The 57,671-nt window shown below is 53.6% G+C and carries 49 protein-coding genes and 1 pseudogene (2 of these 50 cut by a window edge); 29 read left to right on the top strand and 21 right to left on the bottom strand.

Annotation, left to right across the window (positions count from 1 at the left end):
• From guaD to dcp, 5 genes are all read left to right on the top strand, one after another.
• Window positions 1–1,066 carry the 3' portion of a guanine deaminase gene (guaD, locus tag QMZ30_RS16425; RefSeq protein WP_283228197.1) on the top strand. The gene continues 263 nt to the left of window position 1, outside the view, so the window shows 1,066 of its 1,329 coding nt (coding positions 264–1,329); its start codon lies beyond the left edge, outside the window; it ends in the stop codon at window positions 1,064–1,066.
• Window positions 1,063–2,505, top strand: a complete 1,443-nt coding sequence (xdhA, locus tag QMZ30_RS16420; protein WP_283228196.1) for a xanthine dehydrogenase small subunit — start codon at window positions 1,063–1,065, stop codon at window positions 2,503–2,505. Before guaD ends, xdhA begins: the two co-directional genes overlap by 4 nt.
• Window positions 2,495–4,861: a xanthine dehydrogenase molybdopterin binding subunit gene (gene xdhB / locus QMZ30_RS16415; protein WP_283228195.1), complete on the top strand. Its 2,367-nt coding sequence runs from the start codon at window positions 2,495–2,497 to the stop codon at window positions 4,859–4,861. Before xdhA ends, xdhB begins: the two co-directional genes overlap by 11 nt.
• Window positions 4,848–5,630, top strand: coding sequence for a xanthine dehydrogenase accessory protein XdhC (gene xdhC / locus QMZ30_RS16410; RefSeq protein ID WP_283228194.1), 783 nt, complete (start codon window positions 4,848–4,850; stop codon window positions 5,628–5,630). Before xdhB ends, xdhC begins: the two co-directional genes overlap by 14 nt.
• 73 nt (window positions 5,631–5,703) lie before the next feature.
• The gene (dcp, locus tag QMZ30_RS16405; protein ID WP_283228193.1) at window positions 5,704–7,752 is read left to right on the top strand and encodes a peptidyl-dipeptidase Dcp; all 2,049 of its coding nucleotides are present in this window, start codon (window positions 5,704–5,706) and stop codon (window positions 7,750–7,752) included.
• A gap of 28 nt (window positions 7,753–7,780) precedes the next feature.
• Here the strand turns inward: dcp and hpxO are convergent, their stop codons facing one another.
• On the bottom strand, window positions 7,781–8,938 hold the full coding sequence (hpxO, locus tag QMZ30_RS16400) for an FAD-dependent urate hydroxylase HpxO (RefSeq protein ID WP_283228192.1): 1,158 nt from the start codon (window positions 8,936–8,938) through the stop codon (window positions 7,781–7,783).
• 251 nt (window positions 8,939–9,189) lie between these two features.
• Between hpxO and QMZ30_RS16395 the strand changes: the two genes are divergently transcribed.
• The gene (locus QMZ30_RS16395) at window positions 9,190–9,429 is read left to right on the top strand and encodes a hypothetical protein (RefSeq protein ID WP_283228191.1); all 240 of its coding nucleotides are present in this window, start codon (window positions 9,190–9,192) and stop codon (window positions 9,427–9,429) included.
• A gap of 75 nt (window positions 9,430–9,504) precedes the next feature.
• Window positions 9,505–10,755 carry an acid phosphatase gene (locus tag QMZ30_RS16390; RefSeq protein WP_283228190.1) on the top strand — a complete coding sequence of 417 codons (1,251 nt, stop codon included), beginning with the start codon at window positions 9,505–9,507 and terminating at the stop codon, window positions 10,753–10,755.
• A gap of 32 nt (window positions 10,756–10,787) precedes the next feature.
• On the opposite strand, the gene QMZ30_RS16385 is transcribed toward QMZ30_RS16390, so the two are convergent.
• The 10 genes from QMZ30_RS16385 to QMZ30_RS16340 form a co-directional block, all read right to left on the bottom strand.
• The gene (locus QMZ30_RS16385; protein WP_283228189.1) at window positions 10,788–11,288 is read right to left on the bottom strand and encodes an RES family NAD+ phosphorylase; all 501 of its coding nucleotides are present in this window, start codon (window positions 11,286–11,288) and stop codon (window positions 10,788–10,790) included.
• Entirely contained in the window at window positions 11,288–11,770 is a 483-nt protein-coding gene (locus tag QMZ30_RS16380; RefSeq protein ID WP_283228188.1) for an Xre family toxin-antitoxin system antitoxin, read from the bottom strand. The genes QMZ30_RS16385 and QMZ30_RS16380 overlap by 1 nt, the downstream gene beginning before the upstream one ends.
• Before the next feature lie 89 nt (window positions 11,771–11,859).
• Entirely contained in the window at window positions 11,860–12,189 is a 330-nt protein-coding gene (locus tag QMZ30_RS16375; protein ID WP_283228187.1) for a DHCW motif cupin fold protein, read from the bottom strand.
• A gap of 66 nt (window positions 12,190–12,255) precedes the next feature.
• Window positions 12,256–13,743, bottom strand: a complete 1,488-nt coding sequence (locus QMZ30_RS16370) for an FGGY-family carbohydrate kinase (RefSeq protein WP_283228186.1) — start codon at window positions 13,741–13,743, stop codon at window positions 12,256–12,258.
• Between the two features lie 60 nt (window positions 13,744–13,803).
• The gene (locus QMZ30_RS16365) at window positions 13,804–14,643 is read right to left on the bottom strand and encodes a class I fructose-bisphosphate aldolase (RefSeq protein ID WP_283228185.1); all 840 of its coding nucleotides are present in this window, start codon (window positions 14,641–14,643) and stop codon (window positions 13,804–13,806) included.
• Window positions 14,627–16,381: a glycerol-3-phosphate dehydrogenase/oxidase gene (locus tag QMZ30_RS16360; RefSeq protein ID WP_283228184.1), complete on the bottom strand. Its 1,755-nt coding sequence runs from the start codon at window positions 16,379–16,381 to the stop codon at window positions 14,627–14,629. The genes QMZ30_RS16365 and QMZ30_RS16360 overlap by 17 nt, the downstream gene beginning before the upstream one ends.
• Entirely contained in the window at window positions 16,371–17,363 is a 993-nt protein-coding gene (locus QMZ30_RS16355) for a sugar-binding transcriptional regulator (RefSeq protein WP_283228183.1), read from the bottom strand. Before QMZ30_RS16355 ends, QMZ30_RS16360 begins: the two co-directional genes overlap by 11 nt.
• Window positions 17,364–17,376: 13 nt before the next feature.
• Window positions 17,377–18,372 carry an ABC transporter permease gene (locus QMZ30_RS16350; protein ID WP_283228182.1) on the bottom strand — a complete coding sequence of 332 codons (996 nt, stop codon included), beginning with the start codon at window positions 18,370–18,372 and terminating at the stop codon, window positions 17,377–17,379.
• On the bottom strand, window positions 18,369–19,871 hold the full coding sequence (locus tag QMZ30_RS16345) for a sugar ABC transporter ATP-binding protein (protein WP_283228181.1): 1,503 nt from the start codon (window positions 19,869–19,871) through the stop codon (window positions 18,369–18,371). Before QMZ30_RS16345 ends, QMZ30_RS16350 begins: the two co-directional genes overlap by 4 nt.
• Window positions 19,872–19,881: 10 nt before the next feature.
• Window positions 19,882–20,910, bottom strand: a complete 1,029-nt coding sequence (locus QMZ30_RS16340) for a substrate-binding domain-containing protein (RefSeq protein ID WP_283228180.1) — start codon at window positions 20,908–20,910, stop codon at window positions 19,882–19,884.
• A 286-nt stretch (window positions 20,911–21,196) separates the two neighbouring features.
• On the opposite strand from QMZ30_RS16340, the gene ampC reads away from it, so the two are divergent.
• On the top strand, window positions 21,197–22,315 hold the full coding sequence (ampC, locus tag QMZ30_RS16335) for a class C beta-lactamase (RefSeq protein ID WP_349306835.1): 1,119 nt from the start codon (window positions 21,197–21,199) through the stop codon (window positions 22,313–22,315).
• A 42-nt stretch (window positions 22,316–22,357) separates the two neighbouring features.
• Here ampC and QMZ30_RS16330 read toward each other — a convergent pair whose 3' ends face one another.
• Complete coding sequence (locus QMZ30_RS16330; RefSeq protein WP_283228179.1) at window positions 22,358–22,990, bottom strand: LysE family translocator; 633 nt, start codon at window positions 22,988–22,990, stop codon at window positions 22,358–22,360.
• Window positions 22,991–23,124: 134 nt separating this feature from the next.
• Between QMZ30_RS16330 and QMZ30_RS16325 the strand changes: the two genes are divergently transcribed.
• From QMZ30_RS16325 to QMZ30_RS16315, 3 genes are all read left to right on the top strand, one after another.
• Window positions 23,125–23,424, top strand: a complete 300-nt coding sequence (locus tag QMZ30_RS16325) for a putative quinol monooxygenase (protein WP_283228178.1) — start codon at window positions 23,125–23,127, stop codon at window positions 23,422–23,424.
• A gap of 160 nt (window positions 23,425–23,584) precedes the next feature.
• Window positions 23,585–24,067 (top strand): hypothetical protein, encoded by a 483-nt coding sequence (locus QMZ30_RS16320; protein WP_283228177.1) that lies wholly within the window; start codon window positions 23,585–23,587, stop codon window positions 24,065–24,067.
• Window positions 24,064–24,459 (top strand): VOC family protein, encoded by a 396-nt coding sequence (locus QMZ30_RS16315; protein WP_283228176.1) that lies wholly within the window; start codon window positions 24,064–24,066, stop codon window positions 24,457–24,459. The genes QMZ30_RS16320 and QMZ30_RS16315 overlap by 4 nt, the downstream gene beginning before the upstream one ends.
• A gap of 33 nt (window positions 24,460–24,492) precedes the next feature.
• Here the strand turns inward: QMZ30_RS16315 and QMZ30_RS16310 are convergent, their stop codons facing one another.
• The 3 genes from QMZ30_RS16310 to QMZ30_RS16300 form a co-directional block, all read right to left on the bottom strand.
• Window positions 24,493–25,482, bottom strand: coding sequence for a zinc-dependent alcohol dehydrogenase family protein (locus QMZ30_RS16310; protein ID WP_283228175.1), 990 nt, complete (start codon window positions 25,480–25,482; stop codon window positions 24,493–24,495).
• Window positions 25,483–25,588: 106 nt separating this feature from the next.
• On the bottom strand, window positions 25,589–26,485 hold the full coding sequence (locus QMZ30_RS16305; RefSeq protein ID WP_283228174.1) for a LysR family transcriptional regulator: 897 nt from the start codon (window positions 26,483–26,485) through the stop codon (window positions 25,589–25,591).
• Between the two features lie 8 nt (window positions 26,486–26,493).
• A complete protein-coding gene (locus tag QMZ30_RS16300; protein WP_283228227.1) occupies window positions 26,494–26,829 on the bottom strand; it encodes a cupin domain-containing protein in 336 nt (111 codons plus the stop codon).
• A 241-nt stretch (window positions 26,830–27,070) separates the two neighbouring features.
• On the opposite strand from QMZ30_RS16300, the gene QMZ30_RS16295 reads away from it, so the two are divergent.
• Genes QMZ30_RS16295 through QMZ30_RS16285 form a run of 3 tightly spaced genes read left to right on the top strand, consistent with a single transcriptional unit; the run spans window position 27,071 to window position 29,718 of the window.
• Window positions 27,071–28,333 carry a DUF1479 domain-containing protein gene (locus QMZ30_RS16295; protein ID WP_283228173.1) on the top strand — a complete coding sequence of 421 codons (1,263 nt, stop codon included), beginning with the start codon at window positions 27,071–27,073 and terminating at the stop codon, window positions 28,331–28,333.
• Window positions 28,334–28,375: 42 nt separating this feature from the next.
• A complete protein-coding gene (locus QMZ30_RS16290; protein ID WP_283228172.1) occupies window positions 28,376–29,116 on the top strand; it encodes a DeoR/GlpR family DNA-binding transcription regulator in 741 nt (246 codons plus the stop codon).
• Window positions 29,117–29,166: 50 nt separating this feature from the next.
• Entirely contained in the window at window positions 29,167–29,718 is a 552-nt protein-coding gene (locus tag QMZ30_RS16285) for a GNAT family N-acetyltransferase (protein WP_283228171.1), read from the top strand.
• Here the strand turns inward: QMZ30_RS16285 and QMZ30_RS16280 are convergent.
• The 4 genes from QMZ30_RS16280 to QMZ30_RS16265 are packed head-to-tail and all read right to left on the bottom strand — an operon-like array spanning window position 29,704 to window position 34,715.
• Window positions 29,704–30,660, bottom strand: coding sequence for a sugar-binding transcriptional regulator (locus QMZ30_RS16280; RefSeq protein WP_283228170.1), 957 nt, complete (start codon window positions 30,658–30,660; stop codon window positions 29,704–29,706). The two genes, QMZ30_RS16285 and QMZ30_RS16280, sit on opposite strands and share 15 nt — an antisense overlap.
• Before the next feature lie 25 nt (window positions 30,661–30,685).
• A complete protein-coding gene (locus QMZ30_RS16275; protein ID WP_283228169.1) occupies window positions 30,686–31,624 on the bottom strand; it encodes a sugar phosphate isomerase/epimerase family protein in 939 nt (312 codons plus the stop codon).
• A 3-nt stretch (window positions 31,625–31,627) separates the two neighbouring features.
• Window positions 31,628–33,154 carry a glycerol-3-phosphate dehydrogenase gene (locus QMZ30_RS16270; RefSeq protein WP_283228168.1) on the bottom strand — a complete coding sequence of 509 codons (1,527 nt, stop codon included), beginning with the start codon at window positions 33,152–33,154 and terminating at the stop codon, window positions 31,628–31,630.
• Window positions 33,155–33,164: 10 nt separating this feature from the next.
• On the bottom strand, window positions 33,165–34,715 hold the full coding sequence (locus QMZ30_RS16265; protein ID WP_283228167.1) for an FGGY-family carbohydrate kinase: 1,551 nt from the start codon (window positions 34,713–34,715) through the stop codon (window positions 33,165–33,167).
• A 409-nt stretch (window positions 34,716–35,124) separates the two neighbouring features.
• On the opposite strand from QMZ30_RS16265, the gene QMZ30_RS16260 reads away from it, so the two are divergent.
• The 8 genes from QMZ30_RS16260 to QMZ30_RS16225 all read left to right on the top strand — a co-directional run bounded on the left by QMZ30_RS16260 (window position 35,125) and on the right by QMZ30_RS16225 (window position 42,942).
• Window positions 35,125–35,778, top strand: a complete 654-nt coding sequence (locus QMZ30_RS16260; RefSeq protein ID WP_283228166.1) for a DUF2291 domain-containing protein — start codon at window positions 35,125–35,127, stop codon at window positions 35,776–35,778.
• On the top strand, window positions 35,775–37,313 hold the full coding sequence (locus QMZ30_RS16255) for a sugar ABC transporter ATP-binding protein (RefSeq protein WP_052205928.1): 1,539 nt from the start codon (window positions 35,775–35,777) through the stop codon (window positions 37,311–37,313). The genes QMZ30_RS16260 and QMZ30_RS16255 overlap by 4 nt, the downstream gene beginning before the upstream one ends.
• 22 nt (window positions 37,314–37,335) lie before the next feature.
• On the top strand, window positions 37,336–38,391 hold the full coding sequence (locus tag QMZ30_RS16250) for an ABC transporter permease (protein ID WP_039328688.1): 1,056 nt from the start codon (window positions 37,336–37,338) through the stop codon (window positions 38,389–38,391).
• Window positions 38,392–38,460: 69 nt separating this feature from the next.
• Complete coding sequence (locus QMZ30_RS16245; protein WP_034823484.1) at window positions 38,461–39,408, top strand: D-ribose ABC transporter substrate-binding protein; 948 nt, start codon at window positions 38,461–38,463, stop codon at window positions 39,406–39,408.
• A gap of 197 nt (window positions 39,409–39,605) precedes the next feature.
• Window positions 39,606–40,472: a DeoR/GlpR family DNA-binding transcription regulator gene (locus tag QMZ30_RS16240; RefSeq protein ID WP_283228165.1), complete on the top strand. Its 867-nt coding sequence runs from the start codon at window positions 39,606–39,608 to the stop codon at window positions 40,470–40,472.
• A 207-nt stretch (window positions 40,473–40,679) separates the two neighbouring features.
• Window positions 40,680–41,723, top strand: coding sequence for a catalase family peroxidase (locus QMZ30_RS16235; RefSeq protein WP_283228164.1), 1,044 nt, complete (start codon window positions 40,680–40,682; stop codon window positions 41,721–41,723).
• Complete coding sequence (locus tag QMZ30_RS16230; protein ID WP_283228226.1) at window positions 41,723–42,274, top strand: cytochrome b; 552 nt, start codon at window positions 41,723–41,725, stop codon at window positions 42,272–42,274. The genes QMZ30_RS16235 and QMZ30_RS16230 overlap by 1 nt, the downstream gene beginning before the upstream one ends.
• 77 nt (window positions 42,275–42,351) lie before the next feature.
• The gene (locus QMZ30_RS16225) at window positions 42,352–42,942 is read left to right on the top strand and encodes a TetR/AcrR family transcriptional regulator (RefSeq protein WP_283228163.1); all 591 of its coding nucleotides are present in this window, start codon (window positions 42,352–42,354) and stop codon (window positions 42,940–42,942) included.
• Window positions 42,943–42,973: 31 nt separating this feature from the next.
• On the opposite strand, the gene QMZ30_RS16220 is transcribed toward QMZ30_RS16225, so the two are convergent.
• Complete coding sequence (locus tag QMZ30_RS16220) at window positions 42,974–43,180, bottom strand: hypothetical protein (RefSeq protein WP_283228162.1); 207 nt, start codon at window positions 43,178–43,180, stop codon at window positions 42,974–42,976.
• A gap of 331 nt (window positions 43,181–43,511) precedes the next feature.
• Here QMZ30_RS16220 and QMZ30_RS16215 point away from each other — a divergent pair, with 331 nt between their 5' ends.
• Window positions 43,512–43,721 carry a YMGG-like glycine zipper-containing protein gene (locus QMZ30_RS16215; protein ID WP_034823502.1) on the top strand — a complete coding sequence of 70 codons (210 nt, stop codon included), beginning with the start codon at window positions 43,512–43,514 and terminating at the stop codon, window positions 43,719–43,721.
• Between the two features lie 71 nt (window positions 43,722–43,792).
• Here QMZ30_RS16215 and QMZ30_RS16210 read toward each other — a convergent pair whose 3' ends face one another.
• The gene (locus tag QMZ30_RS16210; protein ID WP_283228161.1) at window positions 43,793–45,163 is read right to left on the bottom strand and encodes an amidohydrolase; all 1,371 of its coding nucleotides are present in this window, start codon (window positions 45,161–45,163) and stop codon (window positions 43,793–43,795) included.
• 343 nt (window positions 45,164–45,506) lie between these two features.
• On the opposite strand from QMZ30_RS16210, the pseudogene QMZ30_RS16205 reads away from it, so the two are divergent.
• The 6 genes and pseudogenes from QMZ30_RS16205 to cydD form a co-directional block, all read left to right on the top strand.
• Window positions 45,507–48,500 (top strand): annotated as a pseudogene (locus QMZ30_RS16205) (autotransporter outer membrane beta-barrel domain-containing protein); the annotation flags it as partial.
• A 21-nt stretch (window positions 48,501–48,521) separates the two neighbouring features.
• Window positions 48,522–49,085 (top strand): response regulator, encoded by a 564-nt coding sequence (locus tag QMZ30_RS25915; RefSeq protein WP_502921487.1) that lies wholly within the window; start codon window positions 48,522–48,524, stop codon window positions 49,083–49,085.
• 158 nt (window positions 49,086–49,243) lie between these two features.
• Window positions 49,244–52,657: a response regulator gene (locus QMZ30_RS16200; RefSeq protein ID WP_283228160.1), complete on the top strand. Its 3,414-nt coding sequence runs from the start codon at window positions 49,244–49,246 to the stop codon at window positions 52,655–52,657.
• Window positions 52,658–53,490: 833 nt separating this feature from the next.
• Complete coding sequence (locus QMZ30_RS16195; protein ID WP_039328663.1) at window positions 53,491–54,933, top strand: cytochrome ubiquinol oxidase subunit I; 1,443 nt, start codon at window positions 53,491–53,493, stop codon at window positions 54,931–54,933.
• Window positions 54,934–54,950: 17 nt separating this feature from the next.
• Window positions 54,951–55,997 (top strand): cytochrome d ubiquinol oxidase subunit II, encoded by a 1,047-nt coding sequence (locus QMZ30_RS16190; protein WP_283228159.1) that lies wholly within the window; start codon window positions 54,951–54,953, stop codon window positions 55,995–55,997.
• A gap of 7 nt (window positions 55,998–56,004) precedes the next feature.
• Window positions 56,005–57,671 carry the 5' portion of a thiol reductant ABC exporter subunit CydD gene (gene cydD / locus QMZ30_RS16185; RefSeq protein WP_283228158.1) on the top strand. The gene runs 94 nt beyond the window's last position, so 1,667 of the gene's 1,761 nt are visible here — the first part of the coding sequence; its start codon is at window positions 56,005–56,007; the stop codon falls past the right edge of the window.

The following is a 57,671-nucleotide window of genomic DNA, read 5'->3' as shown; positions in this document are numbered from 1 at the left end:
TGGAGCTTTTGGCGAGCAACTACTGGAGTGGCTGAACCAATACACCTTCCCGGTCGAGAGCCAATATCACTGCCCGGACCACGCCGCGCAGATGTCCGCCTTCTTCTTGCAGCAGCTCTTGGCGAATGGCACCACCAGTGCGCTAGTGTTTGGCACCGTCCATAAACAGTCCGTTGACGCCTTGTTCAGTGCGGCGGAAAAGCTCGATATGCGATTGATTGCTGGCAAGGTGATGATGGATCGCAACGCGCCGGAATATCTTACCGAAACCCCCGAAGAGAGTTATCAGCATACCCGAGAACTGATTGAGCGCTGGCACCAGCGAGGTCGGCTTAGCTATGCATTGACGCCGCGCTTTGCGCCAACCTCATCACCGGCGCTGCTGGAAAAGGTGCGTCAACTGCGTGAAGAGTTCCCTGATACCTGGCTGCACACACACCTCAGTGAGAACCAGCAGGAAATTGCCTGGGTGAACGAATTGTTCCCTGAGCACGACGGCTACCTTGATGTGTATCACCAGCACCAACTGACTGGGAAGCGCAGTGTGTTTGCGCATTGCCTGCATCTGGAAGATCGCGAATGGCAATGCCTGCACGATACCGATTCCTCCATCGCATTCTGTCCCACCTCCAACCTGTTTCTCGGCAGCGGATTGTTCAACATCAAACGCTGCTGGCAGCAGGGCGTGCGCATGGGTATCGGAACCGATGTCGGCGCAGGTACGACTTTTAATATGCTGCAAACCCTGGGGGAAGCTTACAAAGTTGGGCAGCTGCAACAATACCGACTCAGTGCCTGTGAAGCCTTCTACCACGCCACATTGGGCGGGGCGCATGCGCTCGATTTAGATGCCAAAATTGGCAACTTCAACCCTGGTAAAGAGGCCGATTTCGTGGTGCTCGATCCGGCGGTGTCACCGCTGCAAAAATTACGCAGCGCCAACAGTAAAGACATCTGGGAACGCCTGTTTGTCATGATGACGCTGGGGGATGACCGCAATATTGCCCAAACCTGGCTGAGTGGCAAACCCGTCTGGCAGAGGAATGGCGAGGAGATAACCGCATGATCCAGTACCTGCTCAACAACCGTCTGATCACCGAGACGGCTTTAGACCCCAATCTCACGGTGCTCAATTACCTGCGCAACCAGCAGCAGCGGCGCGGCACCAAGGAAGGCTGCGCGTCAGGAGACTGCGGTGCTTGTACCGTAACGCTGGGTAAAGTGGTGGCGGGGCGCATGCAGTATCAAACGGTCAACAGTTGCCTGACACTGGTGAGCAGTTTGCAAGGCAAACAGTTGATTACCGTAGAAGATCTCAAGCAGGGGCGTGAACTGCACAGCGTGCAGCAGGCCATGGTGGATTGCCACGGCTCGCAATGCGGTTATTGTACGCCGGGATTTGTCATGTCCCTGTTTACCTTGCAAAAAAACAGTCAAGGCTGGAATCCGCACCATGCTGAACAGGCGCTGGCGGGCAACCTGTGCCGCTGTACCGGCTATCGCCCGATTATGGCAGCGGCGCAGCAGGCGTGTGAGCAGCCAGCAACGGATGCATTTACGGCTGATGAAACCGCGCTGGTGCAGCGGCTTCAGGCATTGAACAACACAGAAGTGCAAACCCTTGAAGCCAACGGCAGCCGCTGTTTTGTGCCGAAAACGCTGGCGCAGTTAGCCGCGCTTTATGAGCAGTATCCTGACGCGCGTTTGCTGGCGGGCGGCACTGATCTGACTTTGCAAATTACCCAGCAGTATCAACGTCTGCCATTGTTGATCGCCTTAGAGCAGGTGCAGGAATTAGCCGAGTGCAGCGAAGATGAGGACACGTTCCGGCTGGGAGCGGCCGCGCCGCTGCATCACTGTTACCACTTCCTGGCCGACAAAATCCCGGCTTTTAGCGCCACACTGGAGCGTTTTGCGTCACTGCAAATTCGCAATCAGGGCACGCTGGGTGGCAACATCGGGAATGCTTCACCGATTGGCGACTGTGCGCCGATGCTTCTGGCGTTGAATGCGCGTTTGGCATTGCAGAAAGGTGAAGTGATGCGTGAGGTGCCACTCGACCAGTTCTTCACCGGCTATCGGCAAACTTTGCTGCAGGCGGGGGAGTTTATACACTCTATCATCATTCCAAAAGTGACGGTGTCACCTGATTTTAGCGCCTGGAAAGTGGCTAAACGTCTGGACGATGATATTTCGGCAGTGTTCGTCGCCATCAATATTCAGGTGGAGAATGGCGTGGTGCAGCATGCACGACTGGGCTTTGGTGGCATGGCCGCTACCCCAAAACGTGCTATTGCTGCTGAAGCCGCGTTGAATGGGATGCCATTAAATCAAGCGAGTATCGAAAAAGCCTGCGCTGCACTCAGTCAGGATTTTCAGCCCTTGAGCGATTTTCGAGCCAGCGCAGACTATCGCTTGCAGGTGGCGCGCAATTTATTGCGCCGCTATTACGCCCAGACTACGGGCGAACTGACTATCACGGAGGTAGCGCGTTATGTCTCATAACCGACCCGAGCTGACCGAAACGCTGCTGAAAAGCCAGTTTGCCACTGAGATGAAAACCGGTGTTGGACGCAGTCAAAAGCATGAAAGTGCTGACAAGCATGTCACTGGTGAAGCCTACTACATTGATGACAAACCCGACTTACCGGGCTTACTGCATCTTTGCCCGCGCTTGAGTGAACACGCGCATGCCCGCATCACGCATATCGATGTACAGCCCTGCTATGCGATCCCCGGCGTGGTCAGCGTGCTGACGTGGCGCGATGTGCCCGGACTCAATGATGTTGGCCCTCTTGAACCAGGCGATCCGCTGCTGGCGCAAGACAGCGTGGAATATCTGGGACAAATCGTGATTGCGGTGGCAGCAGACTCCCCGGAAGCGGCGCGTGCGGGCGCTGCGGCGGCAATTATTGAATATCAGCCTCTGCCCGCCATTCTTGATGTGCGCGAGGCTCTGGATAAACAGCACTTCGTACAACAGCCGCACATCCACCAGCGCGGTGATGTGGAAGCCGCGCTGGCGCGTGCGCCGCATCGTATTCAGGGTGAATTCCACATTGGTGGCCAAGAGCATTTCTATCTGGAAACTCAGGTTGCGTTAGTGATCCCCGGCGAAGATGACACGCTGCAGGTTTACTCTTCGACGCAAAACCCTACGGAAGTGCAGAAACTGGTGGCTGAAGTGATGGATATCACCATGAACAAAGTCACCATTGATATGCGCCGCATGGGCGGGGGCTTCGGGGGGAAAGAGACGCAAGCGGCTGGCGTGGCGTGCTTGTGTGCCATCGCGGCCCGGCAGTTGCGTCGGCCAGTGAAAATGCGCCTCGCACGCCGGGATGATATGCGCATCACCGGTAAGCGCCATCCTTTCTATGTGCGTTACGATGTCGGCTTTGACGATCAGGGCATTTTTTGCGGAGTCAAAATTGATCTGGCAGGCAACTGCGGTTATTCGCTCGATCTTAGCGGATCGATTGTCGATCGTGCGATGTTCCACGCAGATAACGCCTATTACCTTGGCGATGCGCTGATCACTGGGTATCGCTGTCGCACCCATACTGCCTCCAATACCGCCTATCGCGGTTTCGGTGGACCACAGGGGATGGTGGCTATCGAGCAGATCATGGATCACATCGCCCGCGAACGTGGGCTTGACCCGCTTGAACTGCGCAAACGCAACTACTACGGCAAGCACGACCGCAATATTACCCATTACCATCAGCAGGTTGAAGACAACCTGTTGCAAGAGATGACTGCGCAGCTGGAAACCAGCAGTGAGTACGCGCAACGACGCGCTGAGATCACCGCCTTTAACGCCAGCCAGCGCGTTATGAAACGAGGACTGGCACTAACGCCGGTCAAATTTGGTATTTCCTTTACTTCCAGCTTCCTCAACCAGGCGGGAGCGCTCATCCTGATCTATACCGATGGCACGGTGCAACTGAACCATGGCGGGACGGAGATGGGTCAGGGTTTGAATACCAAGGTGGCGCAAATTGTGGCAGAGGTGCTGCAAATTGATATCAGCCAGATTCAGGTCACGGCAACCGATACCGGTAAAGTCCCGAATACTTCACCGACCGCCGCCTCCAGCGGGGCCGATCTCAACGGTAAAGCGGCGCAGAATGCCGCACAGATATTACGCGATCGCTTAACCGAGATGCTGTGTCGCTTGCACCAGTGTTCAGCTGATGAGGTTCAATTTAGCAATGGCATTGTGCGTGTGCCGGGACAGCACTTCACCTTTGCGCAGGTGGCACAGCAGGGTTGGCTGAATCAGGTGCCGTTATCGGCCACCGGTTTCTACAAAGTGCCTGGCATTCACTACGATCGTCAGGCTGGGCGCGGCAAACCTTTCTATTACTTTGCATACGGCGCGGCATGCTGCGAAGTGCTGGTGGACACACTTACCGGCGAGTATCGGCTTCTACGTGCGGATATTCTGCATGATGTGGGCGCTTCTCTGAACCCCGCGCTGGATATCGGGCAAGTGGAGGGCGGCTTTGTGCAGGGCATGGGCTGGTTAACCTGCGAAGAGTTGGTGTGGAATGAGCAGGGCAAATTGCTCACCGATGGGCCGGCGAGTTACAAGATTCCGGCGATCAGCGATGTGCCACAGGATCTGCGCGTCACTCTGGTAGAGAACCGCAAAAATCCACAGGACACCGTTTTCCACTCGAAAGCCGTTGGGGAACCACCGTTTATGTTGGGCATCGCGGTATGGTGCGCATTGCAAGATGCGGTTGCCAGCGTGGATAACTATCGGCGTCATCCACAGCTGGATGCGCCAGCCACACCGGAGCGGGTTTTCTGGGGTGTACAGCGCCTCTCGGGAGCGGGTGATGATTTACCATGACTGGATCGCCGTATTGCACGCGCTGCGAGAGCAGCGTGAGAGTTGCGTGTTAATCACCGTGCTGAGCCAGCGGGGCTCTGTGCCACGTGACAGCGGCAGCAAGATGGTGGTCAGCGCCAGCGACACCTTCCTCACCGTTGGCGGCGGCCATCTGGAATACCAGTGTATTGCGCTGGCGCGAGAAATGCTGCAGCAACGTAGCCTGCAACCGCGCACCGAAGAGTTCGCACTGGCCGCCCGTCTCGGTCAGTGCTGTGGCGGTCATGCCACGCTGCTGTTTGAGCCGCTAATGCAACAGCAGCCTGAGATTCAGGTTTATGGTGCGGGGCATGTGGGGCAAGCGCTGGTCAATCTGTTAGCCACCTTACCCTGCAAAATCACCTGGATTGATAGCCGTGCCGCACAGTTTCGGGCGGTTCCGCCAGGTGTCACGGTGTGTCAGGTTGAAGACCCGATCGACTGCGTTAGAGAGGCTGCGCCTGACAGCTATTTCATTGTGATGACACACGACCATCCGCTGGATTTTGCGCTGAGTGAAGCGATATTACGTCGCGGGGATTTTCGCTATCTCGGGGTGATTGGCTCCGCCACTAAGGCACAACGTTTTCGCTATCGCCTGGCGGGCAAGGGCATTGCCGCTGAAGCGCTGGAAAGATTGCGCTGTCCGTTAGGTCTACCGGACGTGAAAGGAAAATTGCCGGCTGAGATCGCCGTGGCGGTAGCTGGCGAGATCATTAGTGTGTATCAGCGCCAGCATGGCGGTTGTTGAGCGGCGTTGAAGCTGCCAGGATAGAAACATCCCGCCGCACCGGTTGCGGCGTTGCTGATTATCAGGAGCGATAATGACTTCACGAGCAAATCCGTTTTTCACCGTCAGTACGTTACCATATCAAACCCCGCCGTTTGACCTCATCCAGGAAGAGGATTTTTTACCTGCGCTGGAAGCGGGCATTGAAGAAAAGCGTCAGGAAGTCGCGGCGATTGCCAACCACCCTGAGCCTGCCACCTTCGCCAATACCTACGAAGCGCTGGAGCGCTGCGGACAGCTGTTGAATCGCGTTGAAAAGGTGTTCGGTGCCATGACCTCCGCCAATACCAGCGATCGCCTGCAGGAGATTGATGAGTTAATCACGCCAAAGCTCACTGCGCTTAGCGATGAAATTCATCTCAACAGCCAACTGTTTGCGCGCCTCGACAGCGTCTATCAACATCGGGGATCAGCGTGCCCAGATGCCGAGTCGATGCGTTTAGTGGAGGTCACCTGGCAGCAGTTCCAGCTCGCCGGTGCCAGCCTGAGTGATGCCGATAAACAGCAACTACGTGCCTGTAATCAAGAGTTGGCTACGCTCAGTACGCGCTTTGGCAACAAACTGCTGGCGGCCACCAAAGCGGGTGCCTATACCGTCAGCAGCCCCGCGGCATTGGCAGGATTGACTGAAGAAGAACTGGCTCACGCCAAAGCCGCTGCCGAAGCGCGCGGCTTAACCGGCGAGTGGCTCATTCCGTTGCAAAACACCACGCAACAACCGGCATTGCAGTCACTTGAAGTCCGTGCCACGCGTGAGGCGCTGTTTAATCAAGCACTGACGCGTAGCGAACAGGGCGATGATAACGATACGCGCGCCATCGTCTTGCGTATGGCACAGCTGCGCGCAGAGCAGGCTAAACTGCTGGGCTTCAACACTTATGCTGAGTGGAGCATGCAGGATCAGATGGCAAAAACGCCGGATGCGGCGTTTGATTTTATGCGTAACATCGTTCCAGCAGCCCGGGCGCGTGCCGAGCGTGAAGCGGCAGACATCCAGCAACTGATTGAGCAGCAGCACCACAGTTTCCCGCTGCGTGCGTGGGACTGGAATTTTTACGCTGAGCAGGTGCGTAAAGCGAAGTATGCGCTGGATGAGGGCCAAATCCGCCCTTACTTTGAACTCAACAGCGTGCTGGAGAAAGGCGTGTTCTGGTCGGCAAGCCAACTGTTTGGTATCCGATTTGAGCAGCGCCATGACCTTCCGGTTTATCATCCTGACGTCAACGTATACGAAATCTTTGATGCGGATGAGGCTCCGCTAGCGCTGTTCTACACCGATCTGTTTAAGCGTGACAATAAAAGCGGTGGTGCCTGGATGAGCAACTTCGTCGATCAGACCACGCTGCTCGGTACTCAACCGGTGATTTATAACGTCTGTAATTACACCAAACCGCAGGCAGGGCAACCCGCACTCATTAACTGGGATGAGGTGATCACCCTGTTCCATGAATTTGGTCACGCCTTGCATGGTTTATTCGCGACGCAGCGCTACCCGAGCCTCTCTGGTACCAATACGCCGCGTGACTTTGTCGAGTTCCCTTCGCAGATTAACGAGCACTGGGCCAGCCATGAAGCGGTCTTCGCCAACTATGCGCGTCATTATCAGAGCGGTGAAGCGATGCCGGCCGAACTGCGCGAAAAGATGGTCAAGGCCTCTAAATTCAATAAAGGCTATGACATGACGGAGTTGCTGGCAGCCGCGCTGCTTGATCTGCAGTGGCATTCACTGACGACCCATGATAATCCGCAGGATGTCAGCCACTTCGAGCTTCAGGCGTTGGCCGCAGAAAACATCGCGTTGGCAGCGGTGCCACCGCGCTATCGCTCCAGCTATTTCCGTCATATCTGGGGAGGTGGCTACGCCGCCGGTTATTACGCTTATATCTGGACGCAGATGCTGGCCGATGATGGCTATCAGGCGTTTGAGGAGCGAGGCGGGTTAACCCGCGAAAATGGCCAACAATTCCGGGAACACATTCTGTCACGTGGAAACAGCAGCGATCTGCAGCATTTATGGCTGGCGTGGCGCGGTAAAGCACCGGAAATTGGCCCGATGCTGAAAAATCGCGGCTTAGAATCGTAGGGGCGACCTTCAGGCCGCCCGAAGGCGCTTAACCCAGCGGTCCACCTTCAATGGTGTCACACATACCGGCCAGCACCCGCTCGCCGGTTTCATTTTTCAGGTCTGCATACCATGCAGCGGTAACTGCTGCATCTTTCGCATGGGTGACATCGCAACGCTTGCGCGCTTTTAACACCAGATCTTTGGTGCGTTCCACGCGACGCGCTTCGTAACGCAGGAGCGCATCTTCAATGCCCAATGAGTGCGAGGCCAAAGTCTGTGCCAGCACCACCGCATCTTCCATCGCGGCACAACCGCCCTGACCGATATCAGGTGTGGTGCTGTGCGCCGCATCGCCCAGCAGCGCCACGCGACCTTTCACAAAACGGCTAAAGGGTTCGATATCGTGAATTTCCACGCGGTTAGTGGTGTCTGGATTGATGTTGTCTATCAGGCGTTGCACCGGATCGGCCCAGCCCTCGAAGTAACCGCGCAGATCGTTTTTGAGTGTAGAACGATCCTCTGGCAGGCCTTTAGGCAATGGCACGTCAAAGAAGAAGTAGAAGCGGTTATCGCTGACTGGCATCAGCGAAACACGTTTACCTTCGCCCACAAAGGTGGTCCATTGATCGGCCGGGGCGATGCTCTCATCGATGGTCACCAAACCGTTCCAGTTAACGTAGCCTGCATAGCGGCGCTCAACGCTTTCACCCAACACATAGTGGCGAATCACCGAATGCGTGCCATCGGCAGCGATCAGGAAATCACCACTTTCCTGAGTGCCATCATCAAACCAGGCGGTAACACCGGTATCGGTTTGCTCGACTTGTGTGACGCGTTTGCCAAATTGAATGCGCGAACGGCCATAGGTATCAATCAGCATCGCCTGCAGCTCTGCGCGTGCGACCGGGTAAGGGTATTCGCCCACCTGTTGCACCAGTGGCGTCATGCTGAAGCGGGTCAGGGTGTTACCGCTGTGCCCATCGTTGTAGGCCATGAAAGCCATGTTGCCGCCCAGTGCGCGCAACGGCTCTTTCATACCCAGCGCATTCAGGCACTTCACGCCGTTTGGCCAGATAGAGATGGCGGCACCAACAGGTTTCATCTCTTTTACTGCCTCAAATACCGCCGTCTCAAATCCCGCTTTCTCCAGCGCGATCGCCGCGCTCATGCCACCGATACCCGCTCCAATTACAATCGCTTTCATCACCGTCTCCTTTATCTACCGGTAAATGCTTGCAACTTTTGTACCAATGATTGCATGCGAAAAGAAATTGTTTAAATAATTGATATATATAAAATAATACAAATTTCCTTTATTTGGATATGCACTATTTTGGCGCAACACCATGCACTTAAAAAGCGCTTTTCACGGCTTTATCTGAATCGAAAGTTTCATCATGGTATTTGTTTGAGGAGGCGTCATACTCTTTAAAGCGTTTTAAAGAGGAGTTTCCCATGAAGTGGATAATGGTTTTCACCCTATTTTTGAGCGTCAGCGCCTTGGCACAAACCCAATGGCAGCCCGAACGTAAAGCACCGGTGGTACAACTGACGCCAGTAGCAGCGAAATGTGATCTCTCAGCGTGCCAACAGAACTGTTACGTGCAGCAATCTCAGTGCAAAAACGATAACGGTGGCGGCTGCGGCTCGCTGGCACAAATTTGCGTACAAAACTGTTCAAGTCAGTGCAAGTAATTGAAATAAATCTGTCATAACAGGGTGCTAGCGTATTTCCCCGGCAAGGTAATGTTCTGATAACAGGGGAAAATAATGAAAACCCGCTACACACTGATTGCAACGGTTTTACTGCTGGCTCAGCAGGCACACGCGACGACACTGCCACAAGCCGCCGCGCTGGCAGCACAGACATCTACTGGTTCTACACCGGGTTATACCCAGCTTGAGCAGCAGTCGCTGCAGGCGGAGCGCAAATATTTGCAGGGCGATAGTGCTACGCTAAATCGCGCTCTGCTGGAAAAAGCCAGGCAAACCTCTACCCAAGCCGATAAAGCCTGGCTGAAAAGCAGTGGCTATGATTTCAAGGCTAAGCAGAATCAGCAGGCTGGCATCGCACTGCTGTCGGGATTCAGCACCTTGCCATCCAGCGTACTGGACGCCAGTCGCGCCACCGTGACCAACATCAACCTCAACGCCACACAGAATGTGCGTCACCAGGCGTTGCAGGATGCTGAAGCCATCAGCAGCCTCTATTTCCTGTCTGATGCCATGGGGCCACGCCTCGGCAAAGCTTTCCTGGCGGCCTATGATAAGGGTGAAATCGGCAAAGCCGCCGCGCTGATCAAAGCCAGTGAAGTCAGCACCAGTGCCGCCAAAAAGCACTTCAATTATCCGCGTCCTTTCCTGCATGAAGGCAACACCATTCATTTGGTGCCAGATGACGTCGTGGTGAAAGACAATGTGCGCTATACCGCTGACGGCGGGTCGTTCCCGAGCGGCCATACTAATACCGGTTATACCGATGCCTTATTAATGGCCGAAATGGTGCCGGAACGATTTGAAGCGCTGGTGACACGCGGTGCACGCTATGGTTATTCGCGTCTGGTATTGGGCGTGCATTACCCACTGGATGTGATGGGTTCACGCATGGTGGCAGAGCGCAACGTGGCCACTTACCTCAACGATGCCCGTTACCAGGTACTGTTCAAAGAAGCGCGTGACCAATTGCGGGCCGCACTGGAGAAAGAGTGTGGTACCTCGCTGGCTGAATGTGCACGCACAGCGGGTAAAGATGACCCGTATCGTTCGCCAGACATGAAGACGTTCTATCGCTTCACCATGAGCTATAACCTGCCAAAAGCGGATGTGAAAAATACGCCGGTTCAAGTTCCGCAGGGTGCGGAGATTTTGCTGAAAACCGCCATGCCGCATCTGTCTGATGCACAGATCCGCAATCTGATGGTGAAAACGGCGCTGCCAAACGGTTATCCGTTGTCGGGCAATGCTGAGCAATCATTCTGGCAGCGAGTGGATCTCACCGCAGCCTACGCGATGGCGAAATAATGTTTACAGGGCGTGCCTGGGGCGCCCTGAGTCTATTCTTTGATGCGGCGATCGATGGTGAAAGGTGTTGATGTGGCATGTGCGATGATGTCCGCCGCAGCAGGATGGTCGGGGTTGAACAGGGCGTTATCTTCACCGGTTAAAATACTCGGCACGGTCATCAGCAGCGGATAGCCACTTTCCAGATTGAGAAAGGCCGCGCCGATGGCTTGTGTCGCTTCCTGTTGCTGATACTTCTCCCAGCCTCGCGGCAGTTTGCTGCTATCCAGCGCAATGATTTCACTCTCTGGGATCGCCAGGGTGAAGATCACGAATCGATTCTGTTCCAGCAGCGTCTTGCCTGCATGCACCACCGTTTCCAGTAATGCTAACGCTCTGGAACTGCTGAGGTAGACCGCTTTGGTGCCAGGTGGATTCCAGCGGCCGCCCCATTTTTCCGCGCCATAACCGTTAAATGCCTGGCTTACATATTCTTCTTTCACTAAACGATAAAACATACGTATTGATTCAGCCGGTTCCTTCCGTTGTGGCATTACACAATCACTCCATGTTCCAGGCGACCCGTCAGGGTGAGTATGGCGTCGCAACCTGCTGGCGTGCTCAGCATTTCTATGGGTTGCGCCCCATCCAGCGCCAGTGCGGGTTGATACATCCACTGCATCGCCACTTCGGGATCGCCGCCAAACAGGTGAATGACGGCATCCAGTACTTCAAATACCTGATAGATGCGCGCGCCCTGGTCAACGGAAAGTTGGCTGCCGGATTTCTCACGTCGGCGATAAGTATTACGATCAATAGACACCATTTGTGCCACATCAATCGGTGTTGCTTTAAGAATTGTTGCGGCGCGCACCACAATACCGACATCAATTCCTTCGGTAATAAGCTTATGTGCCTGCAATCGGTTTCGGGGAAGCCCCATTTGATCCATAAATGACGGGTCAGCATGGGGGATCAGCGAAGGGTCAAACACACGCGCGCCACGAGTATGATTGAGTGCAGATGTCATAGACATGTAACCTCCTGACGATGTTCACTTGAACATTGTAATGCATCAAGTGTACATCAGTTCGCGTGGCTTGTCATTTTTTGAGCAGCCTAAAGTCAATCAACAATGAAAAGTTTGGCACCCAGGCGAGTAGAAGAGCGATGCGCCTCGGCGTTGTCCGCCACCTGATAGCTGACACCTGGCGTCAGGGTGAAGGTGCGGCCATCTTCCAGTTCTGTCACCATTTCACCTTCCAGGCACAGCAGAATGTGGCCTTTGCTGCACCAGTGGTCAGCAACATACCCGGCGGAATACTCGACCATGCGCACGCGAATGTCGCCAAAGCGTTGTGTGCGCCACAGCGCGTAGCCTGCGTCGCCGGGGTGGGTTTCGGTTTCGATGGTGCTCCAGTCGGTAATACCAAACGGCAGTTGATTGATTTGCACGAGATATCCTTATTGCGTTGACGAAACATCCACTATTACCACTCGGCTGAAAATAAACCAGTGAAATCAGCCGACTTCGCGCCACATTTCGCTCATCGCCAGTTCGAGCTTTTTAAATATCCGATACCGTGCATCGTGAAAGGCAAAACGTTCAGGTCTGGGCAATAGTTCGCCGGGCGTAATCTGTACCGCTTGTTTTACCGCAGCGGCCAGATCGGGCCAAACGCCGACACCCACGCCAGCGCAGAGTGCGGCGCCTAAAGCACCGGTTTCTTTGCACTCGGCTACACGAATGGGAATACCCAGTACATCGGCAAACATCTGTGGCCAGATGCAACTGCGTGCCGCACCGCCCGAAAGCGTCGCGTGAGTAAAAGGAATGCCTGCTGCCCGTAGACGATCGATGTGCGCCCGATGCGCAAACGTCACGCCTTCAAACAGCGCAAACAGCATATCTGCGCGGGTGTGCCAGCCGCCCAGACCGTAAAAACCGGCTTTGGCAGGTTCAGATTTGCGACCGGAGTAGAGGTAGGGGTGATAGAGCGGCAGCTGCGCATTCAGTTCGACATGCGCGACGGTGTCACTGCTGCGGGCCGCGCCTTGACCGCTGCGGCCATCGTCGAATTCACGCAGAAACCAGTCCAGATTGGCGGCCGAGGTGGCGCTGGCCTCAATGGCCATAAAGCGGTCTTTTTCGATGATCGAATTCATAAACACCGGACGCAGATAATCAGGTTTATCGACCACCACCTGATTAATGCTCCAGGTGCCCGCCACTATCGAGGCGTCACCGGTTTGCACCACACCTGAGCCGATGGCGCTGGCTACCACATCGAAAATACCCGCCACCACCGGAATACCCGCCGGTAACCCGGTCAGTTGCGATGCGCGATCGGTGACATGGCCGACCACATCACAGGATTCACGCAGGGGTGGCAGTAGGGCGAGAGCATCTTCAATACCGTACAACGCCATCAGTTGCGGGCTGTAATCGCGTTGCCGGTAGTCAATCAGTCCGGCGCCAGCGGCATCGGAGTAATCTGCGCTGATGGCGCCACTGAGAAAATGCGCAATCACATCTTTGGCGCAAAGCACATGACCGAGTTGCGCCCAACGATCCGGCTGGTGCTGTTTGATCCAACTGACCAACACCGGAGTGGCAGCGGGCCACGGCTTTTGCAGCGATAACTGATAGATCGCTTTATCCGCGCCGCTGGCTTCCAGCGCCTGCACGGTCTCCATGGCGCGATGATCAATCGATTGAATACCAAACAGCGGCTGTTGCTGTTTATCCAACGCATACAACCCATTACCATGGCCTGCGGCACCCACCGCAATCACTTCTCGCGCATCAGTTCCGGCCTGTTGCAGGCAGCGGCTCACCGCCTGGCTCACGCCGTGCCAGATATCTTCCACCGGACGCTCAGCGTAACCCTCCTGTGGTTGATGGGTTTCACCGGCGCACTCTGCCACTGACAGCACTCGACCAGTAAGATCAAACAGCACCGCTTTGATCATGGTGTTACCGGCATCTATGCCAAGAATTTGACTCATTTCCGACTCCGTTTTTCTGGCGAAGACGGCGCACCGCTTAAGCGCCGGTGCAGGTAAGGCTTAACCCTGCTGATAGATTTCCAGTGCATCTGGGCCGCTGGCACCCTGATGGATGATGGCCATGAGCGCTTTTACTACGCGCGACGGATTATCGTGCTGATAGACGTTGCGGCCATACACCATACCGCTGGCTCCTTGCGCCATCAGCGCGGCACTTTTTGCCAGTACGCCACCCAGTTCGCCTTTGCCGCCACCGCGCACCAGAGTAGGGCAACGCGCCGCTTCCACCACACGATGAAAGTCGTCGATATTTTCGGTGGGATCGGCTTTGATGATGTCCGCCCCCAGTTCACGCGCCAGGCGCACCAGCGGTACAATTTTCTCGACATCACCCAGTGAACCATAGGCAGCACCTTGCCCGGCCGGTGCCATCACTAAGGGTTCAATCATCAGTGGCATGGCATAGCGATCGCACGCCTGACGCAACCGGCCAATGTTCTCGACACACATGCGGAAAATGCCGGGTTCGTCTGGGATCAAGTAGAGATTGACCACCACCGCGGCAGCATCCATCTGTAGGGCAGCAAGAATGGGTTCATCAGGATTGTGCAACACGGCCCACATCTCACGATGACGCGCGGCGTTATAGGCATTACCGACATCGGTACGCATCACCAACGCCGGTTTGCGTCCGGCAACGCGCTGTAACAGATCGGCCTGGCCATAGTTGACCTGAATAGCATCGGGTTGTGCGGCGATTAGGTTTGCCATAACGCCCTCAATATTTTCTAAGCCAATCAGGAAATCAGGCTCGTTGGCGATGCCGTGGTCGATCGCCACATCAAGGCATTTACCGTGCTGAAACAGGCGGTTCATGCGGACTTTATTGGTTACTAACATGTTGTGTTTCCTCCTGAAAAATCGTGGGATTAAGGTGAGTCAGGCCGTGCCATTGCGCCAGACGGGCGCAACTTTGTTCCAGATGCTGCTTGCGGTGGCTGTCACTCCAACCCAGCGTGCTGGCTAAAAGGTGTGATATCTCTTCCACCAGCGGCAAGGTCAGTTCGCCGCAGATGGCCAAGGATGTGCGTCGCACCAGCAGATCTTCCAACTGTTGTACCTGTTCGTGCTCAATGAGATAACGCAGCTCCAACGCGCTGTAATCGCTGTGATATTGCAGCGGTTGTTCGCCTTGTTGCTGAATCTGTTGCAGGATGGGCAAAGCGCGGCTGCCGTAACGCTTCGCCAGTAATGACACGCGAGGCAGCGGCAGATCATATTGTTGCGCCAGTTGCGTCAGCCAGCGCGTTTGTCCGGAAGGTGCCGGAAAGTCACGGCCGCCACCGATAGGTATATCGCCGCTCGATTGACGCCGTTTTTCACCCACCAATCGCAATACCCGGTCTGCTGCCTCCTCACCAAACTGACGGAATGTGGTCCATTTCCCGCCCACCAGACACAGCACGCTGTACGCATGCGCCGCATCAGGCGGCAACAGCACCAATGAGTGATTACGGGATATCTGCCCGTTCACTTTTGCATCGCTGGCGGGCAGGGGGCGGACACCACAGAAGGTGTAGAGGATGGATGATTCGGGCACCACCACATTGGGGAAGACGAAGCGTAGCGATTCGAGGATGTAGGTTTTCTCATCCTCTTCACACACCACGCTATCGGGGTCGTCAACACGGATGTCGGTAGAACCTAACAGCACTTTGCCGAACCACGGGAACATAATGCACACCCGGCCTTCCTGGTTTTCGAAGTAGACCATCTCGCCGTCGAGCATGTGCAGCAATTCGGGATGGTCGATAATCAGGTGAGAACCTTTGGTGCCGCCAATTAATCTCGCCGTGGTTTCCGTGGGGGCCAACCGCTGATTAAGCTGATCGATCCACGCACCGCCAGCATTCACCAGCACATGGGGTTGCAGAGCAAAACGCTCGCCGCTGAACGCATCCTGAAGCGTGACGGATTCGCCATTGGTGCTGACTAACTGAAGATAATTCAGCGCCAGCGCGTCGGGGCAGGCGCGTTCGGCATCCTCTATCAATTCATAGCCTAAGCGTTCGGGGGCACTGATCCACGCATCATAATAGCTGGCGCTGTACTTCACCCACGGGGCAAAACCGGGCCAGCGGTCCCGCGTTGCAGCTTCTGCGCGCACCTGATGTTTAGGCATCGACCCATATTGTCGCGTGTAGATATCGTAAAGGCTCAGGCCCGTTTTGATCAGCAAAGCCCCCCGTCGGGTAGGTTTATCACTGAGTCGAAGAAAGCGACGAGTGGCGTTGATTAAACCACCGCCGAGATTGTCGATTGGCACCGTGGTGCGCAGCGGGAAAACGTAATGCGAGGCATTTTTCAGTAGCCGGTCACGTTCGGTCACGGACTCTTTAACCAGGGTGAATTCACCGGTTTCCAGATAACGTAATCCGCCGTGAATCATGCGTGATAGCGCGCCGCTGGCGGCCTGACACCAGTCGCCTTTCTCCACCAAAATCACCGGAATGCCCTGTAGCGCCAGTTCACGAAAGGTGCTGATACCGTTAATCCCCCCGCCGACAATTAAGACTGGGGCCGTAGTGCGCTGTCGTAGCGCGTTAAGTCGTTGTTCGCGTGTTGCGTTATTCTCCATGGGTTGCTCCCCGGCTCGTGGCCATCTCAAGTACGCCTGCTGCGGTGGATTCATCGGTAACGATGCCTTTCAACCAGCGACCGCGCAGCGCACAGTGGATGGGGTCCACCTTGTCGCGTCCGGCCACCACCGCCATTGAAAAAGGAATGCGTTGCAGCTCAGGTAATGTCAGACCCACCAGTCTCTGGTTGGCGTCAAATGGGGCGGGTTGGCCTTGTGCGTCCAGCAACCAGGCCAACAACTCACTGCGGGCGCCACTGGTTTCGATGCTGGCAGAAGCATGACGTGCTGCCAGATTTAAATCGTAGTAGCTGGAGTTGTCGCTGTGAATCGAGCCAAGGCCAATCACCGCGAGGGTGGCGTTGCGCGCTTTCTCCAGCACCTGATCCACGGCACTGATACCCATCAACATGTCGCGCTCCGTTGCCGAGTCGGTAAAAAGTGGGGCGTGAATTTGCCACGCATGGCCACCGAGGCGGGCGGCCATTTCTGATGCCACATGATTCACATCGGTGTAGTGCTTTCCCTGCACGCACCCCAAGGCGGGCACCACCTGCACGTCATATTTGCGAGCGGGATGCAGCGCTTCTACCATGGCGCTCACGCCTTTGCCGCCAGTAATGGCAATCACATCGCCATCTTTCAAACGTGACAGCAGATATTCTGCTGCGGCAGAGCCCACCATCTGCAAACTCTGCTCCTCACTACGCGCGACGTTGGGCGCCACCACCACCTGCTGCAACTGGCCAACTTGCATCAGGTCGTCCTCTAACTGGTGGGCTGATAGCCATGGCGACTTGATGGTGATCTCAACCATGCCGCTCTCTTTACCTTGTCGAATCAGACGGTTCACGCTGGCGACTGACAGACTGGTTTCAGTGGCAATCTCCGACTGTTTCTTACCGTCGAGGTAGTACATCACCAACACTTGATAGATTTGCCGGGCACTGTGAAACGCTGGATGTTCATGTTCAAATTCCATCTGTGAGTGATCCTTATGCCGCGCGAAATTTATTCAGCAGATGGTCAATCGACACAGCTGCCAGCAGAATCAATCCTTTGATTAATTCTTGCCAGTAGACAGACACGTTAATCAGAATCAGTGAACTGGTGACGATCGACAGCAAGGCCACGCCAAGCACCGCCCCCAGAATGGAGCCAGTGCCGCCTTTCAGGCTGGCTCCCCCAATCACCGCAGCTGCGATCACATTGAGTTCCATGCCGACACCAAAGGTGGGGGTAGCAGAACCCAACCGGGCCATGTAGATGATCCCCGCGACACCCGCCAGGGTTGAGGTCAGTACCGTGACCCACAGCTTGATGCGATTGATGTTAATACCCGAATACGCGGCCGCACGCTCGTTGCTGCCGGTGTAGAACACCTTGCGGAACAGCGTGGCTTTGCGCAGGAGAAAGTCGAAGAGGGCGACCAGCACAAAGAACAGGATAATCACAAAGGGAATGCCCCATAGCGCACCCTGCCCGATGAACTTAAAGTTTGCGGGGAGTGTGAACAGTGACAAGGGCGTACCCTGAGTAATGATCATGCACAATCCACGCACAATCACCATGCCAGCCAGTGATGCGATAAAATGGCTCAGGCCAATTTTGGTGACGGTGAGGCCCATCAGTAATCCGACCAGCGCCGCGGCGACGATACCGCCAAGGCTTGCCAGCCAAGGGTCCATACCGCTGAGGAACAGCTGGCCAGCGACGACCATCGAGAGGCACACCACTGCACCCACAGAGAGGTCTATGCCGCCCACGATTAACAATATCGTCATGCCAATGACCACGATTCCCTCAATGGAAAACGACAGCAACATGGCTTTCATGTTGGCCCAGGTCAGGAAATAGGGGGAAGTAAAACTCATCACCACGAAAATCAACGCGATAATGACAACCAGCCCGATTTCACGTTGTTTATGCAAGCCGCCAAACAGCGAGAGCCGTGATTTGCCTGTGCCAGGCAGTGTAGAATTCATGGTCATATTGCCTCCGCTTCAGTGGCGATGCCAGCCGCCAGCCGCATCAGGTTCTCTTCCGTCATGGCGTCACCGGTGACTTCACCACTGATGCACCCTTCGTGGATCACGATGATGCGATCGCAGATGCCGATCAGCTCCGGCAGCTCAGATGAGATCACCACCAAACCCACATTTTTATCCGCCAGACTGGCGAGTATTTGGTAAATTTCCGCTTTGGCACTGACGTCAACGCCGCGTGTCGGCTCATCCAGAAACACTATCTCCGGGTTTACCGACAGGACGCGTGCCAATGCCACTTTTTGCTGGTTTCCTCCGGAAAGGGATGACACCGGGTCGCTGAGTTTTCCGCGTTTCAGCTTGACCTGCTGTGCCAGCGCTTCTGCCTGCGCGCGTTCACGACCAGGGCTTAACGTCATGCCATGATGGCTAACGGCGCGGATATCCAATGCTGAGATATTCCAGTCAATGGGCATGGACAGGAATAACCCCGCGTCTTTGCGGTCCTCAGACAGGTACACCATGCGCTGCTGGATACTGGCGGCGTAATTTTTCAGTTTTACCGGTTGGCCTTTGATATAGATGGCACCTTTCGTGATGGGGTGTAGCGCGCAGACGCCTTGCGCAATTTCGCTACGACCCGCGCCCATCAATCCGCCGATGCCCAGGATTTCACCGGGAAACAGTTGAAAGCTGATATCCTGGAATCGCTTATCCGCGCTTAAATGTTGCACCTCCAACAGCGGAGCGGCGCGGTTAACGGCTCTTTTCATTGGATAGAGTTGCGACAGCTCACGACCGACCAACCGGGTGATAACCTCATCGGTAGTCATACTCGACAGCGGCGCACTGTGCACAGTGCGACCATCACGCAGAATGGTGATGTGCTGACAAAGCGCAAAAATCTCCGCCATGCGATGGCTGATGTACACCACCGTAATGCCCTGATCGCGCAGTTGACGCACAATGCTAAACAGCGTCTGTGCTTCCGGCTCGGTGAGGGCGGCGGTGGGTTCATCCAGGATTAACAGGCGGCAATCCAGCGTCAGCGCTTTTGCAATCTCAACCAGTTGCTGCTGCGATAGAGAGAGATCGCCGACCTTTTTACTGACTGGAATTGGCGCAAGGCGATTCATCACCTGCTGCGCTTTATCGCGTAAGGTTTTGTGAGGTAAAAGCAGACCGCGTTGCTGATGCGCCATCCAGATATTTTCATATACGCTGATATCTGGGCACAGTGCGATTTCCTGGTGCACCAATCCAATTCCAAGCTTTTGTGCTTCACGCGGAGAGCGAATAGTGACAGGTTGTCCATCCAGCATGATTTCCCCGCTGTCCGGGCGCAAAATGCCATCGATGATATTCATCAAAGTGGATTTCCCTGCACCGTTTTCACCCGCCAGCGCGTGAATTTCGCCGGCCTGCAGAGTGAGATCGACGCCCTGAAGGGCTTGTACCGCACCAAAGCACTTACTGATGCCACGTAATTCCAGCAATGCTGTCATGATCGGCTCCTTACTCATTGATGCCTTTGGTGCCACGGCGCTTCAGGTAGCTATCCCAGCGGAAATCGTCTGCATTGTCTTTGGTCACCACGGCATAACCGTTATCAAGAATCGGGAAAGAGAAAGGGTTAACGCCGTTGCGCTTGGCATCGTTCATCGGGTCGATTAACTCAGGATGAGCGGCGAGGAACAGCGTCATAAAGCCCATATAGCCCTGAATACCCTGATTCGGGTTGATGGCGCCAAATACCTGACCACTTTTGATCATGTCCAGCACTTTGGCGTTGACGTCCACTGTCATCACTTTCACTTTGCCGCCGTTCTCAGCCACGGCCTGTGCAGCACCAATCGCCGAACTGGCTTCTGGCATGAATATGCCTTTCATATTAGGGTGCGCCTGCAACATCGACAGCACGGCGTTGTAGGCTTTGGAAGGGTCCTGATTCGTGGCGGCTCGGGCGACAAGTTTGCTTTCAGGGAAGGCCGTTTTCATTTCATTAATAAAGGCGGTGACGCGTCGGTCGTGGTTGTCCTGCCCGGGATTTTCCAGTACCGCAAATTCAGCCCCTTTGCCCATGGCTTTACCCAGTTCGTCGGCGGCCGCTTTGCCCTCGCGGAAGTTATCAGAGGTGATGTAGGCCACCCGTTTGCTGTTTGGTGAGTCGGCGGCAAAGGTAACCACCGGGATACCCATCTCGGCCGCACGGTTTATCGGTTCGATAAAGGGATCGGGATTCATGGGATGAAGAAAAATTCCCGCTGGTTTTTGCGCGAGAATCTGCTCAAAACTCGCCAGTTGCTGGTTGACGTCATACGCGGGTGTGCCGCCGTAGACCGTTTTACAGCCCAGTTGATGCGCAGCTTGTTTGAACATCTCGTACACCGGGAACCAGTATTCCACCCCGGTTACCATAACGTTCATGTAATAGGTTTCACCCGGTTTACAACGGAACTGGGGTGTGTCATCTGCGGCGCGGACGTTGCCCATCACGGCACTGGCGAGAGCAATACTGGTGAGAAATGTGGCGATCTTTTTCATGTTGTTCCCCGGTGTAGACGCTGAATGTAGAGGCTCAGCCGTGACAACAGAACGCGGTAAAACGAGCCGGGGTAAGTCTTGAAAATTATTTCAAGTGCTAGAAATAATTTTCATAAGCTATAAAAGCTGGCGGAAAAAAGATCAATTTACTGTGAACAGATTGTTTCAAGGTTGTGATCACCCTCAATTTATCGCGGTCAGCACAACCTAAGGTTTGGCTAATGCGGCACAGGATTTTATAATCACGCGTTGTAATAATGGCTTCACTGAATAAAAAGGAATTTCCATGCGTTTTAAACTCACGGTGCTGGCGTTGCTGGCAAGCTGCAATGCACTGGCACAAACCCCCGCGCCGGACACGATTATCAAACCCCTGATGCAGCAATATCAGATTCCCGGCATGGCTGTGGCCATCCTGCATAACGGTAAAACGGAATTTTATAATTACGGTGTGGCATCCAAAGAGACTCAAAAACCAATCACGCAACAGACGCTGTTTGAGATTGGTTCGTTGAGCAAAACCTTTACCGCGACGTTGGCCAGCTACGCCGCGCAGCAGAAAAAGCTGCAATTTAGCGATACAGCCAGCACATGGTTGCCTGAACTCAAAGGCAGTGCTTTCGATCAGGTTTCACTGCTGAATCTGGCCACCCACACTGCCGGTACACCTTTGTTCGTGCCGGATTCGGTCACCAATCAGCAGCAGTTAATGGACTGGTACAAACACTGGCAGCCTGACGCTAAGCCCGGCACCGTGCGCGTTTATTCCAATCTTGGCATTGGTATGTTGGGGATGATTGCCGCGAAAAGCTTGCAGCAGCCTTTTATCAGCGCAATGGAAAAGCAGCTTTTACCGGCCATGGGCATGCACCACAGCTATGTGCAGGTGCCGACGTCAGCCATGGGGCAATATGCGCAGGGGTATAACAAGCAGGATAAACCGGTTCGTGTTACACCGGGTCCGTTGGATGCAGAGTCTTATGGACTGAAATCGACCTCATCAGATTTGATTCGCTGGTTGGCGATCCAAATGGATGAGCAAAAAGTCTCGCCTGACTGGCAGCAAGCCATAGTTCGCACGCATCAGGGTTACTACCGAACCGATGCATTCACGCAAGCAATGATGTGGGAGTATTACCCGCTGCCCGTTACCGCACAGCAACTGGTTGAGGGCAATAGCGCGCAACGCATTATGAAAGGGATGTCTGCGACACTGATTTCGCCACCGCAGCCTGCGCCACAACAGGCATGGTTCAACAAGACCGGTTCGACTAACGGTTTCTCTACCTACGCCGTGTTTATCCCGTCGCAGAAAATCGCGGTGATCATGCTGGCGAATAAATGGTTCCCAAATGACGATCGCGTGATCGCAGCGGATAAAATCATTAATCAACTGAATAAGTAGCTGTTAACTCAGGGCGCATTATTGATGATTGGCGCCCTGACATTATTTGCGCGCATCCAGCGCCAGCTTTACCGCCATTCCCGCCAGCACCGTGCCCATGAGCCAACGTTGCATACGCTGCCAGCTGGGACGGGCCAGCAAAAAGGACGAAACCTGGCCTGCGGTAGTGATGAAAATGGCGTTAACCGTCAGGCTAATCACAATTTGTGTGACACCCAGCACCAGCGATTGCATTAACACGCTGCCGTGATCCGGGGTAATAAACTGCGGCAGCAGTGATAAAAACATCATGGCGATTTTGGGATTCGCAAGGTTCGTGAGAAATCCCATGGTGAACAGTTTACGGTGGTTATCGGCGGGCAGGTCGCGCACCGCGAACGGGGATCGGCCACCCGGCTTCAATGCCTGCCACGCGAGATAAAGCAGATAGAGCGCACCGCCGAAGCGCAGCGCGTCGTACGCCCACGGCACCGCCAGCAACCAAGCGGTGATCCCCAGTGCTGCGCACAGCATGTAGAACACAAAACCTAACGCCACGCCGCCTAACGAGATATATCCAGCACGCTTGCCCTGGCACAGCGAGCGGGAAACCAGATAAATCATGTTTGGGCCGGGGGTCAACACTAATCCTAATGCCACCAAAGCAAAGGCTAACCAACTGGATAATTCAGGCATGCGTCACTCCTTGCGTTCATCATCAGCGATTATGACGTGAATGTTTTGGTGCAGGCAACGCACATTTAGGACTGACAGCAGGAATAAGCTGAGTTAACGTAAATCTGCTTTTTTTATTTAATAGGGAGATGAATATGACGGTTCCTGTTGTTGCACTGCTAACTGCGAAACCAGGCTGTGAAGATAAAGCTGAGCAATTATTCCGTGGCGTGATTGAAGAAACGCTACGTGAAGAGGGATGTATCACCTACCAGCTGAATATCGACAGCAAAAACCCGCTCCGCTTTGTCTGGACCGAAGAGTGGGCGAGCCAGGAATTACTGGATAAGCATCTCAATGCACCCCATATTGTTAAGTTGTTTGCCGATCTGGAGCCATTACTGGAGCAGGCGGAAGTGGTGGCATTGAAAAAAGTGGCGGGTGGTAATGCCTGATACAGAATAAGCAGATTTCGGTCTGCTTTTTTATTTTTCTGAATGTAGCGAGTCTGACATGGGATGTTTTGGTTCGGTAAGCAGAGCAGAGAATTTACGCTGGAAAAATAGTTCACCATTATTACCTGAATTTCACTTTCATGAAATTCACCGCGCCAGGATGCATGCAGACAGTGCGCCCACGATTATCCAGGCGCTGAAGCAATTCGATATGCAGCAGGATGTGATTGCGCGCACCCTGATGGCAATTCGAAAATGGCCTGAGAAGCTCTTACCCGGCTTCACACCTCAGGATTTTAACCTGCATCGATTCACCTTACTCAATGAATCTTCTGAAGAAATCACCTTCGGGCTGGTCGGGCGCTTCTGGCGTCTGGATATGGGGCTGGAAGCGATTAACGATGCACAGGATTTTATACGGCATGAAAACCCATTGCATGCGCGTTTGATCGTGCGCAATCAGGTCTTTCAGCGCTCGGTTGGCGAGTATGAGGTGGTGACCGAAACCTTCATTTACTGCCCGACGCCACAGGTAAAGCGTCGCATGCTTCCCTACTGGCTGACCATCCGCCCGGCCAGCGGTTTGATTCGTTTACGCATGCTTAAACTGGTTCAGCAGAATATTGACGGAGAGATCAAATGAGAACGCAAAAACGTTGTATGGGTTATGTAGCGATAGTGGTGGATGATTACGACCGCGCTATTGAATATTACACGCAAAAATTAGGTTTTCATTTAATCGAAGATACGCCACAGCCCGGTAAGCGTTGGGTGGTGGTGAATCCGAATCCGCAAAGTGACTGTAATCTGTTATTAGCGCAGGCGTCTAATGAGCGTCAGAAAAGCTTTATTGGCAATCAGTGTGGCGGCCGTGTGTTTCTGTTTTTGCAGACTGACGACTTCTGGCGTGATTATCAGCAGATGAAAGCCAACGGGGTGACTTTCTGTGAGGAACCACGTGAAGAGGAATATGGCACCGTGGTGGTGTTTGAAGATATTTATGGTAACCGCTGGGATCTTTATCAGAACAGATAATGGGCCCGACGCTCTGTCGGGCCTAAAAGAAGATTAGAGCGTGACAACAATCTTGCCAATCTGCCCATTGCTTTCCATGTAGCGGTGGGCATCGGCAATCTTGTCAAAGGTGAAGGTTTTATCAATCACCGGTTTTAACTGACCACTCGCTAAACCGGCGCTGACAAAAGCATGGGCACGCGCGCGTTTTTCAGCATCGGTCGTTATTTCAAACAGCTCGTAACCTCGAAGCGTAAGGTGTTTAGCCAAGATATCCATCACCGGTACTTCAATATTGCGGCTATCAAGTGCACCGTACTGGAAATAGTGTGCGCCGTTAGCCATCACCTGCATCAGTTTGGCTGTATCGGGCCCACCGACGGGATCAAACACGATATTGACCCCAGCCGAACCGCAGATTTGGTTAAGCTCAGCGACCAGATCCTGCTCATCACTGGCGATTACCTGTGCCGCGCCCGCTTGCAGCAACTGTGCGCGCTTTTCACTGCTTCGAGTGATAGCAATAGGGATGGCGCCGACCATTCGTGCTATCTGAATCGCCGCAAGCCCTACGCTACTGGAGGCGGCGCGGATCACCACATGCTGCCCAGCACACAATTGCCCATATTCTATTAATGCACCAAAGGCAGTGATATACATCATCCAGCTGGCGGCAGCCTCGTCGAAGCTCAGGTTATCAGGGTGTTTCACCACGGCATGAACGGGCACATTGACGACTTCGCCATACATTCCGTAGTCGGTAAACATAAATGATGGAATCACACTGACCTTATCGCCTACTGCAAAATCAGTCACATCTTTACCCACAGCGGTGACTGTACCTGCCGCTTCATACCCTAAGCGGGCGGGGAATTGAGGTTCAATCACGTATTGGCCGTTGCGATACATGACCTCTGCCCGATTCAGACCCAGAGCGGCAACGCGCATCTGTACTTCACGCGCACCGGGTGCGGCAACCGCACTATCGATAATCTCCAGGACATCCGCACTTCCTGTTCGATTAAACACCACAACTTTTGACATTGTTCAGACCTTACAAAGAGAGTTGGTCTAAATACTGTAATCAGCCTGAGGATGTCGAAAAATAGCGATTGGCTTACGGCAGAATTACGCAAAACGTAACAATCATCTATTGGCTGGCAAATCGTTCACTAAACCAACTGATAAATGCCTGAACTTTAGACGGCAAATAACGGCGGTCCGGATAGAGAATGGATATAGGTTTAGCCTGCGGTGGGTATTGCGGCAAAATTTCCACTAGTGCGCCTGAAACGAGATGAGCTGCCAGCGCCATGCGCGTTGCCTGAATAATGCCTAGTCCGGCCAATCCACATGAGAGAAGGATATCGGAGTTATCCACCAGAATTACGCTGTCGGATCGATGAGTAACAATTTTTCCTTCAACAGTGAAAGTCCACGTCATAATTTCACGACTGTGGTCACTGAAGAAATTGATCGCCTGATGCTGATGTAAATCTTCAAGTGATTGCGGCATGCCGTGTTGCGCGATGTACGCTGGTGCCGCGCAGGTGACCAAATCTATCTCCCCTAAACGTCGGGCAATAAATCCTGAATCGTGCAATTCTCCGAGTCGCACGACACAATCCACACCCGAAGCAATAAGGTCGGTGCGCTTATCCGAGGAAAGCAACACCACTTCGATATCAGGATAAAGTGCAGTGAAGTCCCCCAATGCGGGAATGAATAAACTGTGCGCCAGCGACAAAGGGATATCGATGCGAAGCCGACCCTGCGGTGGCAAAGTGGGTGAGAAATTGGCCATCATGTCACCAAATTCGCCCATCATCTGCTTGGCGCGTTGATAAAACTCTTCGCCTTCAGCGGTCACATTTAACTTACGCGTGGTGCGATGAATGAGCTTTACACCGAGTTCAGCTTCAAGTTGTTGAATAGCTTTACTGACAGCGGGGCGATGCAATTGCAGAAAATCTGCAGCTTGGCTGAAACTTCCTTTTTCCACCACCTGAATGAAAATATCCATGTAATCAAACATATTGCTGCGCATCATATTCCTCACAAATTGGTGCGGTCGCCTCGGGTCGTCGGATGTGAGATCACTAAAAACTCCACCGGGGATGCTGAATCATTACGCGCCTGATGTGGCGCTTCAGGAGTAATTTCAATCCCTTGCTGCGCCTGCAATCGGTGATATTCACCCTGTAATTCCATCGTCAGCTCACCGCTCAATACAAAGAAAAACTGACGAGATACTGAGTGGTAATGACGCTGTTCGGCACTGCTTGCCGGCATTCTTTCATGGATCACCAGCCTGTCCTGGCGCTCAAGCAGCGTCCAGCCATCACAATTGCCGCCCCAAATATAATGTGGTGCATTCTCTTTAGAAATCATGGCGTTTCCTTTTGGTGCGGAAAATTTATCAACACCTTGTTTTAACATTAACGGCAGAACAAGCAAACAGTTGCAGCACGGCATTTTAACTGCCAGTACCCCGAGCAGGTTCCTGCAATTCGTTAGCAGAATAACTGTGATTCCAGTCATAAAACCAAGCGCAGGCGATTGGCGTAATTTTGCCCTTTTGTTATGAATGAAACTATATTATGTTTCAAATGAAACAAAGCGGAGCAAAAACATGAACACTATCTTTACCTCAGAACAACAACCCGAAGATTTCAAAACCAACGTGCGTCTGATGAAAAAGGTCCTCAGAGAGCAAATCGGTGATGTCGAAGGGCTGTTTGAGCAAGTCAGAAGCAAAATTGTCAGTGAACTTCAGGCCGCGCGGGCTGAAGAGGCGAAAAATGGTACGGCATGGCCGCAGGTCAGCGCACAAGATATTGCTGAAGGCCGCGTTAGCGATGAGGTGAAAAATCATATTCGCCGCCGCGGTTGCGTGGTGGTCAAACAGACCTTCAAACGCGATCAGGCGCTGGCCTGGGATGAATCCATGCTCAAGTACCTCGACGACAACGATTTTGACCAGGTTTACAAAGGGCCGGGCGATAACTTCTTCGGTAACCTGGATGCATCACGCCCGGAAATCTATCCAATTTACTGGAGCGATGCACAGATGTCGGCACGTCAAAGCGATGCCATGGCCAAAACTCAGTCGTTTCTCAATCGGCTGTGGACCTTTGAATCAAATGGCACGCGCTGGTTTGATCCTGATGTCAGCATCATCTATCCCGATCGTATCCGCCGTCGTTTACCGGGTACTACCTCAAAAGGGCTGGGCGCGCATACCGATTCCGGCGCGCTGGAGCGTTGGTTGCTGCCTGCGTACCAACAGGTGTTCAGCAAGATCTTCAACAATCAGTTCGATCAATATGATCCATGGGATGCGGCTCACCGTACGCAAGTGAATGAGTACCAGGCGGGCACCACTACCAAATGTTCGGTATTCCGTACCTTCCAGGGCTGGACTGCACTGTCCGACATGCAATTGGGTCAGGGCTTGCTGCACGTAGTGCCGGTTCCAGAAGCGATGGCGTATATGCTACTGCGCCCATTATTGAAAGATGTGCCCGAAGATGAACTCTGTGGCGTTGCGCCGGGCAAGGTGTTACCGGTTTCTGAAAAATGGCATCCAGAGTTGATTCAAGGACTGTGCTCGATTCCGGCGATGGAGGCGGGTGATTCCGTCTGGTGGCACTGTGACGTCATCCATTCCGTGGCACCGGTAGAGGACCAGCAAGGTTGGGGCAATGTGATGTATATTCCGGCGGCCCCTCTGTGTGATAAGAATGCAGCCTATGCCAGCCAGGTTGCGCAGGCGCTGGCAACCGGGGTTTCACCCGGAGATTTCCCGAAAGAGGATTATGAAGCCAGCTGGCGCGATCGCTTCACACCTGAGGCGCTAAATGCCAACGGACGCCGTAGTCTCGGTTTAGGCTGAGTTTCTGATAAGCTTGATAAAAATTAACGGACAGCAGGTTTTATGAACGCACGTCATCAGCACATTATCCAACTGGTCAGCGAGCGCGGCAGCGTGAGCGTCAGTGAACTGGCGCAAATCACCGGCGTCTCGGAAGTTACCGTGCGTCAGGACTTGAACCTATTAGAAAAAGGCGGTTTTCTGCGCCGCGTGCACGGTTCTGCCGTGGCGCCAGAAAGTGATGACGTGGGCGCACGTATGCAAACGCGTTTTGCCGTGAAAAAACGCCTTGCTGAGTACGCTGCATCGCTGGTGAATGCGGGAGACACCGTCTTTATTGAAGGAGGGAGCACCAATGCACTGTTGGCGCGTGAACTCAGCGATCGCAGCGATATCACCATTATTACCGTCAGCCACTATATCGCCGGTTTACTGCGGGAAAAGGGCGGGGATGTGATTATCCTGGGCGGTCTGTTTCAGAAAAGCAGCGAGTCGGTGGTGGGACCGCTGACTCGCCTCTGCATTCAGCACCTTAATTTCCATAAAGCCTTTATCGGGATTGATGGCTGGGATGCGGTGACCGGGTTTACCGGCCGCGATATGCTGCGATGCGATGTCGTCAACGCGATCATGGACAAACAGACTCATACCATTGCGCTCACGGACGCATCAAAATTTGGTCAGATTCATCCTTATGCACTGGCACCGACTCAACCTTTCAAACAGGTGGTGACGGATGCAGGATTGAGTGCGGAGTATCACAAAGCGTTGCGGGAACAAGGCATGTTGTTGAGCCTGGTGTGATATTAATCTGATGTGGGAAAGTGTTGTTCTAGCCAAACCAAAAGGAAAACATGTACTTCGACATCCTTTCTAACCGACTACAGTATCGCCAAATCAACGCTGAAGATTGGCCTTTTTTCCTGGCGCTGCAGCAAGATGATCAGGTCATGAAATTTGTCGCTGATCCACAGCCTGAAGCAGTTATCCGTCGCGAAAGGTTCGAGGTGCGATTACCGCAATGGCATACAGACAGTTCGCATTGGCTGTGCCTGGTGATGATGGAAAAGGGCAGCGTTGTGCCACTTGGCGTGACAGGCTTTATTGACCGCGGTGATGGCATCGCCGAGGTGGGATTTATGCTGGCAACCTCCGCGCAAGGAAAAGGGTTTGGCGCGGAATCCCTACGCGATATCAGTCAGTTTGCATTGATGGATTTAGGTTACCGCAAGTTGGTTGCTACGGTCACCGCGGGTAACCAGGCATCGCGCAGGACGCTGCTGAAAGTAGGATTTCAGCAGGAGGGTACTCTGCGCAAAAGCTATTTTCTTGGCGGTGAGTGGCGGGATGACTGGCTGTTTGGTTTGCTGGCTGAGGAATTTCACGCGGAGCTACTCCGCAAGTAGCGCCTGTGCCGTTAATTCATCGGTAATTAACCCGGTCACTAAGCCGCTCGCCAGCACGGCGCGAATCGCCTCGACCTTGCTTGCACCGCCGGCTAACGCCACAATCTCCGCGCGATGGGTAAGATCCAGTTCAACTGACAGCGTGCGTGCCGTCAGGCTGGAGTGAATCATTTGGCCGTGCGCATCAAAGAAATGGCCGAGTAATTCGCCTACCGCGCCAGAACGCGAGATATCGTTGATCTCGGCTTCATCGATCATACCCGCTTCCACCAACTGTGCAGCGGGTTCCACGGTGCCAATACCCACCAGTTTCACCTCACTCTGCGCCGCCATGGCAAACACCTCGCTGACGCCGCGCTGTTTCAACAGCACTTCGCGGTCTTCCTGCGTATTGGCAAAAAAGGGCACGGGCATCATATAGGCCTGTGCACCGGTTTTTTCGGCGATACGGTGCATTACATCGTGCGGGTTCAGCGCGTAGTTGCGCGTCAAACATCCGAGAAGTGAAACGAAACGCATATGGGGGGCGTCGATGCGCGGCAGCTGATGAATGGCGGCGGAGAGGGTACGCCCGTGCCCCAGGCCGAGCGTAATAGCGGGTTGCGCGCTAAGCAGGTTACGCAGGAAATCCGCACCGGCCATGCCCAGCGCGCGAACCGGTAAGCCTTCTTCTCCGAGGTCGGGGGCGACGTGGCAAAATGTCAGTCCATGCTTTTCACGTAGTTGGTCCTCAAGCGCGACGCAAGCCACGATATCGCCATCAATCGAGACTTTTACCGCACCTTCCGCCACCATGCGTGCAATCATGCGATGGGTTTTAACCGAAGGTAATCCCAGGCGTTTGGCGACTTCGGATTGCGTTAAGCCGCCAACGTAGTGCAACCAGGCGGCACGCAGGGCCAGAGAGTCATCGCGTTCAGCGGGTGTTGGAGCCGGTTTCATATTTCTTTTCCTGGTGAAATTGGCCTCATGAAGCCACATGCAAATCCTGCACGCCCGTATCAATGTGCGATGCCCAAAAGGCAACGCTCTCCGCAATATCCGCGACCACCTGCCGGTCGGTGGGCTCACGCTCTTTGAAACTCAACTCAAGGCAGATCTCATTATCCTGTGCGCCACCGCGAGCCAGCGCCTCCAATAGAGGTTGCGGCTGAATACGACCGCCCGCATTGTACTGCAAAGTGAAAGGCCGGTGGCCGCCTTTGTCCATCATGCTTTGCTTTATGTGGATAATCGGCGAATAACGTGGCACCGCTTCAGCCCAGGCGTAAGGGTCGTAATCCCGCGGGTCTGCCGAGGTGACATCACCGTGATCGATATCTGCCATCATCCACATCGGCAGTGCGAAAGACTCACTGCTCAGGCGCTGCTGTAACGCCAGGCAAGCCGGGATGGTCTCACCAAACTCGCGCCCAATGCTCATTGGCTCCCAAAACAGATATTTCAGTCCCGCTGCTTTGGCGTGTTCTGCCACTTCAGCCCAGCAATCGATGGCGATATCGATCAACGCTTCTCGCCGCGAAGCATCATTGAAATCCTGCTGCGTAAAAATCGCGAACTGAGAACCCACGGCATCTCCACCTAAATCGGCGGTGATATCCGCAAAGGTTTTAAACCAGTCCACGTAATAACGCCGCACCTCAACATCCGGATGACCAAAGTGATTTAAACGGCCATAAGGTCCGGTCATGCCCGATGTTACGCGCACGCCGGTTTCACGCATGGCCTGCTGCATGCGGCGCGTCATGCGATTAATGGTCGCGGCTGGCCAGCCGGGATTAATGAATTCATGGGTCAGTTGCAGATCGCGAATGCGAATCTGCTGTGCCACGGTATGAATCAAATCCTGCGGTTCGGCAAAACGATTTACCAGCGGATTAGTATTGAGCGAAAGCGTTAACGGCATGATTTACGCCTCCTTACGCAACGGCACAGGGGCAGTAAAGGTTGCTGCAAACCACTGGATAAACGCCTGTTGCTGATCGTCGGTGAGGTGTAGCCGATGTTTGGTGCGCCGCCACAGCACATCTTCAGCTTGCTGCGCCCACTCATTCTCCACCAGATAGCGCACTTCGGCTTCGTACAGTTGCGCGCCAAAGTGGCGGCCCAGACCGTCTACACCATTGGCATGACCCAACACTTTTTCGATGCGTGTGCCGTAAAGACGCGCATAGTGTTTACGCAGGGGTGCAGGTAACCATGGCCAGCGCGCTTTCACCTTTTCAAGGAAAGTCTCGAAATCACCGTTGGCCATATCGCCGCCCGGCAAGGTCGCGTCTCGCGTCCAGTCGTTGCCCATTGAGGGGAAGAAGGGAGCGAGCTTCTGTAAAGCATGCTCCGCCAGCTTGCGGAAAGTGGTGATTTTGCCGCCGAACACATGCAGCAGAGGGGCGCTTTGCTGATCGTCGAGGTCAAATACGTAATCTCGCGTCACCGCCGAAGGATTCCCTTTGCCGTCGTCAAACAGCGGACGGACACCGGAGAAGCGGGTAATCACATCGCTGGCGCGCAGTTTCACTTTGAAGTAGCGGTTCACCACATCAATCAAATACTGCTGCTCGCTATCATCGGCGGTCACATCCTCGGCTTTGCCCTGCCACGGAATGTCGGTGGTACCAATCAGCGCTTTGTCGCCTTCGTACGGGTTGATGAATATCACGCGCTTATCGGTGTTTTGCACCAGATAAGCCTGCTGACCTTCCCAGAACTTCGGCACGATAATGTGCGACCCTTTCACCAGCCGTACGCTGCGCGTGCTTTTGGTCTGCGTCACCTGGTTAACGATATCCAGCACCCATGGCCCGGCGGCGTTGACCAGCACTTTGGCAAATACCGTGCGCTGTGCACCGCTGGCTTCATCCTGCACGGTAATTTCCCATTTACCACTGTGGCGTTTCGCCGCCACACAACGGGTACGCGGCAAAATCGCTGCGCCGCGTTCGGCGGCATCCAGCGCATTGAGCGTGACCAGTCGCGCATCGTCAACCCAGCAGTCGGAGTACTCAAAACCTTTGCTGTAGCTATCCAGGATTGGCGCACCTTCCGGGTCGCGCATCAGATCGAGTGAGCGAGTGCCCGGTAACTTTTTACGGCCCCCGAGATGGTCATAAAGAAACAGCCCGAGACGTACCAGCCACGCCGGGCGATCGGTGGGGCTATGCGGCAGAACAAAACGCATCGGCCAGATAATGTGTGGCGCGGCATTGAGCAACACTTCACGCTCAATCAGCGCTTCGCGTACCAGGCGGAACTCATAATATTCCAGATAACGCAGCCCGCCGTGTACCAGCTTGCCAGAGCGCGAAGAGGTGCCCTGGGCGAGATCGTCTTTTTCGCACATCATCACCGACAAGCCACGACCAGCGGCATCACGTGCGATACCTGCGCCATTGATGCCACCACCAATCACAAACAGATCCAGCATATTTTCAATCATGATCAACTCCTTAAAACGTGTTCAGCGCCTGCCAGGCGGCAGGAAGATCGCTGCGGATCTGCTGATAGTGGGGATACAGCTGGTTATAGCGTTGAGACAGTTCAGCGGACGGAGGCTCAGGCGCATCGAGAAGCGGACGCACCCAAGTCTCGACGCACTGCGCCATGGAAGGGTAAGCACCTATCGCCACGGCGGCCATCATGGCAGCACCCGCGGCGCCGGCTTCATCACGCTGGCTGATGCGCACCGGCGCGCCAATACACGATGAGAGAATCTGACGCAGTGGCTGAGAGCGCACCGCGCCGCCAGTGAGGCGGATCTCGCCCGGCAATGTGCTTCCCATCGCCTGATAACAGTCGCGCGCAGCCATGCCAATCCCTTCAATGACGCCACGCACCAGATCGCCGAAGTTGTGTTGGTAATTGAGCCCGGTAAAGCTGGCCCGTGCATCGGCGTTCACGAACGGGCCCCGCTCGCCAGCAATCGAGATATAAGGGTGGAACAGCAGCGTGCCGGGCTGCGCGTTGTTCAGCCACTGATCGATATGCGCCACCAGACGGGCGTGATCGACTTCGCAGCCGAAACCACTTAACAACTCGCTGGCCACATTCAGCAGCCAGTCAAGGTTCAGGGTGGAGGCCATATTGGTCTGCACTTGCGTAACATAACCGGGCCACGGCAGCGGGATCACATAGCCGGTTTGTGCAGGGTTAAGCCAGACGTCATCAATGGTGACGCTGCGCAGATGTACACCGGTGGAACCAACAATAGAGCAAGCGGTATTGGTTTCGCCGGTGTGTACGCCGGCACCGAGCGCGGTCATCGCCATATCGACGTAGCCCAGTGAAACCGGCGTGCCCGCACGCAGTCCGGTCTGATTCGCAGCGTCAGCGGTGAGCGGATGCGTTATTTGCGTACCGTCGATAATCTCCGGCAGCAAATGGCGGTGCTGTTCTAATCCCAGCGCGGCGATCACCGTGTCGTCATAACGTTGGGTGCGGAAATTGCCAAAGGTGAAGCTGGCTTCTGAAGGGTCGGTGGCGCGAATGCCGGTCAGATTGAGGTAAAGCCAGTCTTTGCAGTGCAGTGCGACTTCGCTCTTAGCCAGCAGCTCAGGGTAGTGGCGATCCATATGCGCCATTTGCGATCCTTGCTGGCAGGTATTGAGCCCGGTGCCGGTGGCTTTGAAGCGCTCACCCGCAAGAGCATGTTGATTTAAAGTGTCGACGGTGTGCGCCGCTCTGGCATCCAACCAAATCCAGGCATCGTCGACCGGTTGGTTATCTTTTCCCACCAGCCAGGTGCCATCACCTTGTGCCGTCACCGCCACGGCTACCACGCGAGCCGCCAGATTCTCCACGCGCTCGGCCAGTTTACGTATTGCACCGACGGCATCCTGCCAGGTTTGCGTCATGGATTGCTGTGCCGCACCGCCTTCACTGCGGTAATAGCGGTTGCGCACCGAGGCACAGGCCAACTGCGTGCCTTCCAAATCAAACGCCACCGCTTTAACCACTGAGGTGCCGGAATCCAGACCCAAAATGATATCGCCGTTACTCACGTACACCTCCGGGAGAAGAAGAGTTAAGTCATCACGCTGTGTTAATTCCCTGTGATGAATTTGCTAAATAATGTCTTACACCACTTCTCACGGAGATAACATATCGTTTGTATTATTTTTCTATAAATCGAATAAATTTCATTTCAGTTAGCGATTCCGATCACGAAAAACGAGGGTAATCCCTACAGGTTGAATTGGAATTAGGTGACTGAAAGAGTTGTATGGCGGGGTTTTCACTTAAGGCATCGTGAAGTGGCTAAATTAGCGATCCAGATCTCCCTCCTGAAAAAATTGCGCTTGCTCTGTTGACAATTTAGTCACACCAGAACAATTCTCATCACACAAGTTATCACATTTATAACATTTAACGCGGCGGATTATCGCAGCAGTTAACAGTGAGAGGTCACGTATGTCCGATGTCTCGATGCTTGCACAGCAACTCTCCCGAAAGCGCGCACGCCGCTACACCCTTTTGGCGGTGGTGGTCGTGGCGGTGATTGCCGCCATGGCGCTGGATACCAAAGTGGTGAAGATCGGTTCAGAGCAGGATGCGCAAGAACAAGGTTTCTCGCCGGATAGCTACGGCCAGAAAACTTTCCCAGGCATCCAGCAGGATGTGGAAGCGCGCGCCGTGGACGCGAAAACCCTCGCTGACGCGTTAAAAGCGAATCAGCAGGAAGCGGTGCAGAAATATGGCGTGGGTTCGCCGCTACCGGTGATCGCGGTGAAGCTGGAAGGTGTGGTGCAGCCGGGTCAGATGGGCATCTTCCCACTTAAAGTGGAAGGATTACCTGATGGTAACCAGGTGCGCTTGCAAACCGGGCCCGCCATTACCGGCACGGATTTACGCGATGCCAGCGGCAAAATCCAGTTCGGCGATTTTACCAACCAAATTGAGTATCAGAATGCCGGTTCGGCGATTAATCGCGCCATGAAAGCCAAAGTGCTGGATAAGTTGGATCGCGAGACGCTGCCAGGCAAAACCGTGCAGGTGGTGGGGGTGTTCAGGCTGTTAACGCCCACCAACTGGATGGTGACTCCGGTCAGCGTGGAGGTGAAATGAAACCGTTCAACGTCAATCCTGCCTTGCTGAAAGGCGAAGTGATCCTCGAAGCCCGCAACATTAGCAAAGTGTACGGCTCAACCCATGCGCTGAAAGGCGTGAATTTCGAAATTCGTCGTGGCGAAGTCACCACGCTGTTTGGTGAAAACGGCGCGGGTAAATCGACGCTGATGAAGATCTTGTCAGGCGTGATTACGCCAACATCCGGGGAAATTCGTTACAACGGCGAAGAAAAAGTGTTTCGTTCGGCGACGGAAGCGCGAGACTGCGGCATCTCGATTATCCATCAGGAGCTGAACCTCGCACCCAACATGAACGTGCGCGACAACATCTTCATGGGTCGGGAAATCATGAAGCCTGGCGGCGTGGACTATGCCGAAGAGGCACGTATCACGGCTCATCTGATGGCCGCGCTGGAGGAGGAGATCGACCCGCTGACGCCCGTGGAGAATTTGCGGCTTGGGCAGCAGCAGATTGTCGAAATCGCCCGCGCGCTCTCGGTCAACTCGCAGATTTTGATCATGGACGAACCGACCTCCGCTTTGAGCGCAACAGAAGTGGCGGTGCTGTTTCAGGTGATACGCGACCTCACCAGCCAGGGCGTGGCGATTGTGTATATCTCACACCATCTTGAAGAGGCGCTGGAGATCACCGATCGCGCCGTGGTGCTGCGTGACGGTGTGATGACCGCTTACGCCAAACGCGATGAGATCGATCTCGAATGGATCGTGCGCAACATGGTCGGCGATCACTTTGATCTCGGCTCGCCGCCGGAAGGCTACGCCTTTGGAGAATCGGCGTTGAAAGTACAAGACCTGACGCTGAAAAGTAAAACCGGCATTCGGCTGGTGGACAATTTATCTCTGAGCGTCAAAGCCGGTGAGATTGTCTGCATCTACGGACTGATGGGCGCCGGACGTACCGAGTTACTGGAGTGTATCGCCGGAAGATTACATCAAACCAGCGGTCAGATTCTGCTGCAGGATACTGAAGTGTCCAAACTGACCATCCAGCAACGCATTCAAATCGGCCTTGCGCTGGTGCCGGAAGACCGGCAGCGCGATGGTCTGGTTCAAACCATGTCAGTCGGTGAGAACTTGTCGCTCGCCAGTATCAGCGAATTCGTGCGCGGGCTGGTGCTGTCGCCGCGCCGTGAGAAACAACTGGTAACGGACAGTATCCGCAACGTGACGGTCAAAACAGCGGGCGGTGAGGCGGCTATCGGTTCGCTCTCCGGTGGGAATCAGCAAAAAGTGGTGATCGGCAAAATGCTGGCCACCCGTCCCAAAGTCATTCTGTTGGATGAGCCGAGTCGCGGCATCGATATCGGTGCCAAAGCGGAGGTCTTTCGTCTGCTGGCGGAGAACGCCAAAAAGGGGCTGGCAGTGGTGTACACCACTTCGGAAGTTGGCGAGTGCCTGAGCATTGCCCATCGCATTGTGGTGATGAGCAAAGGGCGCATCAACGCCATCTTTGATTCCAGCGTGAGTAAAGAACGCATTATGGCCGCTTCAGGCGAGTCTCTGGTGGCATGACATGAAAAACGGAGCAAACGGTATGACAGACAGAACCCAAACGCTGGATTCGCCGCCAGTTGCTGTGAAAAAGAAAGCCGATAAAAGCCTTAATCTCGCACGATTGTTGCTGGAAGGGCGCGCCTTTATTGCGCTGCTGGTAATCATCGCCACTTTTTCTCTGCTTTCACCCAACTACTTCACCGGTGCCAACTTCTTGACGATGGCGTCACATGTGGCGATCTTTGGCTTACCTGCGATTGGCATGCTGCTGGTGATCCTTAACGGTGGCATCGATTTATCCGTGGGATCGACGCTGGGCCTCGCCGGTGTCATGGCCGGTTTTATGATGCAGGGCATCAACCTTGAAGCGCTTGGCGTGGTGCTGTATCTGCCGGTATGGGCGGTGGCGATTTTGACGCTGGTGATGGGTGCGCTGGTGGGACTGGTGAACGGGGTGCTGATCGCCTGGTTCCGAGTGCCAGCCTTTGTCGCGACCCTTGGCACCATGTATGTGGCGCGCGGAATTGCGCTGTTGATCACCAACGGCCTGACCTACAACAAACTCTCTGGCAGCGAAGCGCTCGGCAACACTGGCTTTGACTGGCTGGGATTCAACCGCATCTTCAACGTTCCGGTTGGCGTGCTGGTGCTGGGCGTGGTGGCTTTGGCCTGCGGATTCCTGCTCAGCCGTTCAGCATTTGGCCGCTGGCTGTATGCCTCTGGTGGTAATGAACGCGCCGCCGATCTCTCTGGCGTGCCGGTGAAACGCATCAAAATCAGCGTCTATGTTCTTTCCGGTATTTGCGCTGCGATGGCGGGGCTGGTGCTCTCATCACAGCTGACTTCGGCCGGGCCCACGGCGGGCACCACCTATGAGCTGACAGCGATTGCTGCGGTGGTGATTGGCGGTGCGGCGTTGACGGGGGGGCGCGGTAACGTGCGCGGCACCCTGTTGGGCGCCTTTGTTATCGGTTTTCTCTCTGATGGCTTAGTGATTATCGGCGTCTCTGCTTACTGGCAGACGGTGTTCACTGGCGCCGTGATTGTGCTGGCGGTATTGCTCAATACTTTGCAATACGGCAGGCGCGGTCGCTAACTCACGCGCGCTGTTTGGCAGCGCGCGGTTATCCGTAAAACCTGTACCCTAAATAATAACGGAGCACCTATGTTCACTAAACGTTTGTTTATTGCCGCAGCCGCCATGGCCATCACCACCTTTGCCGCACCGACCTGGGCGGACAACGGATTGATGACCATCATCGTTAACGATCCATCCAATCCCTACTGGCTAACAGAAGGTCAGGTGGCGCAAAAAGCCGCTGAGAAGCTGGGCTACAGTGCCAAAGTCAGTGCCCATAAAGGTGATACCAACACCGAAAGTCAGCTGATCGATACCGCGATCACCAACAAGTCTAAAGCGATTATCCTCGATCCAGCGAACGCGGACGGATCGGTGGGATCGGTGAAAAAAGCCATCGCGGCGAATATCCCGGTTTTCATCATCAATGCGGAGTTAAATCAGAGTGGATTGGCGAAAGCACAACTGGTGTCTAACAATGCGCAAGGTGCCGCCGTGGGCGCGATGGAGTGGGTAAAACAAGTGGGCGATACCGCTAACTATGTTGAGCTGGTGGGGCCGCCTTCGGACAATAACGCCGCGACCCGCGCTAACGGTTTTGATACCGTGTTGTCGCAGTATCCGACGCTGAAAAAGGTCGGTCAGGAAGTGGCAAACTGGGACCGTACTCAGGGCTTCAACAAAATGCAGTCATTGCTGCAGGCTAACCCGAATATCAAAGGCGTGATCAGCGGTAACGATGAGATGGCGCTGGGTGCGATCGCGGCGCTGAAGGAAGCAGGCAAGCTGAATCAGATTAAAGTCGGGGGTTTTGATGGTTCACCGGATGCGGTGGATGCGGTAAAAGCCGGAACCCTGGCCTATACCGTGATGCAACCGGTGGCACAGTTCGCGCAGAAAGCGGTAGAGCAGGCGGATAGTTTCCTTAAGACTGGCAAAACCGGTGCAGCGTCTGAGAAACAGCTGTTTGACTGTATTCTGATCACCAAAGAGAACGCGGGCAATTTCGTGTCACCGTTTGTGTTGAAGCAGTGATGGATGGCGGTCGCCATGAATGGCGACCCTACAACGTTGGGTGCGCATGATGCGCACCTGGTTCCGGCATGAGCTGTAAGGTGCGCATTAATGCGCACTGAGTTCCTCGCATTAAATGCAGTTTGTTTGCAAAAAGCCCATTTCCGCGTTGTAATCATGACGAACCCGCATTTCTGCATCACTTTCCCGGACGAAACATGGCGCACAACCCGCAGGACTCTTCTCTAAACGTATTCATGGCCGAACCCTTACCCAGCGATAGCCGACAAGCGCGGCAACTGGCGCGACGCCAGCTGATTGCAGAAGCGGTTATGGCAGAAGGTGCGATTCGTATTGAAGATATCACTGAGCGTTTCGGCATCAGCCTGATGACCGCGCACCGTGATATTGATGAGATGGTCGAGCGCGGGTTACTGCATAAATCACGCGGCGTGGTGTCAGCCACCTCAACCAGCCTGGTTGAATCCAGTGATATCTATCGCGCCACGCGACAGCTGGAAGAGAAGCAGGCGATTGCCGAAGTGGCCGCCACCTATCTTGAGCCGGGGCAGGCGATTTTCCTCGATGATTCCACCACAGTGCTGCAGATGGCGCGTTTATTATCTGCCCGAGCGCCTCTTACCGTGATCACCAACTCACTGACGCTGATGAATGAGCTGCGTAACGGACGAGACATCACGCTGATGGGGTTGGGTGGGCAGTTTTATCACTGGTGTAACGCCTTTATGGGGCGGATGACGCGTGAGGAAATCGCCAGCCTGCGCGCCGATGTGTTTTTCGTCAGTATGTCGGCAATTATCGATGATGCGGTATTCCACCAATCTGCTGAAACCGTGGAAACCAAACGCGCGATGTTTGATGCCGCGCAAAAACGCATTCTGATGATGGATAACACCAAATTTGAACGCCGGGCGCTGCACCGTTTTGCTCACCTCAGCGAGTTTGATGTGGTAATTGTTAACCAAGGCACGCCGGTTCCCATTTTGCGTCGCCTGCAAGATCTCGGCGTGAACGTAGTGGTTGCGCCAATGAAGAGCAGTTATATCCCGCACGAAGAAGAATAACTTCCCCAACTTTAGGGCGCGACCTTCAGGCCGCCCTTGATAGCTCCTCGCGAAATTAAATTCGTTTGACAACCTAAACTACCTACTGGTAGGTTGGGTAAGAATTCACAGAAAAACCGCCACTGATCACGGTGAATTGATTATCACGCGCGGTTAACACCACGCGGGTAGTGCCTTGTCCTTCTTGATGCCATGTTGAGCGAACCTATGAACAAGCCTTCTCTATCATCTGGCCAGAAAATTACGCGTCTGGCCCTTATTGCGGTTATTCCCTTAATAGCGATCGCACTCCTGCTGTGGGCGGGCGGTTGGCTTACGCCGCAGCGATTAACGTCAGATAAACTCATTACTGTGTTGCAGCAATCGGGTGGCGAGCACCCGGGCTATCGACGCAACCATGCGAAAGGGGTGTGTATCACGGGCAGTTTTGCGGCGAATGGTAACGCCAGCACCTTGTCACGGGCGGGCTTATTTGCGCCGGGTGAAACGCCCGTTATCGGGCGTTTTGCCATCGCGGGCGGTAACCCTAACGCACCGGATTACGCAGTCCCCGTGCGCAGCATGGCGTTGGCGTTTTATCAAAAAGACGGTCAGCAGTGGCGTACTGGCATGAATGCTATGCCTTTTTTCCCGGTGAATAGCGTGGAAGGGTTTTATGAGTTGCAAGTGGCGACGTTGCCAGATGCGAAAACCGGCAAGCCCGATCCGGCAAAGATTCAGGCTTTTGTGCAGCAGCACCCGGAAATCAAACCCTTCTTCGGCTGGGCGCAGCAATATGTTCCCTCATCCAGTTGGGCAAGCGATCGCTTTAATAGTCTCAATGCCTTTAACCTGGTCGATAAAGCCGGGCAAAGCCACGTGGTGCGCTGGAGCATGGTGCCACACGCGCCTTATCAGCCTATGAATGCGGCGGACAAAAATGACAGCAATTTCCTGCAAAGCGATCTGCAACAACGTCTCGTCAAAGGACCTTTGATGTGGGATCTGCTGATTACGGTGGCGAATGCGCAAGATAAAAGCAGTGACGCCTCAGTGGCCTGGCCTGCGGACCGCCAGACGATCAACGCCGGAACATTGACCATTACTCAGACGTCACCGCAACAGCAGGGTGCCTGTAATGATATCAACTACGACCCGCTGATTTTGCCAGACGGCATCACCGCCTCTGATGATCCCATTCTCAATGCGCGTTCATCAGCCTATGCCAAATCCTACAATGCACGCACCCGTGAACAGGCAGGAGCTCAATGATGAAACGTACCGACACTTTCCATCCCGCTCTGCGTATTATCCACTGGTTAATGGCGGCCGCGATTCTCGCCATGTTGTTTATCGGCGTCGCCATGGTTGCTTCGGTGTCATCACTGCACAGTTTGCTGGTGGCGATTCATAAACCACTGGGGGTGATGATCCTGCTGCTGGTGGTCGTGCGTTTGTGGCTGCGCTTTACCACCGCGAAACCCGCGCTTCCCGACACGCTGCCAGGCTGGCAAAAAGGATTAGCGCATCTGTCGCATTGGGCGCTGTACGCGATGATGCTTGGTCAACCGCTGATTGGCTGGGCAATGCTCTCCGCTGCGGGCTACCCCGTCAGCCTGGGTGGCAGTGTTGTGCTGCCGCCCATTATGGCTGTCAGCAATAACGCCTTTGCGATACTGCGACCGCTGCATACGTGGGTTGCGCTGGCGCTGTTCGTAACGGTGATGCTGCATCTTGCTGCGGCGCTGTTCCATGCGCTGATTCTGCGCGATGGGGTGTTCAGCAGTATGACGGGCAGCCGTAAGCGCCCTGAAGCGCCTTGACAACCCGGCTGCGGGTCAGTAGGTTCAGTGCCAATTTACTGATTTGCAGCCCTTTCATGATGTAGCCGGAGCCGTACATGAGTGTCGAACGTTCACCCAAAGCGATTGAAATCATCAACCATACCCGATCGCTGCTGACCTCTGGCGGTTATAAAAGTTTTAGTTACGCGGATTTGGCGGAAAGGGTGCAGATACGCAAAGCCAGTATTCATCATCATTTTCCCGCGAAGGCCGATCTGGTTCAGGCCGTCGTCTCCGAATACCGTCAGGAAGCGTGGGCAGGGATGGCGGCAACCAGTCAGCATTTCAGCAACGATCCGCTCGCTGAGCTCAACGGATATGTCAATTTTTGGGCCAACTGTATCAGGGAAAATAGTTCACCATTCTGTATTTGCGTGATGCTGGCGGTGGAACTCCCCACCTTACCTGAAGAGGTCGCCACAGAAGTGAAGGGGCATTTTTCTGACCTGTCCGAATGGCTGGCAACGGTGCTTAGCAAAGGGGAAAAGAGTGGGGTATTTATCCTGCAGGAGAAGGCAGCGGCTGAAGCGAAATCGGTAATGGCCACCGTACATGGCGCGATGATTGCCGCACGCGCTTTCAATCATCCCGACCTCTTTTTGCAGATTGTGCAACCGGTCATCAATAAACTCCTTCCCGCCTCCTGATAAATAAAAAATCCGCCTACGCGGATTTTTTTTATTCGCACTGCCGCGACTCTTTTATTAGCAGCATGATGACTTTATCAACCAGATAGGGTGCATGATTGTTCAATTCTGGATCATTACGTAATTGCGAGGCGATATTTAACGCAAATTCGCGCACGTCTCTGATTGTTGTTTCATGCGTGTTCAGGCTAGCTTCATCGATTGGCTTTCGTGAAGCGGGAAATTTAATCACATTCACAGTGCCTCCTTTCAGGTATAACCCAAGGCTAACCGGATAAATATTAATCTACTAGTTGGTAGGCTGCGCGTCAAGCATTCAACCACGCCTTCTGCTCTGTAAGGTATGCATTGATGCGCACCGTTAAAACCAGAGCCTCAGGCCCTGAAATGCCTGGCTTTTCGCCGCTTCGCCAGTACCGTCTTAAAATAGGAATTTTTACCTATCCCCATTTTCGATTTCGCCATAAATTAGCGCCGACGAGCAGTGCAAGCCGCCAATATCCTGGCGCCTTAACAACAATCAAATTAAAACAATGACATTCCATTGAATAATGGTAATGAGGATTTCGATGCTTTTAAAACGCAGCTGCAGTATCGCCATTGTCGCATTAGTGTGTTTGTCCGTCACCGCTTGCGGTATGTCGCATCGTGGCCGTAACACTGCGATTGGTGCAGGTGTCGGTGCAGTCGGTGGCGCCGTATTAACCGGTGGCAGCACCTTCGGTACTTTAGGTGGCGCGGCCATCGGCGGTTTAATCGGACACGAAGTCAGCCGCTAATGTTTAATTCTGCCGCGCAGATTTTGCGCGGCGGAATATATCTATCACATCTATTTCGTCATTCCCTACTATTACACCTTCGCCAGGCTACCAAATACCTGCTTACCGTTATGGAATGTCGCCACTACTGGTGCGACATGGGCAACAGCTTCAGCCGAACAACTCGCAGCGACGAGCATCATGGTTGCCGTATCCTGCGCTTTTGGCCATTGCTGCTCCCCTCGGCTGTTCAGCGGTAACACCTCATTAGTGGCAATACCCAGCGCACGACTCAGTGAAAATTCATCTGGCCCACGATAGAGCTGTGAATAGACGTTGGCTTTTTCCAGCATGCTACCACTGCCAAACGGCTGCCAGTGGTCGGCAATGGTATCGGTGCCTGACCACACGGGAATTCCTGCGGCGCGCAGCTGCGGTAAAGGCATGATGACGCGCCCAATCGGTACTGTGGTGGCAATGCTGAACTGCTGCTCCTTCAGTTCCTCAATCATCGCATCCAGCTCTTTACCCGAGAGTGTGCCTAAGGCGAATGCGTGGCTGATCGTCACTTTGCCTTTTAGCTGCGGATTTTCACGCACCGTTTTCAGCATGTAACGGATCGCCGCCACGCCGTGGGGCTCAGTTTCATGCAGGTGAATATCAATCGGGGCCGCAAAATCCAGTGCGATGCTGAACATGGTATCCAGCGACTTCTCCATCGCGCCGTCCACATTGGTGGGGTCCAGCCCGCCAACATAGTTAGCCCCCATTTTCATCGCCTCTCGCATCATGCCCTCGGCATGTGAGCGCAACAGGCCGTGCTGAGGAAAGGCCACAATCCTGGCGCTGAAATCACTGCGATGACTGGCAATGGCCTGCTGGAGATGGGCTAAACCCTCCAGTTTGCTGATCGGGTCAATATTGCAGTGGCTGCGCGCTTCGGTACTGCCTTTCGATTGCAGTAGACCAATCAGCTTTTCCGCCCGCATTTCGGAGGTTGGCACCAACTCCGGCAGGATCTGCTCTTCCTGATGGATCATATCGATAACGCTTTTGCGCGGCAGCGGGGCGCGCCAGCCTTCACCATAGAAGGTTTTATCGAGATGAATGTGCATATCTCGCGTGGCGGGCAGCAGAATGTGGCCACCTGCATCCCAGGCCGGAAGAGGACTGCTAAATCCAGAGGTATGGATAGCGGCGATACGGTCACCGTTGATCTCAACATCATATAAGCCGGTACGGGTCGCGGTGATGACATCCTGCTTACGAATGAATCCTTCTTCGAGGCGGACATTGCGCAGCAGGTAATGGCTGACATTAATCGAACTGTGATTTTCCGGCACACAGGTTTGTGCCGCGGACGCACGGCTGGCTAAGCCCGTGCCAAGCAAAGTGCCTGCAGCGGTTAACTTGATGCCAGAAGTGAGAAAGTCACGGCGATTGCCGGCAGATAAGAGGCTCATGTTTTATCTCCTTGTAGGGGAGATTTACCCTAAAGAAGCAGATAGCGCTGTGCTGTGATTTTTTCCACTGATGGCTATGGGGAAAATTAATGATGCAGAGTGAGTATTGTCTAAAACGTCGCCTACATGTCAGCGCAAGGATGATAGTACAGCGATAAAAGGCATAGCTATTCATCAATAATCATCCGTCTCACGCATTCATTGCCGTTAATCCCCCGAATATCAGAAAAATGTAGTCCAATACCTACAACCAACTTCCTTCCTGCTGATTCCGTCCTACAAGGCAATTGTCTAAATTTCCCGCGATCAATATTTCCACTTCTAATCGACTATCCGGGAAAGTATGAATACTTCAAAACAAACTCGGCGCTATGCGCTCAGTGCACTCAGCCTTGCCATATTCTCAAGCTTTGCATTTTCAGCTGATAAAACCTTATCAGCCGATAACACCGTTAAAGATACAGCCAATGATTCCTACAACGTTGACAGTATGAACGTTCCAGCAATACGCGCTTTTAACAATGGTGTTATTAATGCAGAGAACACAACAGTTATGACAACCGGAACTTATGCTGATGCAATAAGAGCCGAAGCAAATAGCATCATTAACTTTAGCGGCGGGACAATTACGACTCACGGCGGGGCAGCAAGTGGTTTATATGCAGCAGGTGGTACCCTGAACGCCGGTCGTAGCAGCAACGGTCAGGGAATTCAGATAAATGTTACTGGCCGTGGTTCGGCGGGTATCCGATCTGCGGCAGGAATAATCACAGCAGACAGCGTCACCATTAATCACACCGGCACGGTGGGAAGTGTTGATATTGCCAGTGCCGTAGAAGCTGACCCTAATTCTTCTATTACGTTGACTCACTCCAGCCTGAATACCACCCAGGACCAGGTTCATGGGGCACTAATCAAAGGGGCGAGTACCTTATCCCTCGGCAATAGTTCTGTATCTACACAGGGAGGTAACGCACACGGATTACAACTTCTCTATGGTGCAAAAGGATTGCTGTCGGAGTCAGACATCCTGACCAGCGGCATCTCATCGCATGGTATCCGGGCGAGCAGCACAAGTGAGGTTATCGTTCAGCCTAACGGAGCTGGAAATAATTCACTCATTCACACCACGGGCAATTCTTCACGCGGCATCTATTTGTTGAACGATGCTCAGGCTGATATTGACGGCATCACCATTATTACCGACGGCGATCATGGTTCAACCCGCTGGGGCGCAGACGGTATTGGTGTGCAGAATAATGCCAAAATGACGCTTAAAAATGCCGACATCCACATAAATGGCAATGATTCCAATGGACTGGATGCGCTGGGCGCAGATCCAACTGGCGCATTCAATCAGATCGATGCCAGTAATACTCTGATAGTCATGAACGGGCAAGGAGGAAAAGGCGCCTATGCCTACGGCGGGAACAACGCCATCAACCTTAGCAACAGCCAGGTTGAGACTAAGGGTAGCAATAATGTGGCTTTAGCCGCGCGGTCTGAACAATCCAGCGTCAACGCCAACCAGAGTCTGTTGAAAATTACGGGTGCGCAATCCGGTGGGGTCAGTGCCAGCGAAGGGGGTACTGTAAACCTTAACAACAGTGAATTGCAGCACACGGGCCTGGAAGGTTATGGCATCAATGTCACGTCTGGTGGCACAGTGAATGCGACAAACAGTCTGGTCAATGTCAGCGGTCAGAACAGCAATGCCCTGACAATGAGTGGCGGGGAAATCAATTTAAACGCCACGCAGGTATCGGCGCTCGCCGGTAACGCGATGAGTTTCCTCAGCGATATTTCCACCGTGACTGCCAGCAACGGCAGCTTGTTGAAAGGTGACGCCGTGAGTGCGGAGGGGGCAACCTCTAACATCGTCCTGGATAATGCCACCTGGCAGGGCAACGCCAGCGAAATTACCTCGGTAGATATCAAAAAAGGCGCACAGTGGGTCACTAACGGCAGCTCTACCGTCGGTGCGCTGGATTTGGATAACGGCAGCGTAATCTTCGATCCGGTATCCTCCTCCGGTGAACAGAATCACTCCAGCACCCTGACTGTCCACGGGAATTACAACGGTAACAACGGTTTGATTGCCTTCAATAGCGTATTAGGCGATGACAACTCGGCAACCAATAAACTGATTGTCGAAGGGGATACCAGTGGCAGCACCAACGTCTCAGTGAACAACCTCGGCGGCCGGGGCGCACGTACCTATAACGGTATCGAGCTTGTCCACGTCGACGGTGAGTCTGCCGGGCAGTTCAGCAAAACCGGGCGTATTGTAGCTGGTGCTTACGAGTACGACCTGGCGCGCGGTGAGGAAAATAACAGCAAAAACTGGTATCTGATAAACGCGGGTGAATACGGCAATGGTGGCGGTGACAATGCCGGTGGCTCTGGTGGTGGCATTGGTGATGGCGGCATCAGCCCAACCACCCCGACGCTCCGTCCAGAAAGCGGCAGCTACGCCGCGAACCAGGCAGCAATCAACAACCTTTTTATGATGCGTTTGCACGATCGTTTGGGTGAAACCCAGTATATCGATGCGCTGACGGGTGAAAAGCGCGTGACCAGCATGTGGCTGCGCACCGTGGGCGGTCATACTCGCCTGAACGACACCAGCGGACAGCTTAAGGCGCAGGAAAACCGTTATTTGGTGCAGTTGGGTGGCGACGTGGCTCAGTGGAGCCGTGACGGCCTGGACCGTTATCACCTTGGCCTGATGGCGGCTAAGGGGCAGCAGTGGGGCAACACCCACTCGAGAGTGACCGGCGCGCGCTCAGATAACAGTGTGGATGGTTACAGCGTTGGCGCGTATGGGACCTGGTATCAAAACGATGCTGAAAAAACCGGTACCTACGTGGATACCTGGGCACAGTACAGCTGGTTTGATAACAGCGTAAGCGGTGAACAGTTGGCAACAGAAAAGTACAAATCATCGGGTTTGAGCGCATCGGTGGAAGCGGGGTATACCTGGAAACTGGGTCAACGAAGCGAGCGTGAAAGCTACTTCTTGCAACCGAAAGCACAGGTGGTGTGGAACGGCGTAAAGAGCAAGTCGCATACCGAGCAGAATGGAACTCAGGTGACGTTTAATGGTGACAACAATGTAACGACCCGATTGGGTGTGCGGGCATTTATCAACGGTCACAATCGCATTGATGACGGCAAACAACGCGATTTCGAACCCTTTATCGAAGCTAACTGGATCCACAACACGGCAAACTACGGTGCATCTCTTGACGGTGTAAGCAATAACGTGGCGGGTACGCGTGATATTGGTGAAATCAAAGTAGGTGTGGAAGGAAAAATCAACCCGCGTCTGAACTTGTGGGGAAATGTAGGACAGCAAATGGGTGGGAAAGGCTACCAAGTCATCGCTGAATCAGGAGATGGCGCTGAGGTCATCCCATTAGTGTATCAACATGATCCGGATATCTTAATTCTCGATATTGATATCCCCAACATTAACGGTATTGATGTCATTGATATGCTGCGTAAATCTGGCTATAAACTACCCATTATTGTCATGAGTGGAAAAAATGCCGATCACTATGCGCTTCGCAGTGCGAAAATCGGTGCGAACGGTTTTATCAGCAAAAAAAATAACCTTGAAGACCTGATTAATGCGGTTAAAACGGTGAGTTCGGGCTATGGCTATTTTCCGCTAAGAATGCATGACACACAAGTCATTGATAATCAGGTAGATGACAGGGCGCGTATTCAAAGCTTATCGGCACGTGAGTTTCAGGTTCTGCAATTTCTGGCGGAGGGAATGGAAGTTATCACCATCGCCACGCGTATGAAAATCAGTAATAAAACCGTCAGTACCTATAAATCCCGACTCATGGATAAACTGGGACTAAAAACACGTAAGGATTTGCTCGATTTTACCCGCCGCAATCAGGTGTCTTAATGGCCTTATTCGTAAGACTCCTTGTCATCCTGTCTCTGATATTTTCATTTTCTGTGTCTGCCGTTCTCACTGAAGGGCAGGCACTTATATTTCGCCCTAATCAACAACTGGAGCCAGTCAGTCTCGATTTACCCGACGCCTCCTGGCGCTGGTTGGGAATGAAACGTGAGTTGAGAATTGGCATTTGGGCAATGGAAAAGCCACCGATGCTGATGGTGCATAAAGACGGCGTCATTCGTGGGCTGCTTCCAGAGTTAAGTCAGTTTATGACTCATTCACTCGGCCTCACAGTGCAATTCATCTGGTATAACGACCATGATGCTGCACTCAGGGCCGTTCAGCGAGGGGACATTGATGCCATGCTGGATCGCGGTGCGGCACAGCCAGAGAGTGGACCGCAACTGACCTTTACCGAACCGCTGTTTGTCAGCCACCCCGTTGTAGTGAAATCCTCTATTCGCGCTTTTCAACCGGATGTCACTCCGCCAGTGATTGCCGTACCGAAAAATTTTGTCACTTCAACGCGGCTTCGTCAGCATTTCCGCCTTGCACAAACGGTGGCCTATCCCGATACGCTGGCGGCATTGGCCTCCGTGGCCAATGGTAAAAGTCATCTGGCCGTGGGTGACATGATTACCAGCAATTATCTGATTGAGCACCATTTTGCCAACAGTCTGACGATTGAAAATACACTCGATTTACCGGCCAGCAGCTGGTACCTGGCGCTGCGTAACGATCAGGGCGTATTACGCCAGATCATCAATGAAGTGATGCGGCAGATGTCACCCACGACGCGTGAACTGCTGCTGCGCCGCTGGGACCAGGGGGCGATGAACCAGTTCCTCACCAGTGCGCTACCGTTAACGAATGAAGAAAATGACTGGTTGGCTCAGCATCACAGTGTGAAAATTATTGTCACCCAGTTTAACGCGCCTTTTATGCTGTTTGATAATCAGCACAATTTCTACGGCATCACCGCCGACGTCCTTAAGCTCATCCATCTGAAAACCGGGCTGCAGTTTATTCCCGTTTCTGAAGATGATGTCACAAATATCCCTGAGCGTCTGGCGGAACCCGATATCAGTATGGTCGGGTCGATTCTTGCCAGTCCGGAGCGTGCCCGACAACTGCTATTGACTAACCCGTTTATGTTCTCGCCAAACGTGTTAGTGATGTCAGAGATGAATCATGCTGAACCCTGGTATGCGAAAATGCGAGTGGCGTTGCCGGCGGGACATGCTGCTGCGGCATGGTTGAAAGTACATCACCCTGACGTTCAGGTTATCCCGGTCAGTAACTCGGCGGTGGCCATGCAGATGGTGGCGGAAGGGAAAGCGGATGGTGCCGTCAATACACTGATTAGCGCTGATTACGTTATTGCCCGCTATTACGTCGGTCAGCTTCGGGTGGCCGAATTGCTGCCGATGCCACAGGCAGAAGTTTCACTCGGCGTTAAGCGCAGTGAGCCAGAACTTTACGGTATCATCAATAAAGCCCTGGATGCGATTCCGCCAAAAATGTACAGCGAGATCATCGCTCGCTGGCAAGGCACACCTGAAGCACAGTTCCGCACCTGGTCGGTGTATCGCACCCAGTTCTATCTTGTCGCTATCGCCGCACTGCTGTTAGTTGCCACGTTTTTCCTGTGGGGGCTGATCATGCGCCGCCGTGTGAAACACAAACAGCTTGACGAACAACGTTTGCAAGCAGAGCTGAGTTTTCGCGACCGTCTCATCAACGGACCGCCTCGCCCGGTGTACGTGATCAACCGTGACGGCATCATTATTCATTACAATCAGGCGTTTCATGACTTTTTTGGCGATGCACAGCAGACTCTGCTTACGCTGCCTCTTTATGATCGTCGCAATCCATTAGGCGAAATTTATCAGAGTATTATTAACCGCATCGCCGATAACCAACCCTGGACAGAGACAGTACAAGAGCAGGAGTTTGTACTGGACAGCAAACGCGGTGAGCGACGCATCACGCACTGGTTAACGCCTTACAGTGAGTCACTTGAAAGCCCAACGGGATGGATCTGCGGCTGGCAGGATGTCACTGACTATCTGCTGTTACTCGATAATTTATCCAAAGCCAGAGAGACGGCAGATCTTGCCAACCGCAGTAAGAGCCAGTTTCTCGCCACCATGAGCCATGAGATCCGCACGCCGCTTAGCGCGATTATTGGTCTGCTGGAGCTGTCGGTGCATCAGCCGGAAAGCAGCGACCCGCGGATGTTACGCACGGCCTATGATTCCGCGCATTCGTTGATGGGATTGATAGGCGACATCCTGGATATGTCGAAAATTGAGTCAGGCAAACTGGTGTTGAATCCGGAGTGGTCGACCATTGAGGCGGTTGTAAAGCCGGTCATTCGCGTTTTTGATGGCCTGGCCCGCCAGAAAACACTCACGCTGAACCTGCATCTTGAGCAACCCGTACCAAGTGAACTGTATATCGACCCGTTGCGGTTGCGACAGGTGGTGGCCAATTTTGTCAGTAATGCGGTGAAGTTTACCCATCAAGGACGCATAGATGTCGTTGTTTCTCTGGTACCTGATAACGAGGGGCATGCCCGGCTCTCCATTAGCGTGCAGGACACAGGCGTAGGGATAGACCCATCCAGTCAAAAACGTGTTTTCCAGCCTTTCGAACAGGCAGGAGCCGATGATGCTGCGGGCACAGGACTAGGCCTTTCCATTACTTCTGAACTGATAAAGATGATGGCGGGGCAACTGACGCTGGAAAGCATGCCGGGTGCCGGTACCCAGATAGGCGTCGAGCTGAATGTGGATTACAGACCGGTGGCTGCTGTCAGCGAAGCATCGATATTGGAGGAAACGCATCTCAATAAACGCCTACAGGTTCTCATTGTTGATGACCATCCAGCCAACCGGCTGCTGTTGGGTAAACAGCTCGCTCTACTGGGGCATCAGGTCGTGGAAGCTGAAGACGGATTACAGGGATGGCAATGTTGGCAGCAAGGTGCCTTTGATTTAATCATCACTGACTGCAACATGCCGGTAATGGATGGACTGACGCTGACCCGCCGTGTACGTGCCAGCCAACACTCTGCGGTGAAAATCATCGGAATGACGGCCAATGCACAGGAGAGCGAGCGACAACGCTGCCTGGATGCGGGTATGGACATCTGCCTGTTCCGCCCATTGGAACTCGGTCGCTTGGAGCAGGAGTTAGTAAAACTTTGGCCAGACGAACATGACATGCAATTGAAGGACTGGATGGACCCTAACGTTATGGATGCGTTTTTACCGGACGATAGCGTTAGCCGCGCGGCGTTTCTCTCACAGGCGGTGGTTGAGGCCCGTCTGGACCTGATGCAATCCCAGCAGCGGCTTGCTGCCGGCGATTGTGAGGGGCTGGCGCGCCATCTGCATCGCATCTCTGGCACTTTCCAGGTTCTGAAAGTCAACAAGATCCTTGATGAGATCGTGTTTTTGGAGGAGCTGGTCAGTGAAAATGAGGAGGAGGGGATTCTGCAAACGCGACTGGAAGAATTAGCGGCCAACCTTGAGAAATTTGATGAGGCGATAAAGAAGAGCCAATGCTGAATGTGATATCGAAGAATGTAGCAGGAACGAGGAGTTAAAGAGCAAGTGTGCGCACATTGTTTATATTGTGTTGCCGGGTGGTGTATTAAATGGAGTGAGTTTATAAAATTGTTAATGCAATTATTAAACCTTCACAAGGTAATAATTGTTCCTTGTCTGTTAAATTAATTAACATCCGCTGTTATAGAAAAATATCAAACGATCCATTGTTAATTACCTGTGTCATTAATGTTGAGTGGGTGTCTCAATAATTTGTCACTCAGATAAACAATGCTGCATAATGACTATAGTTGTTATTAGCCATGCACTTATCTAAGTCGTCTAAACTTGTTTCATATCAATGAAATTTTATGTTATTGAAACTAAATAAAAAAATCCAAATCCGCTTGTGTGTGACTCTTCGCAACACATTGATTTAACTGCAATCAAATCCCGACCAAAAAACACCCATTAGCTTTTTGTTACAAGTTACCCCTGTAATTGGGGTGCCTTTGTGTAAGTGAGAATATAGAATAATTTACAGAAGTTTTCTTATCTCGAGCATGCTCCATCGCTTATTTCCGTGAGTTTCACCTGCCAACAATCAGTTCACATTGTTGATTGTTTATTTGTGCTCATTCAGGGGTAAGCACCGCAGTGGATATTATATTTTTCAGCCAACGCCTGTCTGGAAAATATACTGTCGGTTGCGGATCGTAGATAAGTGGAAGACGACAGTGTGACACCTTTTCTACTTGTTATGCCTGAGCCTGGCTCATCTCACTTGTATGACAAGAGAAACGGCGCTGCGTTGCCGTTAACTAACACGGTCACTCATATATAAGAAGATAGTCATGTTAAGTAACGATCTTACATCGCTGATCACGCGCATAGACTTCGCGCTAATTTCATCTATTCACATCATTTTTCCTCCGCTAACCATCGGCCTGGCAGCACTGCTGTTCTTTTCTGAGTTGATGTGGGTTCGTAAGCAGGATGAGAAGTGGTATCGACTGTGTCGCTTTTTTGAAAAGCTGTTCATCGTTAACTTCGGTGCGGGTGTCGCCACCGGCGTCACCATGGAGATGGCCTTTGGTATTCTGTATGGCCGTTTCTCCCAGGCTGCCGGTCCCTTCTTCGGCCAGGTTTTAGGCTATGAGACCATTACGGCCTTTATGTATGAAGCCGGATTCATCGGTCTGATGATTTTTGGCTGGGGCAAAATCAGCCGTGGCATGCACCTTTTCGCCACATTCAACGTTGCGCTCTCTTCAACGCTTTCTGCCATGTGGATTCTGGTCGCCAACTCGTGGATGCAAACCCCAACGGGCGTTGAGCTGCACAATGGCATCTTCATTGTCACGGACTGGTTGGGAGCATTGTTTAACCCGAATGCGCGCAGTGCTTTCCCGCACATGCTGTTGGCCAGTTTTGAGCTGTCGCTTTGTTTTGTGGTGGCAACTTGTGCCTGGTTCGTATTGAAGCAGCGCCATGTTGAACTGTTCCTGAGACCGCTGAAATACGCGCTGGTGGCACTGGCGGTGGTCGCTGCGGCACAGATTTATATGGGTGACGTCTTGGGTGAAGATACCCTTGAGCACAAGCCTGCTGCGCTGGCCGCGATGGAAGGTCATTACGACACTTACGATGCTAACGGTAACGTCAACAGCGCCTGGCACATCCTTGGCTGGCCAAACAAAGAAGGCACCGGTCTGGCATGGTCTCTTGATATCCCGCACGGTCTGAGCCTGATTGAAACCAAAACCTGGAATGGTCCGGTGAAAGGTTTGAACAGCTTTGCGAAAGATGAACAACCGCCAGTTGTTTTACCGTTCTACGCCTTCCGTGTGATGTCGGGTGCAGCTGCTGCGATTCTGGCCGTTGCGGTTTGGGGTCTGTGGTTAATGGCACGTCGTCGTATGACGGTTGAACTGGCGCCACGCAATAAGCTGTTCCTGTTACTGGCTGTCGTCATGGTAGTTCTGCCTTACCTGGCCGTGATTGGCGGCTGGTGGACGCGTGAAATTGGGCGTCAACCGTGGATCGTTTACGGCCTGATGCGTACTGAAGATGGTATGAGTGCGATGACCTTAGGTCTGGCTATCTTCTGGCTGGTGGGCTTCGCCATCTTCGAAACGGCCGTCGTGGCGGGAACCATCTGGTTCCTGGCGAAGGTGGTGCGTAACGGACCGGACTTGACCAGCAAAATACCGGGCGAAGGGCATGAACATCTGGGGCACCTTGAGATGCCAGCCAGTGGTCACGCCGATCATCCTGAATACATCCGTCCGGTTTAAGGGGAGCAGAGACACTCATGGACATTAATTCTTCACAGCATTTCCTGATCATCGCATGGTGGTTGGCATTTGGTATCAGCGTTCTTTTATATATCGCTCTGGATGGCGCCGATTTGGGCGCAGGGATCTTCTCGCTGTTCGTGCGTGACCATGATGAACGTGGCGCGATCATGGCAGCGATGGCTGGGACCTGGGATGCCAACGAGACGTGGCTGATCGTCGCCGGGGGTATCATGTTCGGTACTTTCCCGTTTGTGTACGGCTCCGCGTTTAGCTATTTGATGGTGCCGATGGCGCTGGTGTTATGGGGCATAATGTCCCGCGCAGTCGCGCTGGAGTTCCGCCACCTTGCGTCACCTTTCTGGCAGAAATTTTCAGATGGCATTTTCGGTGTTGCCAGTCTGGCGGTGACCTTCTTTGGTGGCATGAGTGTCGGTGCCATCTTGCAAGGTTTTGGTCTGGACCACCCAACCCAAGGCGTACCTCACTATATCGGCGGTGCGTTCAGCTTTGTCTCTGCTTTCTCCATCTGGACGGGTGTGGCTTCCTGTGTCGCCATGACCTTAGCGGGTGTTCTGTTTGTCCGTGCTCGTTTTGAAAAAAATGAACCTATCCGTCAGGATGCCGCACGTTGGACGGCGGTAATTTTCTGGCTGGCGATTGCTGCAGTTGTGATTACCTGGGTGTGGAGTGCGGTGCTGTTCGACTGGGCGCGTGCTAAGTGGTTTGGTCCACACTTCTGGATCTGGGGTCTGTTTGGTCTGCTTGCGCTCTACTGCATTGAGCAGGTGCGTCGTGACACCCTGAAAGACAAAGATTTCGCTGCCGTGCTGTGGTTCAATGCTGCCGCTGTGATTCTCGGTTTCGGCATGCTGATCACCATGTTCCCCTATATTGTACCGGGCACATGGACTATCTGGGATGGTGCAAGTCCTCAGGTTTCGATGATCACCTTCACCATGACCATGGGTGGATTTGTCCCGGTCATGCTGATGTATAACTGGTACCAAATCTGGGTATTCCGAGGCCGTATCTCGAAACTGGTCGGTCACGAGGGGCATTAATCGCATTATGTCTGCTAGTCTTCCCCCTAGTGGAAAAGCAGCCCGCCTGGCTGAGCGGTGGCTTTCGAGCCTCCGCCGCCAGGCGGGCGGTTTATTTTCATTATCCATCAGTATGGCGGCGATCAATGCGGTACTGATGATCGCTCAATGCTGGCTTCTGGCCTGGTTGATTAATCAGGCGGTGATGCACGGCACAGCATTCTCCGGATTCATGCCTTATCTGTGGTTGCTGCCTGTGGTGATGTTGCTGCGGGCTGGCGTCGATGTCTTACGCCAGGGCTTTGCGTTTGAAGCTTCTGCTCGTATCCGCCAAGGCTTACGCGGCATGTTACTCGACCGCATCGCCACTTTGGGTCCCGCCTGGAGTCAAAATCAACGCACCGGTAGCATTGCCAGTTCACTGGGTGAAGGCGTTGAAGCCATTGAAGCCTATTTCTCCGGATTTCTGCCTCAAAAGATCATCATCGGCATCGTGCCGCTTGCCATTCTGGTCGCGCTATTTCCCTTCGACTGGGTTTCCGGTCTGATCATGCTGATCACTGCACCGCTGGTCCCGCTGTTTATGATTGTGGTGGGTAAGGGCGCGGAGAAGATGAGCCTCAAGCAGTGGCATAAACTCAGCCTGATGAGCGCCCACTTCTTTGACGTGATCGCCGGTTTGACTACGCTGCGCCAGACCAATGCCGCACGCCGCCAGGCAAATATTATTGCGGCTATTTCTGACAGCTATCGTCAAACCACCATGAAAGTGCTGCGTCTGGCCTTTCTCTCTTCTCTGGTGCTGGAGTTTTTCGCCACCATCAGTACCGCCATGGTTGCCGTGTATGTTGGCTTCCGTCTGTTTTACGGTGAGATGGGCTTCTTGCCCGGATTGTTTGCATTGTTGCTGGCGCCGGAATTCTTCCGTCCACTGCGCGATCTGGGCACGCACTATCATGCGCGCATGGATGCCATTGGTGCGACAGAAGGGTTCCTCGCGATCCTGAATGCTGAACTGCCATCGTCCGCACAGGGCAAGACATTGCTCTCCACGCAACCGCGTGAAATCAGCCTTGAGGGTGTGAGCTATCAGTATACAGAGGGTGGCGGCGTCACGGATATCTCCTTCACTTTGCGACGTGGCGAAACGCTGGCGATTGTCGGGAGCAGCGGGGCAGGTAAAACCACGTTATCGCGTTTACTGCTGGGCTTTATCACGCCAGCTTCAGGACGCATCGTTATCGATGGCTGCGATCTTTCATCGCTTGATCTTGCCGCATGGCAGCAGCACCTGGGGTGGCTGCCACAGCGGCCAACGCTGTTCGCCGGCACGATGACGGAAAATATCCTGTTATCGCGTTCCAATATCAGCCGTGATGCCATCGAATCCGCAGCGCAACTGGCACAGGTTGACAGTTTTATTCAGACACTTCCCGGACGTTACGACTACACCGTAGGAGATGGCGGGCAAGGGCTATCCGGTGGTCAGATTCAGCGTATTGCGATGGCCCGCACCGTGTTGAACTCGCCTCCGATTGTGATCCTTGATGAACCAACGGTGGCTCTGGATCGTCATACGGCACAACAGATGATTGCGGCATTGCGTGACAAATTACCCGAGACGGCAAGCTTGATTATTACCCACGATACCGAAATCGCGTCGACGGCTGACCGGGTAATTGTTCTGGAGCGTGG

The organism is Pantoea sp. EA-12, assembly GCF_030053355.1.
Taxonomy (GTDB): Bacteria; Pseudomonadota; Gammaproteobacteria; order Enterobacterales; family Enterobacteriaceae; genus Pantoea; species Pantoea vagans_C.
Note: the sequence above shows the minus strand (reverse complement) of the source record. Positions and strands in the feature narration are given on the sequence as shown.

What these genes read in the sequence shown, in the direction of transcription:
- xdhA (WP_283228196.1), top strand. Translation starts at nt 1,063, where the DNA reads ATGATCCAGTACCTGCTCAACAACCGTCTGATCACCGAGACGGCTTTA.
- xdhB (WP_283228195.1), top strand. Translation starts at nt 2,495, where the DNA reads ATGTCTCATAACCGACCCGAGCTGACCGAAACGCTGCTGAAAAGCCAG.
- xdhC (WP_283228194.1), top strand. Translation starts at nt 4,848, where the DNA reads ATGATTTACCATGACTGGATCGCCGTATTGCACGCGCTGCGAGAGCAG.
- dcp (WP_283228193.1), top strand. Translation starts at nt 5,704, where the DNA reads ATGACTTCACGAGCAAATCCGTTTTTCACCGTCAGTACGTTACCATAT.
- hpxO (WP_283228192.1), bottom strand. Translation starts at nt 8,938, where the DNA reads ATGAAAGCGATTGTAATTGGAGCGGGTATCGGTGGCATGAGCGCGGCG.
- QMZ30_RS16395 (WP_283228191.1), top strand. Translation starts at nt 9,190, where the DNA reads ATGAAGTGGATAATGGTTTTCACCCTATTTTTGAGCGTCAGCGCCTTG.
- QMZ30_RS16390 (WP_283228190.1), top strand. Translation starts at nt 9,505, where the DNA reads ATGAAAACCCGCTACACACTGATTGCAACGGTTTTACTGCTGGCTCAG.
- QMZ30_RS16385 (WP_283228189.1), bottom strand. Translation starts at nt 11,288, where the DNA reads ATGCCACAACGGAAGGAACCGGCTGAATCAATACGTATGTTTTATCGT.
- QMZ30_RS16380 (WP_283228188.1), bottom strand. Translation starts at nt 11,770, where the DNA reads ATGTCTATGACATCTGCACTCAATCATACTCGTGGCGCGCGTGTGTTT.
- QMZ30_RS16370 (WP_283228186.1), bottom strand. Translation starts at nt 13,743, where the DNA reads ATGAGTCAAATTCTTGGCATAGATGCCGGTAACACCATGATCAAAGCG.
- QMZ30_RS16365 (WP_283228185.1), bottom strand. Translation starts at nt 14,643, where the DNA reads ATGTTAGTAACCAATAAAGTCCGCATGAACCGCCTGTTTCAGCACGGT.
- QMZ30_RS16360 (WP_283228184.1), bottom strand. Translation starts at nt 16,381, where the DNA reads ATGGAGAATAACGCAACACGCGAACAACGACTTAACGCGCTACGACAG.
- QMZ30_RS16355 (WP_283228183.1), bottom strand. Translation starts at nt 17,363, where the DNA reads ATGGAATTTGAACATGAACATCCAGCGTTTCACAGTGCCCGGCAAATC.
- QMZ30_RS16350 (WP_283228182.1), bottom strand. Translation starts at nt 18,372, where the DNA reads ATGACCATGAATTCTACACTGCCTGGCACAGGCAAATCACGGCTCTCG.
- QMZ30_RS16345 (WP_283228181.1), bottom strand. Translation starts at nt 19,871, where the DNA reads ATGACAGCATTGCTGGAATTACGTGGCATCAGTAAGTGCTTTGGTGCG.
- QMZ30_RS16340 (WP_283228180.1), bottom strand. Translation starts at nt 20,910, where the DNA reads ATGAAAAAGATCGCCACATTTCTCACCAGTATTGCTCTCGCCAGTGCC.
- ampC (WP_349306835.1), top strand. Translation starts at nt 21,197, where the DNA reads ATGCGTTTTAAACTCACGGTGCTGGCGTTGCTGGCAAGCTGCAATGCA.
- QMZ30_RS16330 (WP_283228179.1), bottom strand. Translation starts at nt 22,990, where the DNA reads ATGCCTGAATTATCCAGTTGGTTAGCCTTTGCTTTGGTGGCATTAGGA.
- QMZ30_RS16325 (WP_283228178.1), top strand. Translation starts at nt 23,125, where the DNA reads ATGACGGTTCCTGTTGTTGCACTGCTAACTGCGAAACCAGGCTGTGAA.
- QMZ30_RS16320 (WP_283228177.1), top strand. Translation starts at nt 23,585, where the DNA reads ATGCATGCAGACAGTGCGCCCACGATTATCCAGGCGCTGAAGCAATTC.
- QMZ30_RS16315 (WP_283228176.1), top strand. Translation starts at nt 24,064, where the DNA reads ATGAGAACGCAAAAACGTTGTATGGGTTATGTAGCGATAGTGGTGGAT.
- QMZ30_RS16310 (WP_283228175.1), bottom strand. Translation starts at nt 25,482, where the DNA reads ATGTCAAAAGTTGTGGTGTTTAATCGAACAGGAAGTGCGGATGTCCTG.
- QMZ30_RS16305 (WP_283228174.1), bottom strand. Translation starts at nt 26,485, where the DNA reads ATGCGCAGCAATATGTTTGATTACATGGATATTTTCATTCAGGTGGTG.
- QMZ30_RS16300 (WP_283228227.1), bottom strand. Translation starts at nt 26,829, where the DNA reads ATGATTTCTAAAGAGAATGCACCACATTATATTTGGGGCGGCAATTGT.
- QMZ30_RS16295 (WP_283228173.1), top strand. Translation starts at nt 27,071, where the DNA reads ATGAACACTATCTTTACCTCAGAACAACAACCCGAAGATTTCAAAACC.
- QMZ30_RS16290 (WP_283228172.1), top strand. Translation starts at nt 28,376, where the DNA reads ATGAACGCACGTCATCAGCACATTATCCAACTGGTCAGCGAGCGCGGC.
- QMZ30_RS16285 (WP_283228171.1), top strand. Translation starts at nt 29,167, where the DNA reads ATGTACTTCGACATCCTTTCTAACCGACTACAGTATCGCCAAATCAAC.
- QMZ30_RS16280 (WP_283228170.1), bottom strand. Translation starts at nt 30,660, where the DNA reads ATGAAACCGGCTCCAACACCCGCTGAACGCGATGACTCTCTGGCCCTG.
- QMZ30_RS16275 (WP_283228169.1), bottom strand. Translation starts at nt 31,624, where the DNA reads ATGCCGTTAACGCTTTCGCTCAATACTAATCCGCTGGTAAATCGTTTT.
- QMZ30_RS16270 (WP_283228168.1), bottom strand. Translation starts at nt 33,154, where the DNA reads ATGATTGAAAATATGCTGGATCTGTTTGTGATTGGTGGTGGCATCAAT.
- QMZ30_RS16260 (WP_283228166.1), top strand. Translation starts at nt 35,125, where the DNA reads ATGTCCGATGTCTCGATGCTTGCACAGCAACTCTCCCGAAAGCGCGCA.
- QMZ30_RS16255 (WP_052205928.1), top strand. Translation starts at nt 35,775, where the DNA reads ATGAAACCGTTCAACGTCAATCCTGCCTTGCTGAAAGGCGAAGTGATC.
- QMZ30_RS16250 (WP_039328688.1), top strand. Translation starts at nt 37,336, where the DNA reads ATGACAGACAGAACCCAAACGCTGGATTCGCCGCCAGTTGCTGTGAAA.
- QMZ30_RS16245 (WP_034823484.1), top strand. Translation starts at nt 38,461, where the DNA reads ATGTTCACTAAACGTTTGTTTATTGCCGCAGCCGCCATGGCCATCACC.
- QMZ30_RS16240 (WP_283228165.1), top strand. Translation starts at nt 39,606, where the DNA reads ATGGCGCACAACCCGCAGGACTCTTCTCTAAACGTATTCATGGCCGAA.
- QMZ30_RS16235 (WP_283228164.1), top strand. Translation starts at nt 40,680, where the DNA reads ATGAACAAGCCTTCTCTATCATCTGGCCAGAAAATTACGCGTCTGGCC.
- QMZ30_RS16230 (WP_283228226.1), top strand. Translation starts at nt 41,723, where the DNA reads ATGAAACGTACCGACACTTTCCATCCCGCTCTGCGTATTATCCACTGG.
- QMZ30_RS16225 (WP_283228163.1), top strand. Translation starts at nt 42,352, where the DNA reads ATGAGTGTCGAACGTTCACCCAAAGCGATTGAAATCATCAACCATACC.
- QMZ30_RS16215 (WP_034823502.1), top strand. Translation starts at nt 43,512, where the DNA reads ATGCTTTTAAAACGCAGCTGCAGTATCGCCATTGTCGCATTAGTGTGT.
- QMZ30_RS16210 (WP_283228161.1), bottom strand. Translation starts at nt 45,163, where the DNA reads ATGAGCCTCTTATCTGCCGGCAATCGCCGTGACTTTCTCACTTCTGGC.
- QMZ30_RS25915 (WP_502921487.1), top strand. Translation starts at nt 48,522, where the DNA reads ATGGGTGGGAAAGGCTACCAAGTCATCGCTGAATCAGGAGATGGCGCT.
- QMZ30_RS16200 (WP_283228160.1), top strand. Translation starts at nt 49,244, where the DNA reads ATGAAACGTGAGTTGAGAATTGGCATTTGGGCAATGGAAAAGCCACCG.
- QMZ30_RS16195 (WP_039328663.1), top strand. Translation starts at nt 53,491, where the DNA reads ATGTTAAGTAACGATCTTACATCGCTGATCACGCGCATAGACTTCGCG.
- QMZ30_RS16190 (WP_283228159.1), top strand. Translation starts at nt 54,951, where the DNA reads ATGGACATTAATTCTTCACAGCATTTCCTGATCATCGCATGGTGGTTG.